Here is a 56,644-nt window from a genome sequence, read left to right as displayed (position 1 = left end):
CGGCCTCGTCAGTGACTGACGAAAATGGAAAAGTTCACGATCTAGAAAACCTATATGTTGCTGGAAGTTCTCTTTGGCCGTCGTGTACCACCGTCAATCCCTCGTTAACTGTGGCTGCATTAGCATTACGTAGTGGAGAGAGAATAATATGAAAGAGCTATTGCTCAGTAAGCGGGAGACCTGCTTAGGCCTGCTAGGCTTGGGGATCCTGGCATCCTTACCTGTCGGTCAATTTAGCAAGCATCCAATCGATTGCGCAACTACGATGCTGCATAAGTTGTTACCCGGATATCGGTTTGAATCTACGGGCTTGAAACAGTTTTCCCGTGATTTTGAGCGTGAAACACATTCTGCGCACGGGCCTTATTTAGAGAAAGTTGCTCGCTATAAAGCGCTTGTAGGGATGGGTATGTCGCCTGATGCCATGATGGATGGTGAGTGGGTAGATCGATTTGAGCGGAGTTGGTTGACGAAATTTATAACCGAGTCAAATTTCTTCTCAACTCAGCCCGGTGAGGAGGTGGTTTACCACGGATACCGCCGTTCCAAGCCTTGCCCGAACCCATTTATCCGGATTGTCGAAATGCCCGTCTAGTTCAATCCCGGCGTTGAGCCAACAATCGCGTCAAAATAATGTCGATTTTCTTAACACAGGGTGTTTCTGTCGTTTTTCTGACGGGTTGCTGTCTGTCCAGAATCCTTAATATTGAGGATATTTCTTTCTTGTAAAGTGTAATGAGCGACTAAAATTACTATTGAATCGCTGGTGGTACATATTCTGCTCAGTGAATTCAAATAAATCTTAATAGCGGCGACTCAGAGGTTTGAACTGAGATGCTGCTATCAGTGGCGAACTAGTAATTTATGTCTGTCAAAGCGCTGTTTCAACAAGACATTCGTGAGAACTCATTTCCAGATGCGTGTAACGCGGGGCTAATTGTAGATCTTTGGATGGATCTACATGGCTTGGCTCAAGAGCAGTTGGGAGACGTCCTAAAGCGATACACAAATGCATTAGAGGCTCTGTATGAGTCCCTAATCACACGAGCAGAAACGTTAGACGAAAGGAAGGTGTGCTTTGAAACCTTTCTTCAGCTCGGTCGCAATCGTCAAAAATGTGATGCTGCCTTGGCGATGTCGATTACAGAGATATTTCACACCCTCTTGAAAGACGCTCAGTACCGCCGGTATCAACAAAGCGATAACGATTTCTGTTCTAATCCGGGACGCTACGATTTCGAAACAGAACAAATCTGTTCGGGAATGGTTGATTTGTGTGAGCTGGAAAATAGAACGCTGCTGCAGAACATTGACGAGCGGCTCGGAATCTATTTCGGTTTTTCAGCGAATGACCACCATTTGAATCCGTTGTCCCCTCGAAATGTCTGTCGCCTATTTCTAAAGGTCTGCATTGAGCCTCTCCGCATTAGTCAAAAAAATAGGCAGATACTGCTAAAGCAATTGGATCGGCATGTGCTGGCTAGCTTGCAGCCGCTATGGCAAAAAACCATGATGTTGCTGGACTGTGTGCCAAATCCAGAACCTTCGCCAAGTCAAACAAAAAGCTGCCTATCCGATAGCAACGATTGTCATGGTTTGGCACCCATTAGCCTTTCTGAATTATTGAATGCGTTTCAATGTCAGAGTCTAAAACAAACGTCTAAACATTCTGCACGGGATCTATCTCTATTTCATAATAATAATGCTCCATTGAGCCAGTTGCTGAAAGATATTGATCCTAGGTCTCTCTGGCATGCTCACAATGACGAAAGGCCATTGAAAATAAATGCGCTAGTTCATTCTGCTCTTCTTGGTCGTAACTACAGTCCTCTACATTTGAGTGCAAATGACGATGGCGTTGTCACTTTTGTAAGTGCTTTTTTTGATGTAATTGCCGAAGATGTTAATGTTCATTTAGCCTTTCGAAACATAATTTTAAGGTTTCAATTAAGCTTTCTAGAGATTTTACTTAACGACGGCAGTTTCGCCGACAAGAACAATCAAGAGTTTCAAAAGATCATAGATCTGTTGGGATATCTGGGAGGGCGTTGTCCGGTAGAAAACCCGTTAAATAGAATTTTCTGGTCGGAAATTCCCAAGACCGTCAACGAATTCGTCATGGCTCGTAATTACTCTAGTGACGCACTTCGAGACGTTTTTAGTAAGCTAGATGAAATTCGTGATCGATTGGAACGTCAATCTGACATTGAAAAAAACCGATTAAATAGAGCTGACGAAGGTGGTAAGGCTCTGTCTTTAGCGATTGAAAGTGTAAACCAGCAGTTGTTTGACAGGCTCTTATATTCGCGCTTACCGGATGCCGTTTCAGCGTTCTTAGTGGATCATTGGCGTAAAGTTTTACTGGCTATTCATCTAGATCGTGGCGAGAGTGATGGTATTTGGGAAAACCTTCTTCAAGTGGTTGATGATCTTCTATGGATTCTTCGGCCTCATAAAGATCTCAAATCCTTGCGACGAATTCCATTCGTCAAAAAAGATCTGATGACTCGATTGTCGGCAGGATTATCGATTGCCTATCGTAATCGAGCAGATTATCAGAAGGATCTTGATCAGATTCTTTTCCTGCTAAATCAGGTTGAGGCTGGTAAGTTACCTGAAATGGAGTATCCAGAGCTTTCTCGCGATATATTGGAATGGCATATTTTTGGCCATTCTCGATCGAATATTCCCGGCGCAAATGACGATCTTTTACCCGTCAAAGAGAAATACCAAGAAGTAGCAGGCACGTGTAGCGTTGGGGAGTGGTTTGATTATATTGTCGAAGATTCATCATCAGCCATTAGGTGTTATCTGGATTCCCGAGATAAAACGACTGGTGTTATAAGATTTAGAGACTTCCACGGCCATAGCGTTGTAGATAGAAGTCCTCAAGAGTTTGCTATGGATCTGCAATCCAATATGGTCAAGAAAATCGATCTCAGTCCTTTATTTGAACGTACTCTGGCAACATTAAGTAATCGGTTGAAGCGGTAATACATCCCCTCAATAGTTTTCGCCGTTAGTTGCTCATTGAGGAATGTTGAGCAGCTTTATTTAATTCGCGCGGGTCACATTCGGCTTCTATACTGATTACATTAATCGTCTTTGGTTTTCACTGCGCGGTGTTCATGAATTAGGATCATGGACCTAGCTATAGCGATATGCTTGATTTCAAAAGCATACGCCCAGACGTCAAAGTAATTCTTCCGGCATGACGTATGGATGTCTCCCAGGTTTCTTTAATTTCCTTTCAGATTTCAGCATTTGCTTGGTGTATCTTGGCCCTGGTAATCGCTTTTAGTCAGCGAACTGGGAGAGTTAGGATGCCTCTGGTATGCGCAGTCATCGGGAATGCCATATGGCTAGTTTCCCTGGCGTACCTGACCGCGAGTGATATCCGGAGGCCTGCGCTTAGTTTGGGCGTAGACCTTGCGAGAAATTGCTTATGGATTGGCTGCTTGCTCTCAATGTTAACGTTTTCTCGCCAGTCGAAATTGCCCTCTCAAAATTGGAAGTTGGCAGTACTAGCTGTACTGTTGGCATCGGTCTTCCTAGGATTTCAATGGTTTTTTCCGCTGCCTGAGGAAGTCAGTGAACTGCTGTATAGTTGGAGTGGCTTAAATTTCGCAATTTTGGCGCTGGTCTGCGTTGAGCAGGTCTATCGAAATTGCGCTGAAACAAAATACGAAAAAGTCATCTTTGTCGCAATCGGCGCTTTATTTGTTTTTGATGGAGGGTTCTTTTCCTGCCAGCTTTTACTGCAGGCATACATTGATGCTTTTGAGCAGTCCCGTGCAGCGATCAACCTTACGATTGCACTTGCACTAATAGCAATTTGCTGGCGATCATCATTACGCCAACCTCTATTTCGTTCTGTTTCGGTTGCGCGGCCGCTAGCTTTTTACAGCTTTAGTTTGCTGGGGTCAATCAGCGTAATGTTCGTGTTGGCTATTGGTGGACTATATGTAAGAGAGTTAAGCGGATCTTGGGGGAATCTTATTTACAGCTTGATTCTCTTCTCGGGATTCATACTGCTGGTTATTCTGTTTATCTCTCGAAGTTCTCGACAATTTCTTGATGTAATTCTCAGTAAGTATTTCTTTAAGCATAAATACGATTATCGGGAAGAGTGGCTTAAATTAACCCGAACATTGTCTCAGTCAGGTGAGACCAATACCTCTCCTGATCGCGTTATTAAAGCACTTTTCGATTTGACGAACAGTCGATCTGCGGCGCTATGGACGTCAGACGGAAAAGCGTTAGACCTACGTTTTAAGAATGGAGTATTTGTTGACAAAGCCTTGCCCCAAAGGGTCGATATGACATCGGCTTGGTGTCAGACAATGGAGTCTAAAGAATGGCTTTATATTCCCAATACTGATAAGCCAGAAAGCCGTCGCCACAATGAATTGCTTCCGGAATCCCTCCGAGATGGAAGTGTTTGGGTGATCGTGCCATTAATGGTTGAGCAGCAACTTTTTGGAGCCGTTGCGTTGGGGAGGCCAACGATAGAGTTTGCTCTTACTTGGGAGGACAGAGATTTACTTAATACAGTTGGTCGACAGCTTGCTTACTATTTGGAGCATCGCCAGCAGCATGAAAAATTAGTACACGCTCAGCAGTTTGATACATTGCATAAGCTGTCAGCATTTGTCATGCATGACCTTAAAAACCTAATTGCTCAACAAGCGCTGGTAGTAAGTAATGCAGAGAAGCACAAACATAATCCTGAGTTTGTTGATGATGCGATGGCGACGATTAAGAATTCCGTTGATCGAATGCAAACATTGTTGAGAAAACTTAGCTTCCAAGAAGTAACTTCTTTGCAGACGTTTTCGCTCCAAGAATTGCTTAGAAGTGCTGTAGCGGAGTGTCAGGTTGGGCGTCCTCGACCCTCCCTCAGGCTAGGCGGGGATGCTCTGCTGACCGCAAACCGCGATCAACTTCAGATGACGTTGATCAATTTGATTAAAAACGCTCAGGATGCGACGGATAACAATGGATTTGTGGACGTTATTCTCGAAGTGGACTTGGAGCGTGCCAGAATTTGCGTCGAGGACAACGGTGTTGGTATGGACCGGGATTTTATTGAGAATCGTCTTTTTAAACCATTCGATACAACCAAGACGGGCAAGGGAATGGGAATCGGTGTCTATCTGGCTTCTGAATACATTCGAAATTTGGGGGGCGAATTAGTCGTCCTCAGTGTTCCAGGGGAAGGTACTACAATAGATATAGTTGTTCCCATAGAAAAGATGACACCTGAGCATGAGTAAGGAATCCGACAAGAAGAAATTGCTGATTATTGAAGACGATCCTGGTCTGATGAAGCAGCTTTGCTGGCATTTTGAACAGTATGAAGTGGTCACGGCAACCAATAGGCCTGATGCCATTGCTGCGGTCAGGCTACATGAGCCAGAAGTCATTCTGCAGGATCTGGGGTTACCTCCGGATGATGAAGGAGTTAGTGAAGGATTTCGATGCATTGAAGAAATCTCAGCAATGTCACCGGCCACCAAAATTATTGTAATGACGGGAAATGCAGAATATGAAAATGCCGTAAGATCTGTTGGTTTCGGTGCCTATGATTTCTGCCAGAAGCCGGTACAGACCGAAACGCTGGACTTGATTTTGGAGCGTGCATATCACATCTATGCTCTGGAAGCGGAAAATCGCTGTCTGCTGGAGCAGCAACAGGATTTTCTAGAGGGCATTATTACAGCAGACCCTGTGATGCTCAAAATATGTCGAACGCTAGGAAAGCTTGCTAATGCCGATGTCACTTGCACGATTTTGGGTGAAAGTGGTACGGGCAAGGAGGTTGTAACACGTGCTATTCACAACTTAAGTGACCGCAAACATCAGCGTTTCGTCGCCATTAATTGTGCGGCCGTTCCAGAAACCATCATGGAGAGTGAGCTATTTGGTCATGAGAAAGGCGCGTTTACCGGCGCGCATAAGCAGACTAAAGGTAAGATCGAAACCGCTCACGAAGGAACGTTGTTCTTGGATGAGATTGGCGATATGCCGTTGAATCTACAGGCTAAGTTGCTTCGGTTTTTACAAGAACGAGTGATTGAGCGCGTGGGTGGCCGCGATGAGATTGAAGTGGATGTGAAGGTTGTCTGTGCCACGAACAAAGATCTGGCCTCGATGATTCAAGAAGGTACTTTCCGGGAAGATCTTTACTATCGAATTACAGAAATGGTGATTGAACTGCCGCCTCTGCGAGACCGTATTGGCGACAAAACACTGTTAGCTCGACATTTTCTGAAAAAATTTGCCATTAATGCCTATAGCCATATTGGCGGTTTTAGTCCGGATGCGCTGAATGCTATTGATAGCTACTCCTGGCCAGGAAATATTCGCGAGCTCGAAAACAAAGTAAAGCGTGCTGTCATAATGGCTGATGATAAGTTGGTTACGGCAATGGATTTGGGGCTTAGAGAAGTTGAGCAGCCGCCTATGAACTTGCGCCAAATACGCCAAAACTCCGAAAAAGAGGCCATTCTGCAGGCCCTTAACTTCACGGATTACAACATGTCCGCAACCGCGAAGCTTCTCGGAATATCTCGCCCGACGCTCTACGATTTGCTGAAAAAAAACCTAATAAAGCTGCCGGAATCTACTCCAAAAATTGAATGAGCGATTTCCGGCGATGTTCAGAATGGATAGCGTCACCTAAAATGTGATCTCATTAATATCGTTCAGCGTGTCAGGAAGCACCTCCTGGTTCACCAGTAAATTCAATCAGAAGATCTTCATCCGTGACGATGGTTTGGCAGGCGAGTCGATAGGTGGGTGGGATATCAGAAACATCCTGACGATCTTCTTCAGGCCCCGACATCTTACCTAAAGACTTAAGTATGCTGCGCTCTTTATCGGTTAATTTCATACCTTTAACACGAAAGCCATCCAAGTGAACTACTTTGACGAGACAAGAGCCGCATCGACCGTCTTCGCACTCATAGGGAATTTTGACATTATTTTCTTTGGCGACGCCCAGCAATGTTGTGCGTTTGCCAGCAGTGGGTTCAACTTTGAGGTTTCTCTGCATGATCGGTGAGGTAAAGTATACTGTAGCCATAATCTAATCTCCGGTTAATGAGCGGCTACATGGCCGCGCTCCCTGTCAGCAAGACCCTTTCCAGCTTTCTGAAAGTGGCAGCCACATTGGGCTCCAGGTAGATTAAATCTTGCCCGAGTTGACTTGCCTCAATTCTTTCCAGATATCCAGCGCTATATCGTTTGCTCTTTTGCGTTAATGGCTGGTGTCGTTTTTATGAAAGAACGATTCATCGCGCCGATTGTTACCTCTCTACCTGTCGTAATTTATTAAATTGTCCTCTTTACGACATCCTGATAAATAACGACACTCTTATGAAAAACAATAAGTTAGGCACGTTGTGGCGAGCGGACTGAAGTTTGCACCAAGCTTTCTCGAAGGATCCTGAACCACTGGATATCTGATAGAAAGCCACTGTGAGCGGGGGAAAGCTGGATGAAGGCAAAAGAAATCGCGGAGCTGTTGGATGAGCCTGCTTGCGAGCACAATAAAAAATCCAAATCTGGGTGTGCTAAACCGAAACCCGGGTCAGCCGCGGGAGGTTGCGCATTCGATGGCGCGCAGATTGCGCTTTTGCCCATCGCCGATGTCGCTCATATTGTGCACGGCCCGATAGCCTGTGCTGGAAGTTCTTGGGATAACCGAGGCACTCGCAGCAGTGGTTCCACCCTGTACAGGATAGGAATGACGACAGATCTTACCGAACAAGACGTCATCATGGGGCGGGGAGAAAAGCGACTTTTCCACAGCATTAAGCAAGCAATTGAAGATTACAATCCTCCCGCCGTATTTGTGTATAACACCTGTGTGCCAGCTTTAGTCGGAGACGATATTTTCGCAGCCTGTAAGGCAGCTGAAGAGCGCTGGGGAGTTCCAGTCGTTCCCGTTGATTGCGCCGGATTTTACGGAACCAAGAATCTTGGCAACCGCATTGCGGGAGATGCCATGGTTAAACACGTGGTGGGCACAAAAGAGCCAGAGCCAGCGCCGGATTTTAGCCAGCGTGCTGGCATAAAAGTCCATGATGTTAATTTGATCGGAGAATATAACATCGCTGGTGAATTCTGGCATGTGCTTCCGTTGCTCGACAAATTGGGGTTAAGGGTGTTGTGCACCTTGTCCGGAGATGCTCGATTTCATGAAGTACAAACCATGCATCGTGCCGAAGTTAATATGATGGTGTGCTCTAAGGCGATGTTGAATGTCGCCCGTAAGATGCAGGATAGCTACGGAATTCCCTGGTTTGAAGGGAGCTTTTACGGAATTACAGATACTTCTGAAGCGCTCCGTGGATTTGCTGAGTTGATTGATGACGATGATCTCAAGCGTAGAACCGAAGAGCTTATTACCTATGAAGAGCAGCGAATTCGTGAACGTTTGGAGGTCTGGCGTCCAAGATTGCAGGGTAAGCGGGTTTTGCTGTACACGGGCGGTGTTAAGTCCTGGTCAGTAATTTCTGCGCTGCAGGATTTGGGAATGAAGGTCGTCGCTACGGGAACTAAAAAATCTACAGAAGAAGACAAAGCCCGCATTCGTGAGCTAATGGGTGATGATACTCTCATGATCGATGATGGTAATCCCAAAGAGCTGCTTCGCATCGTCAAGGATTATCAGGCGGATATCCTCATCGCAGGTGGTCGTAATATGTACACGGCGCTGAAGGCCAGAGTGCCATTTCTGGATATCAATCAGGAACGAGATTTCGGCTACGCCGGCTACGATGGCATGTTGGAGTTGGTTCGGCAGTTAACACTTACCTTGGAAAGCCCTGTCTGGGAGGCCGCAAGAACGCCAGCGCCCTGGCAGGGTGCTCATGAGGCCAAAGCAGCACACCCTTTGACCAGTAGTCTTGAAAGCTCAGTTGAGCTCCGGGAGGCGCAATCATGACGGAGCTTCTCAAGCGTAAGAAAGCACTGTCGGTAAGCCCCCTCAAAGCGAGTCAGACCGTTGGTGCGTCTCTGGCCTTTTTAGGATTCGCACGGGCTATGCCGGTGATGCACGGATCTCAGGGGTGTACTGCCTTTGCCAAGGTTTTCTTTGTGCGCCACTTTCGTGAGCCCATTCCGTTGCAGACAACTGCGATGGATCAAGTCAGCTCTGTCATGGGCGCCGATGAGAACATTGTTGAAGCACTGAAAACCATCTGCGAAAAAAATCATCCATCAATTGTTGGAATGGTGACAACTGGCCTGGCGGAAACACAAGGGGCAGATGTTCACGGTTCGACAAAGAAATTTATTCGAGATTATCCGCAGTATGCGGACAGTCGAGTGGTTTCGGTAAATACGCCAGACTTTACCGGTTGTTTTGAAAGTGGCTTTGCTCTGGCATTAAAGGCCATCATCGAGACAATTGTTCCGGAAACCGCGACAGAGAGAAACTCCGAGGGAAAGCCTGCTCGAGTCGGGCTTCGTCAAAATCAAGTCAATGTTCTGTGTCACGGTAACCTGACGCCAGGCGATCTTGAGTTTATTGTCGATAGCATTGAAAGCTTCGGCCTGCGTCCTATGTTGATACCGGATCTTTCAGAATCCCTTGATGGACACTTGTCAGACGATACCTACAACCCGCTCACAACTGGTGGCCTGTCCATTGATGACCTGATGACGGCAGGTGAAAGCGCGGCGACACTGACTGTCGGTGATAGCATCGCCGCTGCAAGCAAGGCGTTGACTGATCGTACTGGGGTGACCGACTACAGTTTCTCTCACCTCATGACTATGGAAAACGTCGATCGTTGGTTTGTTGCGTTGTCTCAAATCAGCGGGAGACCCGTCCCGCAGCGTTGGCTCAAGCATCGGCAGCAGCTCCAAGACGCCATGCTTGACACTCATTTTATGATCGGTTCAACGCGTGTGGCTATGGCCATGGACCCTGATCTGTTGTTGGGGTTTAACGATCTTATGGTCAGTATGGGCGCTGAAATCATTGGTGCCATTGCGCCAGCTAAAGCCAAGTCGCTAAAAAAGTTATCGGTTGCTCAGGTGCAGATCGGAGACCTAGAAGACATGGAGCTGGTCGCTCGCGAGCACAAAGCGCAATTGGTGATTGGCAATTCCCACGCATCTGAAAGTGCTGAGCGTCTTGGCGTACCACTGTTGCGTGCGGGCTTTCCACAGTATGACATGGTTGGCGGCTTTCAACGGTGTTGGTCTGGCTATCGGGGCATTCAGCAATCCCTGTTTGATCTAGCCAATATGCTGTTGGCGCACCATCGTGATATCGAACCCTATCACTCAATTTACTCCCAAAAGCCAGAAGCTCAATTGTTGTATCGTAATCTGGGAGAGCGGGGTATTAATATTTGGGGAGGCCATTGATGGCTGGGTTGACCAGGAGGTTAGCCGTCGTCAGTGATGAAGACGACGGTTCTCTACTAAAGGTCGCTTTCGCAACCAGCGACCGAATTCACATTGATCAACATTTTGGCTCAGCGCGTGCTTTTGCGATTTTCGGGGTCAATCCCGATGTGCGAATACTGTTAAATATCGCGGAGTTTGCGCCTCTAGATCCTGACGCTACAGATGACAAACTTGTTGAAAAGCTTGCCTTGGTTGACGGCTGCATCGCTGTTTACTGTAGAGCCTGTGGCGCGTCGGCGATTCGGCAGCTGCTCGAGCAGGGCACTCAGCCGATAAAAGTCGCGGAAGGTGGGTTGTTGGAAGACATGTTAGATGCACTACAGCAAGAATTAAGAGAGGGCCCATCGTCGTGGCTTGCAAAGGCTGTGCAGCGTAATGGTTTTGATCCCGCCAGGTTTAATGAAATAGAGATGCAAGGCTGGGATGAATGAGCGTTAACCCGCGTTAGCGCCGAGGGTTAAGTAAACATTAAAACGTCCGTAAAACGAAAGTATCAGCGTAAATTTGGAGAGGAACATGAGTGAAGTTGCAGAAGTTGAATCGTCTGTCGTCGAGCACCCGTTTGTAAAACAGATGATTGTCCAGCTTAGAGCTGTGGACAGTTATGGAACCTACGATAACTGGACCGACGAAAAAGTGATGGCGCCTCTCATTTTAACAAAAGAGCGGAAGCGTGAAATTCCTGTGGTTGGTGACCCTGATGAGATTGTGATCTCTCGTCTTAAGGCTTATTACAACGCACTTGCCGTGTCCATCGAGAAAGAATGCGGGTTGATGGCTGTACCGGTGGTGAATTTGACCCACGAAGGCTTCGGTCGAGCCTTTATTATCGTCGGCAAGCTCATCGCTATGGATAAAACGCTGCGTGATGTCCATCGCTTCGGCTTTGCATCTATGGAAAAGCTGACTGAAGAAGCCGATAAAGTTATTAACAAAGCTAAAGACCTGATTGAAAAGCATCGTACAGTCGCAGAGCTTTGATATTCGGCGTTTGAAATCTATACCGACAAAAGGAGAGAGAAAATGACGGATGAACTTAAAGCCTTACAAAAAGACGTTCGCAAGAAGAAACGCATTGCTACCGAGTTAGCGTCTGAAGTTCATGATCTTGTCGAAGACCGCCTCTGGACCGACTACAACTCATTGGTGGAAATCAGTCAGCGCACAGCCGACGCCTGTGTGGCATGGGCAGAAGCAAGCGTAGCGTTAGAAAAGGCTGAGTCAGCAGAAGAAGCCTAATATCACAACTGGAGCGACGAATTGGGAAGCGGGCAATAAGCATTGGGGGCTTATTGGGGTACAGGGACGTACCCACTTACTAAAGGGACAAAAAATAATCTGCTGCATAGCCTGACAGCAGTCATGATCTTTCCAATTCCCCTCTGCATTAACTTAGAGATGCCTACAACCACGTGATAAGGAGACGGGAAATGCCAAGGCCAGATTTACATGTATTTGTTTGTACGCAGGCACGTGCCGAAGGGCATCCTAGAGGGAGTTGCTCCGCACATGGTGCCGCTCGTGTTTACCAGGCTTTTGCAACGCAAATGACCATAAAAAAATTAATAGGAAAAGTCGCATTAAATCAAACCGGATGTTTGGGACCTTGTCAGGATGGTACGAATGTTTTGGTCTATCCCGAAGGTGTTCTTTACTCCAATATATCGGCAGAAGACGTTTCTCGTATTGTTGATGAGCATTTGATCAGCGGAACGCCAGTTTCCGAGAAAGTGGCCTCTGCCGAAGTTTGGTAAATGACTGTTTGAGGGTAACACATGGGTAGCGATAACCAAGAGGTCAAGATCTCGGAGCAACTTGCCTCTGCCAATGATCTTTTTGCTGAGACAAAATCCGCGATGAAGGCCTCACTCGCCGCTATAAATTTATCGGAGGAAGCAGATCGGTTACCTGATTTTCTTCTCGCCACCCATGTGTTGCAACAGGATCCCTTTGATGGCAGTCACACGATACAGGGAGAGTGGCGAAATGAGCGAGGCAAAAAGCTCGGAGAATTTCAATTGCGATCGGATGCTAGCCTTTATGTCGAAATAGATATTATTGCGCCCAATCCAAAAAATACTCGTTGGTTTGTCGAAGCTGTCACCGCGTGGGGTAGAAGCGGAAACGTGAAAGCGGAATTACGCATGCTAGAAGCCGTTTAACCACAAAAACAGTGAGTCATGTCCTCTTCAGAAAACACGGTTTCTAGCTCATTCGGCAAGAAAGCATTCGTTGTGTTCCATATACATCCTGTGAGTGCACGTTTGAGATTTTTGTGTCGCGATAACCGCCACGTGGTATTACCGAATCCTCTTCCAAAGCTTGCAGAGATGATAGAGATTGATCATCCACTGGAAGACGATTCCAAGGCGACCAACATCAAGGCCCATCCGGCTGCTGGACTTGGCACATTTTGTCACCTTGTCGACCTGGATCCTTCATTGCTTCAAATTCTGCCAGGGTATTCGTGTCAGCTAGATATACCTGGTGGCCCCTTATCCATTATTCCTGTTCAGTCGGTTGGCGAAGAACCTCTCAAACCGCCGGATAGATTTGATTGGATAGAGCTCCCCGACTGCTTTCGGTTGCGCGAAATTGAGAGAGTCATCTTGAATTCGATCTATCAGCGTTTACTGGGAACAGAAGAATAGTTGAACGATCAGGTGACTGCCGTGTCGCCTATGAAACAATTGTCCAATTTCCCGTTAAAATGATGACGTTTCGAATCTTCCACTAGCCTGAATCGATACCCGCTTAATAGCAGGTATCGTGAATGACGTCAGTGTATGTCTCCATCCGGGATAATTTCTATATCGTCTGGCCAGCACCCAATGGGCGGGCCGAGCTCTGCGGGATTATCAGGGGACTCAAATTTAACCAGGAAGACTTCCTGGGATTCATTGTCCTCCAGGTGTCCCTGTTCAATAACGACTCCCCGTGTTCCGGAAGCGACCAATAACCCATTGTCCTCAACGCCCGGAAAACTGCCGTCGTTCCAGATGTCATGCGTAGCCAGTATGGTGTCACCCGGCTTTAGGGGGTAGTTCTTCATAACAATTCTCCAGTTTCTATTTGTCAGTAATGCGACAAAGGGCTGTTGTAAGTAATTCTTGGAACATCCCAGTGAGTTATTTTCTTGTCTTATATCAAGCAAAAACAAGATGTTACGGGCCATAAAATCACTGGTATAGGCATTGCAACCCTCCCTCTGTGTGACCGGTGATCAACAACTTACGTTGATTCACCTGAGAACTTTTGAATGTTGCGTCAACAGAGTTCGATTAAGAACTTGCAAACAGTTTGCCAGACGGAGTCAATCATGATCACCCTAACTGATAGCGCTATTAATGCCGTAAATCGATTTATCTCGCAAAGCGGAAAATCTGTTGCGGGTTTAAGAATTCGTGTAGCTGATGGAGGGTGTTCTGGTCTCCAGTATGCCTTGCGTCTTGAAGAGGCGGTCGGTGAAAACGACATTATTCAGGAGATCAAAGGATTGACCATGTTGATCGATGAAGAAAGCCAGTCTGTATTGGACGGCGTCACCGTTGATTTTATCGACAGTATGGAAGGCAGTGGTTTTAAGTTTGAAAACCCGAACGCCAAAAACGCCTGTGGTTGTGGAAAGTCATTTTCCGCATAACCGCTTCACGTGTGTTATGGAAAAGCAACGAAAACTCTCAATTAAGTGATTACGTGATCAGCCCTGGAGGTGAAAGCGATGTGGGATTATTCAGAAAAGGTACAAGAACATTTTTTTGATCCAAGAAATGCGGGCGCGGTTGCTGATGCTAATGCGACGGGAGACGTCGGTTCGATCAGCTGTGGGGATGCCCTCCGTTTAACGCTAAAAGTAAATCCTGAAACGGAAGTCATTGAAGACGCCGGGTTTCAAACCTTTGGATGCGGATCAGCAATTGCGTCCTCTTCTGCCTTAACCGAAATCATCAAAGGTATGACGTTGGATGACGCTCTACAGGTATCTAATCAGGATATTGCGGATTATCTCGATGGGTTGCCACCGGAAAAAATGCATTGCTCTGTCATGGGACGTGAAGCGCTGCAAGCTGCTGTCGCTGACTATCGTGGTGAAGAATGGAAAGACGATCACGAAGAAGGTGCATTAGTCTGTAAATGTTTCGCGATCGACGCTGTCATGATCGAAGACACCATTCGCGCGAACAGCCTCACCACGGTTGAAGAGGTGACTAATTACACCAAAGCTGGTGGTGGATGTTCTTCCTGTCATGAAGGTATCGAGAATATTTTGACCAAAGTTATGGCGGAGCAGGGCGCTACATTTGCTCCGGCTGGTGTTGGTGCCCCAGCTGCTGAGCCAGCTCCGGTTGCCAAGCCTGCAGCGGCCAGTAAAGCCAGTGGAATGCTGAAGAAAATTCGTATTATTGAAACGGTTCTCGAAGGTGTTCGACCCGCGTTACAAGCAGACGGTGGTGATGTAGAGCTGGTCGATGTCGATGGTAAAACCATCTACGTACATCTTACGGGCGCCTGCAGTGGTTGCCAGATGGCTGCGATGACTCTGGGTGGTATTCAGCAAAAGCTGATTGAAGAGCTGGGCGAGTTTGTCAAAGTGCTGCCTGATACAGAAATGCCTGTTGCTTTAGAAGGAGCTTAGTCATGGACGATATCTACCTTGATAACAACGCGACAACGATGGTTGATCCGGCGGTTGTCGACGTTATGTTGCCTTTTTTTACCGAACAGTTTGGTAATCCTTCTTCACTGCATCGCTTTGGAAACAAGGTCGGGCAGGCAGTAAAGCAAGCGCGTAAACAGGTGCAGCGCTTACTAGGTGCAGAATTTGATTCTGAAATAATTTTTACGTCTTGTGGTTCAGAGTCTGACTCTACAGCCATTCTTTCGGCGCTGAAAGCACAGCCTGAGCGCAAGGAGATCATAACAACGGTTGTCGAGCACCCTGCAGTATTGAATCTCTGCGAGTATTTGGAGACCGAAGGCTACACCGTTCATAAATTGAAAGTCGATAGCAAAGGTCGATTGGACCTGGATGAATATAAATCACTGTTGTCGGATAAAGTGGCAGTCGTCAGTATCATGTGGGCCAACAACGAAACAGGAACCATCTTTCCTGTCGAGGAAATGGCCGATCTAGCCCAAGAAGCCGGCGTCATGTTCCATACAGATGCGGTTCAGGCCGTAGGTAAGATTCCAATCGATTTGGAGAACAGCAATATTCATATGCTGTCGTTATCTGGGCATAAGCTCCATGCGCCGAAAGGTGTCGGTGTGCTCTATCTCAAACGCGGCACACGTTTTCGTCCTCTCTTACGAGGTGGACATCAAGAGCGTGGGCGCCGTGCGGGCACAGAAAATGTTTCCAGTGTCATCGGCCTCGGAAAAGCCTGCGAACTTGCAGCTGCCCATATGGAAGAAGAAAACACTGTGGTCAAAGCCATGCGTGATCGGCTTCAAGAAGGCATTCTCGCTGCAGTACCTAACTGCTTTGCAACGGGCGATGTTGAAAATCGCCTGCCTAACACGGCGAGTATCGCTTTCGAATATATCGAGGGCGAAGCCATTCTGCTCTTGTTAAACAAAGTCGGTATAGCGGCATCCAGTGGCTCTGCCTGTACTTCTGGCTCTCTCGAGCCGTCTCACGTCATGATGGCGATGGGTATTCCCTATACTGCAGCTCATGGCACGGTGCGTTTTTCTTTTTCTCGCTATAACACGATGGAAGAAGTCGAGAGAGTCATCGCTGAGGTTCCTGGGATCGTTGCTAAATTGCGTAAATTATCGCCTTACTGGGATGAAAACGGACCTAAGGAAAATCCAGAAGAATCCTTTGCTCCCGTTTATGCCTAATATTTCACGTTCACTTCCTTTATTGGGGGTTTTCCTGGCGTGTCTCTGACACGCCTTTTTTTTTGCGCTAAAAAATCTCCCGTAACCCTTGGCAAAATTGTCGATGAATCGCTTCCGGTAATATCTTCGATGTGTCGATAAATCCCCTTGTTGCAAATCAGACAATCACTGTCTAGGCCGTGTGGTATGTCGTATTAAATGTGGGGTGCGACTTGTTAAGTTATTGAAAATAAATATAAAAATATATGGAACAAGGGTTGCAGTTCTATTCGATACACGGAGTGATTGCAGCCAGGATGGCAGAACTTTCGCAGAGGAGAGTGGCGTGTGAGCAATATAATCATTGATGATACGACGTTGCGAGATGGAGAGCAGAGCGCAGGTGTCGCTTTCACCGCCGAAGAAAAAATTTCCATTGCAAGCATGCTGTCAAACATGGGCGTACCAGAGTTAGAGATTGGTATTCCTGCGATGGGAGAAGAAGAGCAGGAAGTCATGCGGGCAATATCCAGCCTGCAGCTGAAAGCTCAATTGGTGGCTTGGTGCAGAATGACGATGGCCGACATAGATGCTGCAGCAAAAACCCATGTGCAAATCATTGACCTGTCTATTCCCGTATCCGATCAGCAAATTCGTTTCAAACTGAACAGCGAGCGATCGCTTGTCATCAAGCGTATGCAAGAACTGATTCCCGTAGCTCTAGAGCGTGGCTTCAGAGTTTGTGTTGGGTGTGAAGATGCGTCACGAGCGGATGAGGCATTTCTGGTTCAAGTTGCGGCGGTTGCGCAACAAATGGGCGCAGAGAGAATTCGTTTCGCAGACACGCTGGGAATGTTGGATCCCTTCGCAACCCATCGCAAGATTTCAGCGCTACGTGCGAGCACAGATCTCGATATAGAAATGCACGCTCACGACGACTACGGCTTAGCAACGGCCAACACCTTGGCGGCTGTCAGCGCGGGAGCGACGCACATTAATACCACCGTGAACGGTCTTGGCGAGCGTGCCGGGAATGCGCCTCTAGAAGAATTGGTGTTAAGTCTAAAGCATCTCCATGGCGTTGAAACCGGCGTTGACACTCTGGCCATTCCTGCCATATCAGCTTTTGTCGGTCAGGCCTCTGGTCGTCCAGTATCCTGGCAAAAAAGCATTGTTGGTGAGGGCGTATTTCAGCATGAGGCCGGTATTCATGTGGATGGGCTGATGAAAGATCGACGCAATTATCAGTTTTTAAATCCGCAGGAACTGGGGCGTGAACATATTTTTGTCTTGGGTAAGCACTCAGGCAGTCATCAATTGGAAACCTGCTATCACGCATTAGGCATTCCGGTTGAAAAATGGCAATTGGGCCCGCTGCTTAGCAACGTGAGACGTTACGCCACAGATTATAAGCGCAGCCCCGATGCCGCGATTTTGGAGAAGTTTTACAGCGAGCTGTCTGACGTGACAGCAACCGGTGCCAATGACAACGCCTTCCATAAGTCTGCGACGACGGAAGAATCGGCGCCAGCCTCGACAACAATCTAACGATAGGTGCGTTTATGACCGGCTTAGCTGCAGTTGCAGAACATCAGGAAAAACGACAATCCATCTGGGATTTTTGGAAAGAAGACATCCGCTGTGTTTTCGAGCGGGACCCCGCAGCGAGAACGTTGTTTGAAGTGGCGACAACCTATCCGGGAATTCAAGCCGTTGCAATTCACCGGGTCAGCCATTCTCTTTGGCAGAGAGGCTGGCGGTACCTGCCTAGACTGTTGTCGTTCTTCGGACGAGTCTTCACCAATGTCGATATTCACCCAGGAGCCAGTATTGGACGTCGTTTTTTCATCGATCATGGTGCCTGCGTCGTTATTGGTGAGACGGCGATTGTCGGTGATGACGTCACCTTGTATCACGGTGTTACGCTGGGTGGCACCAGCTGGAATAAAGGGCGACGTCATCCAGAGTTGGGAAACGGTGTCATGGTCGGCTCGGGCGCCAAAATTCTCGGCGCGATTCGAGTTGGCAATAACGTTCGAGTCGGTGCCAACTCTGTTGTCGTTGAAGAAGTACCTGACGACTGCACCGTAATAGGGATTCCTGGAAAAGTCGTCGTATCAGCCAAGCAATCCCGCCGCACCCGCGATGGGATCAATCTCGATCACCATTTGATACCCGATCCCGTTGGCAAGGCAATCGAGTGTTTACTGTCGCGTATGGATACCCTCGAACAGCGGCTGTCTCGTCAGGGTGTTGTCGAATCGGACTATCAAGCTACCCGATTTAACGATTGTGATGTCGACAATGAAATTTGTGAGAAGGATTGTGCCGGAGGAGCCGGAACATCGTTAGCTGACAAGGCAAAGGCCAGGCGAACCAGCGACGAGAAACACTACTCGGTGCCCGTAGCGGCTGGTCAAAATTAACCTGTTTGGATAGGGGGGATTAGCGGTGGATTTGCAGGATTTTAGCGGCGATAAGATGTACTTCGACGAGTCGCTGCCGGACAAAGTGACTGAATTGATCGATGAGGCAGCCGATTTGTACGGCGAAGGTGATGCGGAAAGCCCCTTGTTGAAAGCGTTCTTTTTGGCTCCGGAAAGCCTGTCAGTGCTTGTTGCATTGTATCGATTTCATTATTACCAGCATCGCTATAGTGACGCACTTCACTGTGCAGATCTGGCCATGGCGCGGGTGGCAAAAGAGCTGAAATTTCCCACCTCCTGGCGCGCCCTGACCATGGAGCAAATTGGTTACGGCGTCATGCAATCAATGACCTTGGTTCGTTTTTATCTGCTCGCACTTAAAGGTGCAGGATATTTAAATCTGCGCTTGGATCGAATTGATGACGGTATGGAAATGCTGCAGAAAGTTGTCGATTTGGATTCTGAGGATCGCCTTGGCGCGCGCTTGTTACTGGACACCGTGGCTGGCTACAAGCGGCGTAAAGATGCAAACTTTGGTTTGTTGACCTTAGTTGCCTGAGAACAAGATTTACCCCGATGCATTAACCCCAACGATGAAAACGGAAGGTGACAACATGAGTGATGACCTGTCTTTGCTGGAAGAACTGGAAGAATTAAGCTCTGCTGAAGATTTTCTGGATTTTTTTGAGATCGAATATGACGCGAAAGTGGTCTTCGTTAATCGCCTTCATATCATGCAGCGGTTTCATGACTACTTGAAGCAAAGTGATGAAGCTCTGCCGGAAGACAATGACGATGCTATGCGGGAAATCTATAAACAACTGTTGACTCGAGCGTATCAAGATTTTGTTGAGTCCGATGCAGTTACCGAAAAAGTCTTTAAAGTTTTCAAAATGCATGAGCCTCAAACGGTTTTTGTTCCGGCAGATAAGATTTTCTCGTGAGGCACTATGAAACCCCAGTATGAATATGGCACGGAAGTGCGTCTGACCCGAAACGTTCGCAATGATGGAACTTATCCCGGAGAAGAAGTCGGAACTTTGCTGATCAGACGGGGGGAGACAGGTACGGTCTATGATGTCGGTACCTATCTTCAGGATCAATTGATCTATCGAGTTCATTTTCTTGAGGCGGGTAGAGTTGTTGGTTGCCGCGAAGAAGAGCTGATTCTTGCCAGCGATCCATGGTTGCCGAATCGTTTTGAGTTTCGTGAAAAAGTGGTTTCCAGCCGCACTTTGTCAGCGGGCGGTGAAGTCGTTGTTAAGGAGGGGGATCCGGGCGAGATTGAAAAGGTCGTCCGCGACGATCCGATGCAGATCTTCTACCACGTTCGTTTTAACGGGCGTGTTTTTCAGATCCCTGAAGCGAGTTTAGACGCTCTCCCCAGTTAATCAGTATTGAAAAAAGTCGGGTAAGAAACGATGACATTTCCAACCGATACCAAAGCATTTCGTTACACGGCATTACAAGTCGCTATTCAACATTTTGGCGATTCATTGAATCGACTGGAAAAAGACAAGCAGTCCGAAGCCGAAGCTATTGCGCGGCGTCAATATGAACTCCAGCGTCGAATCCTAAACAGTGATGAGGCGGCTGGCGTTATTATCAACAAAGACCAGTTGGATCGAGAGGTAACGAGTATCATCTCGCGCTATGCCTCTGAAGAGGAGTTTCAGCGGGAGCTGGATCTCAATCAACTGGACGACAATGCGTTTCGAGACAGCATCAATCGAAATCTGCGGGTTGACGCGGTTATGGAGCGTGTTGCTGCCAGTGCAGAGCTGTGTTCTGAAACGGATGCTCGAATTTATTATTACCTGCACCCAGAAAAATTCTGGCAGCCGGAAACTCGTGAAGCCCGCCATATTCTTATTACCGTTAACGATGATTTTCCCGAAAACTGTCGCGATGCTGCGTTTGATCGTTCGCATCTGGTCGCTAAGCGATTGAAGAAAAAGCCTGGTCGATTTAGTGAGCAGGCACTTAAATATTCGGAGTGCCCTACCGCGATGCAAGAAGGGCGATTGGGACGCTTAAAAAAAGGGACACTGTTTCCATCGTTGGATAGCAAACTTTTTGCGATGTCTAAAGGAAGTGTCGAAGGGCCAATAGAATCTCCACTGGGATTTCATGTGCTCTTGTGCGAAGCTATTTACCCGGAGGGCGTCGTGGAAGTCCGCGAAGCACTACCGAAAATCATCGAACAACTGACGGAACGTAACCGCAAAGAGCAACAGCGCGCCTGGTTACGTAGCTTGCCGGGTTAAACATCTTTTTTCAGAGAGTCACGGAGTCACTTGCTCCACGTCGGCATTTTGCTAGCTGCTCAATGCGGACATTTGCCAAGTCATCTGAGGGGGAGTCCATTCATGTCAGATAGTTCATCGCAAGCCGCCTGTTCTTTTTGTGGCATTCCTAAGTCGGCGGAAACGCCATTGATCTCCGGCAACGACGGCATGATCTGTGAGGGTTGTGTCGCGCTTGCGCATCAAGTGGTATCGAGTTGGGGGCGTAAAAAACAATCCGCAGCGATGATTAACACGCTTAAAACTCCGCGTGAGATCAAATCGCATCTGGACGACTATGTCATCGGACAAGACGAAGCCAAAGAAACCCTGTCTGTCGCGGTCTTCAACCATTACATGCGTTTGCTGAATCAGGGGGAAGCAGAAGACTCCCTGCAGGACAGTGGCACCGAATTGGAAAAATCCAATGTACTGATGTCCGGGCCATCGGGAACCGGGAAGACACTTCTTGTTAAGAGTTTGGCCAAAGTTATTGGCGTTCCTATCGTTATTGCTGATGCCACAACCCTGACGCAGGCGGGTTATGTGGGTGACGATGTCGACAGTGTCCTGCAACGATTGCTCGAGGCTGCAGATGGCGATGTCGCCCGAGCGGAATGGGGCATCGTCTATATAGACGAAATCGATAAGCTTGCCCGTGCCGGGGCTGGTTCTGCGGCGGTGCGTGATGTTTCCGGCGAAGGCGTGCAGCAAGCACTTCTCAAGATGGTGGAAGGCTCACAGGTTAAGCTGCAAAAAGGCGATAAGCGTCGCGGCGGTGGGGAAGAAGTCACGGTTGATACCACTCACATATTGTTTGTTGTTGGCGGTGCCTTTCCCGGGCTCGACAATATCATCGGTGAGCGCGTGCAGCCATCCAAGCGTGGGATCGGTTTTCAGGCAGAAAACATGTATTCCGGCGAGGAAAAGAAGTCGACGAACGAATTATTGTCCGCTCTGCAGCCGGAGGATTTTCAGCAGTTCGGTATCATTCCAGAATTTATCGGTCGTTTTCCGATCATCACCTTTCTTGAAGAGCTGGACATCCCCGCCTTGCTCCGCATTTTACAAGAGCCGAAAAATGCGCTGGTTAAGCAGTACAAGCAGCTCTTTAAATATCAAGGGGTTAAGCTGGAATTTAGCAATGTTGCCCTGGAGCGTATTGCTCAGCAAGCGCTGGATCGCGGCACAGGCGCCCGCGGCTTGAGGGGAATTCTCGAAAGCGTGCTGCGTAAGACCATGTTCGAACTGCCTTCCAAAGAGGGCATCAGCACTTGCGTGGTTGATGAAACCATGGTGAACGACGCGGCGGAATTGATCGTGTCAGAGATACTCGGCACGGGCATTCAGGAAAGCGTTACAGAAGAATCCGATGTCGACGCTGGTGTCATGTTGGAGGGGCGTTAGTCTTCGCTCTCCAGCAGCAATTGGTCGAGGACTATATCTGTTGTCGCGTAGGCTATGCAGGGGAGAATAAGGCCCGCTGTCAGGTCTTCATCCCAGAGGCCGTGGGGCTGTCGCCCCCGATAGTCGATCTGGCCCTGTTTTAGTCGACACCGGCACAGTCCGCAGACACCATTGCGGCAGGCGCGCCGAATGATAAAGCCCTCTCGCTCAGCGAGCGCTAATAAGTCTGATTGGGTATCGATCTCTGCGGAGTGTTCGATGTCATCAATGATGAATGTTAACTGATAGCTGCCTGTCATGACCTCAGTGTGGCATGGTCTCGCAAGGGCCGACAAGTAATGCGTGGTCGCGCAGGCAATAAGGAGTGGAAGAAATGGCAAAGTTTACGGAAATCACCGCCCAGCAGGCGCAGCAGATGTTGGCATCACAAGATCCCCTTTTGTTGGATTCGAGAGATGCTCATTCCTACCGGGAAAGCCACATTGACGGTGCGATGTTGGCACACGATGGGCTCACTGAGCAGCTGATTCGTCGCAAAGAGTATGAGAAACCGATCATCGTTTACTGTTACCACGGCAACAGCAGCAAGGACCTGGCGGAATTTCTCGGCGCTATCGGCTTCAAAAATGTCTATTCCATGCAAGGTGGTTACACCGCGTGGAAAAAGCTAGAGGCAGCCTGACATAAAACTGTCATCGGCCTGCTATAGCGTATTTCCGATCGATTGGTTGGAGACGCATCGTGAGCGATAAAGAGCAGTTTGAAGACGGGAATGATTGGCTTGAAGCCGAGTTGCAGGATGCCCTTGATGAGGACTATGAGCTAGAGCTCTCAGATCCAGAGTTGTCCCGCGAGTTGCGTCGGATATATAAAAAGTCGCGTCCTTCCAGTATTGATCGCCGCCTTTATTTCAAAGAATTACTGCGCCTGCAATCTGAGCTGATCAAAATGCAGGATTGGGTGCGGGAAACCGGTGAAAAGGTTCTGGTCATCTTTGAAGGGCGCGATGCTGCCGGAAAAGGCGGCGTCATTAAGCGCATAACCCAGCGCCTTAATCCTCGTGTCTGTCGTGTTGTTGCTCTGACTGCGCCCAGTGATCGTGAAAAAACCCAGTGGTATTTTCAGCGTTACGTTCCCCACTTGCCATCCGGAGGCGAAATCGTTCTGTTCGATCGCTCCTGGTATAACCGTTCGGGGGTTGAAAAAGTGATGGGATTCGCAACTTCGGACGAAGTCGAGCAGTTCTTTGACGATGTGCCAGAATTTGAACGCATGTTAGTACGTTCCGGCATCAGGCTAGTTAAGTACTGGTTTTCCATTACCGATGAAGAACAGCAGCTGCGTTTCTTGATGCGCGTTCACGATCCATTAAAGCAATGGAAGCTTAGCCCTATGGATCTGGAATCCCGAGTACGCTGGGAAGATTACACCAAGGCGAAGGAACAGACCTTTGCCCGCACGAATATTCCGGAAGCACCCTGGTACATCGTAGAGGGCAATGATAAAAAGCGCGCTCGTCTTAATTGCATCAGCCATTTTCTGAGTCAGATTCCCTACGAGGAAATTCCCAGGGAAAAGATCGAACTACCGGAACGTCGATTTAACCCAGATTACGACCGTTCTACCTTGCCGTCTGATCTTTACGTGCCGCAAAAATACTGAAGCCTTTGCCTGAAGTCTCTTCAGGGCGCTACCATGACCTCCACTGTCGATGTCAGCGGATGGGGTAGAGTGTGGACCGAATAAATGAGTTGCAATGTAAGGCACTGCTATTGGATATCAGTGGTGTTCTTTACGATGGCAGTCATATGATTACTGGCGCCTCTGCCTTTGTGCAAAGAATGAGGGAGCAGGGAAAAATTCTCCGCTTTGTCACCAATACAGCGACACGTTCAGCCGATGTCATTGTTGCGGAGCTGACGCGTTTTGGCATCAGTGCATCCCGTGATGAGCTTTACACGGCGCCCCAAGCCGCCCGCGAATATATCCAGCAGAAAGGATTGCGGCCGTACAGTCTATTACACTCAGCCATTGCGCCAGATTTTGCAGGCCTCGAAACCACAAACCCCAATTGCGTACTTCTTGGTGATGCCAAGGATGCGCTCAGTTACGGAAATCTGAATAAGGCATTTCGTATTCTCTATGAAGGCGGAGCTTTGATTGGCATTGGACTGAATAAGTACTTTCGTGCTGACGATGGCATAACGTTGGATGCGGGCGCGTTTATTCAGGCGTTGTCCTGGGCGTCAGACGTGGAACCCGTTATTATCGGCAAACCCTCTCACGACTTTTATCGACAAGTGGTCTCCTCGACAGGGTGTGCAGCTGAAGACTGTCTGATGATTGGCGATGATGTGCTTGCCGACGTCAAAGGCGCCATGGATGCGGGCATTCAAGGCTGTCTGGTAAAAACCGGCAAGTACCGAGATGCCGATCTTCAGCAATTACCGTTAGGGGCTCTATTGGCCGACTCAGTCGATGCGATCGTCAATCCGCGGATATAACCGCGCAGTGAAGTTTTCTCAACCACCTAGATAGCCTGTAATGACAATTACCCTTTGGATTACCCTCGTGCTCATGCTGATTGCGTTTGGCATGGGCCTAACCTTGCAGCTTAAAAATTTCCTGGCATTGTTGCAGCAGCCACTGGCGCTCACTTGTGGGCTGGTCGGACAACTCATCCTGTTGCCGCTGGTGGCAATCGGCCTGGCAATGTTTATTGATAACCCGTTGATTGTGGCGGGAATCTTGTTGATTGCGGTTTGCCCCGGAGGATCTTCCTCCAACTTTTTGACTTGGCTAGCCCGTGGGGATGTCGCGCTTTCGGTGTCTTTAACGGCATTTTGCAGCCTGCTTTCAATTATTACCGTTCCATTGGTGTATAACGGGGCGTCTCATTTGGTATTGGGAAGTGGCGTCGATTTGAGTCTTCCTGTTGCTCAAACCATGAATAAAACCTTTATGTATTCCGTCTTCCCGGTCCTTGTTGGCATGTGCATCAGACATTATCTGCCAAGCTTTGCACGTGCGATTTCGGGCTGGGTTGCAAGCATCGCGTTTATTGGGTTGCTCGCGATTACGCCGTTGTTGGTCAAGGCACACATCGGCGCGCTCATACCCATTGCGGGCACGGTTCTCTTGTGGGTTTCGCTCCTGCTGTTCTTTACCATGTCTGTCGGTTTCGGAATCGGTAAATGGGCCAAGCTGCCTATCAGTCAGTGCAAAACGCTGACGGTTGAAATCGGTGTACAAAATGTTGCCCTGGCATTTTATCTGGCGATGGTGTTTTTTGACGATCCGCAAATGGTGGGTGTGCCAGCTGGATATCTGTTAGCAATGTACGTTTTTGTACCTGGTTTTGTAGCGTTTTCCCGCTATTGCCTGGGAAGAGACAGTGTCGGAGGCGCCAGCCTGTCTATGGGGGAACGCGTGCAGGCAGGCGGCAAGGAGTAGGCAAATACACGATCTGCCTTTCCTTGCGTTGATCAGCTGCTAGAGGTTGAGGTCGAAATCACCCGCGATTTGGCTCAGCCAGTTGTTTACCCGCTCGTCGGTTAAATTTTGCTGATTGTCCAAGTCGAGCGCCAGTCCGAGAAACTGACCATCGACCACGGCTTCGGAGTGGTCGAATTCATAGCCTTCGGTGGGCCAAGTGCCAACCAATTTCGCGCCACGCTCTTCGAAAAAGTCATAGATCTCTTTGATGGCATCGACAAATTCGTCAGCGTAGCCGACTTGATCACCTAAGCCATAAATGGCGATGGTCTTGCCAGAAAAATCCTGATCGTCCAACTGGGGTAAAAACTCTTCCCAGCTTTCATTTTCGCATTCAGCGGAGAGACCTGGTAACAATCCTTCGCCGAGCGTCGGGGTTCCCAAGATCAGGAAGTCGAATGCGGTAAATTCTTCGACGGTCGCACGGTTAACGTTGACTGGCTTTGCCATAGTGTCGTCGTCAAACTTTTTCTTGATCATTTTGGCAACTTTGCGAGTCTTGCCAGTGTCGGTTCCAAAAAACAATCCGATTCGAGACATAATGATTACCACCTTGGTTTAAAGTTGTTGGGTACCGGGACTAGGGGCAAGCTGCGAAATATATGCCACGCCTTGGCGTGTAATTGTTTTTATAACTCTATGTTTTTAAAGAGAATAATTATCAAAACGCTGGCTTGTCGGGTTTGCGACACTGCGTAAATACTTCGGTGTGTCGGGCCTGTAGGGGATGTGACAAAGGCGATTTTAATGAACGACAGTTTGTAGAGTTAGTCGTCATCATCATCATCGTCGTCATCCAGAACACGAGTAATCGCGTTATAGATTTCTACTCGATCGCCATCTTTTACCTGGGCATCCAGTTTGGTGACTTTGCCAAAGATACCCACCTTGTGGGTATCTAGGTCGATGTGTACCAGATCCAGCAAGCCTGAACTGTGAATGACATCGGCGACGGTAGCGCCTTCATCAATTTGCAGGCTCTGCCAATGCTGATGCTGGTTATCGGCGTAGGCAATGCTGACTTTCATGCGGAAGCCTCCAGGCTGGCATCAATATCCGATTGCGACTTGGCCAGCGCGCGGGATTCAATGATGCGGTCAGCCAGTCGCTTGAGTGACAAGAGTAACCCCAGCACAATGAAGCCACCGGGCGGCAGCACCAGCAACAAGATGCCCTGGTATTCGGGAATGATCGTTAGTTCCATCCACTCAAAGCTTGGCCCCAACAGCAGTGAGGCGTGCGCAAACAGTGTTCCGCTACCGAGCACTTCGCGAACCGCACCGACCACAACGAGTACCCAGATGAAGCCCAATCCCATGGCCAACCCATCGATAAACGCCGGGTATACACGCGTTTTAGACGCAAAGGACTCGACCCGGCCGAGAATGGCACAGTTGGTGACGATCAGTGGAATAAATAGGCCGAGAACTTTGTACAGCTCGTGCATCCATGCGTTTAAAAACATATCCACGAGCGTCACCAGAGATGCGATCAGAACGATAAACGCAGGAATACGAACCTCTGGCGTAATCACATGACGCGCAATCGAAGCGACAACATTGGCCGACAGCATCACAACCAACGTGGCGAGCCCCATGCCCAGACCATTGGTTGCAGAGGTGGTCACAGCGAGCAGTGGGCAGAGCGCCAGCATCTGTGCGAGCGCGACATTGTTATCCCAAAGCCCCTCGCGGAAGAGCGAGCCAACAGGCGTTTTCTCCTTGACGACCGTTGGCGATTCCTCGGCGGATGGTACATCGTCACTCATGGTGGGAATCTCCTTTGGCGGTGGGCTTGTCGGAACTGACAGGGTTTGATTCTGTGGTTGGGTTCGAATCTTTGTGTTGTGACTGAAGCAGTTCGGTACGATGGCGATTGAAAAACTCCAACCCTTCGTGGACGGCACCGACAACGGCTCTCGGTGTGATTGTCGCTCCGGTAAACTGATCGAACTCGCCGCCGTCCTTTTCAACCGCCCACTGAGTTTTGCTGGTGTTTGTCAAAGATTTGCCATCAAAAGACGTGATCCAATCGTCTTTGTTAATTTCGATCTTATCTCCAAGTCCCGGTGTTTCCGCATGGGCCGTCACGCGAACGCCAATAATGTCACCGGATGCTTTTACACCCATCATTAAGTTGATTGCGCCGCTGTAGCCGTAGCCAACCGCACCGTAGGCGAAAGCGACAGGGCTACCATTTTGACGAGCGATAAAAACTTCGGTCTCGCCCGCGGTATCTTGCAGAGTGACAACATCCGCAAGGGGGTCGTTGTTGTAGAGGTTCTTAGGCAATACCTGGCTCAACATATCCAGTTGATCCTGTCGTTTGGCGTCGGCAATTGGGTGCCGTGTAACGTCCTCACCAATCAATATCAGAATTGCGACAAGACTGCATATACCAGCCAGTAACATGGCTTGATAGCCGAGTCGTTTGCGGTAACTCGGCTCCGCAACAGGTGTAAAAACACTCATGATTCACCTCCTTTGCGGGAGTAGCTGATCGGCGTACCGTCAACCCGGCGGCCGTAAACCCTTGGTCGAAAATAAATATCGATCAGTGGCGTCAGCGCGTTCATAAACAACACGGCAAAGCCGATGCCTTCTGGGAAGCTACCCCAGGTGCGAATAACGTAGGTCAACAACCCGCAACCCGCACCAAAGATGAGTTGTCCAGCCTTGCTGGAAGGCGATGTCACTAGGTCGGTCGCAATAAAAAACGCCCCGAGCATGGCTCCGCCTGACAGTAGGTGGAAAGAAGCGGGTGCAAAACGGGTCTCGTCTATAAGATTAAAGACCGTTGCGATTATTGCGATAGATGCCAGCATTGCAGCAGGAATATGCCAGCTAATGATGCGCATGATCAGCAGCCAAGCCCCACCGCAGAGGATTAGTAAGCTTGACGTTTCACCGAAGCTGCCGGTTGTCGTTCCGAAGAAACTTGACAGTAGGTTCACGTGTTCTGATATGGCAGCAGTCGCTGTGACTCCGGTACTCATTTCCGTTTTTAGCAGTCCCAGTGACGTCGCGCCGGTAAAGCCATCCGCCAACGGGGCAAGTCCAAAGGTAATATTCAGACTGTCCACGAAACCGAGCGCGGAAAACCCGCCAGGAAGCGTCCAGGTCGTCATCTGAACAGGAAAGGAAATCAGCAATGCGACGCGTGCCAGCATGGCGGGGTTAAAAATGTTCTGGCCAAGTCCACCAAACATTTGCTTACCCAAGACAATCCCGACGAAAGAACCGCCTACGCATAGCCACCAAGGTGACGCCGCGGGTAATGACATCGCCAGTAGCCACCCAGTCAAGAGTGCTGACCCATCAAAGAGTCGCCCTTGCGGCTGTTTTAACAACCAAAAGCAAAGGCTCTCCCACAGGAGTGCTGAGCCGATGGTCAATAGCAGCATGTTGACCGCGAGAAAGCCAAAGACATAGAGACCAAAAGCCGTTGCGGGTAAAAGTGCTAGGCAAACGTGCAGCATGACCCGGTTTACAGAAGAGTGGTCGTGAGCGTGGGGCGAAGAGATGGTGAAAGTCTGGCTCATGATGCTTACTCGGATGCGGCGGTTGTTGAGTCGGCGGCAGCCGTTTGAGCCTGTTTGGCTTCCTTCGCTGCTTTCGCTTTTGCAGCCTTGGCAGCTTTTGCGGCGGCGGCCTTTTTCTTCGCTTCTGCTTTGGCGGCTTTCGCAGCCGCTTTTTCGGCGGCTTCTCGCTCTTGCCGAACGCGTCTCGCTTCGGCAAGTTCACGGGTATAGTCAGAGCGTTTCTCGGCTTGTTTTTGGATGTTGAGTTCGCCCTTGGCGAACTGAAAGTAATGCACCAAAGGAATGTGCGAAGGGCACACATAGGCACAGGAACCGCACAGAATACAGTCCTTCAAACCGTATTCGTTGGCACCTTCAAAATCCATGTGGCGTGAATGATTCGCCATTTCCAAGGGCACCAGTCCCATTGGGCAAGCATCAACACAGCGGCTGCATCGAATGCAAGGAGACTCAGAGGTTTTCGCCAGCTCTTTTTTCGTCAGCGCCAAAATACCCGCCGCGCCCTTAATGAGGGGGACGCGATCTGAATGAATGATGTGGCCCATCATCGGTCCGCCCAACAACAATCGCTCAGGTTCGCCGATTGTGCCGCCACAATGTGCAATAAGATCTGCCATGGGGGTGCCAATCAGCGCTTCGACATTGCCTGGCGAGTGAACAGCACCGCCCGAGACGGTAACAATCCGCGAGGTCAGTGGTTCGTTATGGACAATGCATCGGTAGATCGCATAGGCGGTTGCGACATTGTGCATTAACACGCCGACATCAGAGCTGCGGCCGCCGGCGGGGACCTCTCTGCCGGTGACGGCTTGAATCATTTGCTTCGCTGAACCCATGGGATAGCGGGTCGGTACAACACAAACGTCGACATGATCATAGCCTGCCACGGTCGCTTGTATGGCTGCGATGGCGTCGGTTTTATTGTCTTCGATGGCGATGATGACTTTAGGAGCGTCGATGATGTAGGCGATGATACGAGCGCCGGTTACGATGCCTTCGCTGCGCTCGCGCATCAAACGGTCATCGGCCGTAAGGTAGGGCTCACATTCGCCCCCGTTAATTAAAAGCGTGTGAATTCCTCGACCTGACGCGGAATTCAGCTTTACTGCTGAGGGAAACGCGGCGCCACCCATACCGACAATGCCAGATACAGAAATGCGTTTGGCGAGCATATCCCGGTCGGTATTAAACGGTTCATCGATTCGTTCAGAGGGCCGTGGTAGATCTTCCCCGTCGGGAACGATATGTATACTGTTTGCTTCGCACCCTGAGGGGTGGGCAGCGATAACGGGTTTTATTTCGGTAACCGTACCTGACGTGGGCGCGTGGATGGGGGCTGACAGCCCTTGGCCCGCGCGCCCGATCAATTGGCCTTTGAAAACCTGTTCGCCTTTGCGTACAACAGGGACAGCTTCGCTGCCAGCGTGCTGGCGTAATGGCACGTAAAGAATTTCGGGCAGGGGCAGCTTGCTGATGAGTTGAGTTGAGGAAAGCTCTTTAAAGCCGTCTGGATGGACGCCTCCTCGAAAGGCTGAAAATTTCATGGGCTCTCCTCATGTGTGAACGTGATCCGTCTTGGTTGGGTGAAAAAACAATCCCTGTAGGTGATGACCACCATCAAAATAAGTCGAATCGGGTTGACCTTCCTCTCTGGGAAAAGGCCTGGTGCAGTTTCTGTTTGGGCGGAATCGACGCAAACCAATTTCAGTTATGCGGCTTCAGGCTTAGGCCAGTTCCAGGTATCCAGAGAAATTTCATCGGGCACGAGCGCAATGCAATCCTCTGGGCAGGCTTTTACGCAACTTCCACAGCCGGTGCAGGCGGAGCGAATAACCGCATGAATCTGCTTCGTTGCTCCGAGAATGGCGTCCGTTGGGCAAACCTTGAAGCAGCGGGTGCACCCGGTACAAAGGTCCGCTTGGATATTCGCGTAGCCGGGTGCATCGTCCATCCCATCCAAATTGATGGTGATGCCGAGTTTCTCCGCCAATGCCTGGGCCAATTGCTTACCACCGGGTGGGCAGCAGGTCACTTCGGCGTCGCCATTGACAATCGCTTCCGCGGCAGGGCTACATCCAGCAAATCCACATTGGCCACAATGTGTCCCTGGCATCATCGCTTGAACTTCTTCAACGACTGGGTCGCTGTCGACTCGGAAGACCTTCGCGGCGAGACCAAGTAAAAAACCTAGAGTCAGTCCCATACCCGCTAGAACGAAAATCGCTGCAATCATGTTTAACTCCTTGATGTAGGTTTACACCAGTCCGGCAAATCCCATAAAAATCATTGAGAGAAGACCGGCGGTAATCAGCCCGATAGGTGCTCCAGCGAAGAGCTCGGGAACATTGGCCATGGCCAAGCGTTGGCGCAGACCAGCAAAAACCACCATGACCATTGAGAACCCAATTGCGGCGCCGAAACCATAGATGACACTTTGGGTAAAACTAAAGCCTTCGCGAATCGTCATCAGTGCGACACCCAGTACTGCACAATTGGTCGTAATCAATGGTAGGAAAATGCCAAGGCTCTGGTAGAGCGTCTGGCTCGCTTTACGAAGATAGAGTTCAGTAAATTGCACCACTGCGGCGACCACGAGAATAAAGGTCAGTGTGCGTAAGAATTCGAGTTCAAACGGCTGCAGAAGATAGTATTCAATCAGCCAGCCGAGTGTCGCAGAAAGCGTCAATACAAACGTCGTTGCCAGCCCCATGCCCATCGCGGTAGAGATGTTGTTTGAAACGCCCATAAAAGGACACAGACCCAGGAACTGGACCAAAACAACATTGTTGACCAGGACGGTGCCGATAATGATGTAGAAAATTTCCACCGTGTTTCTCTCCGGGGCGCTGACGAACGTTTAAGCCAGCCACTGGTGCATAGGCCGAACCGTGATTGCCGGGGAGATTGCAGAGACTATGCCATTGGATGATAAGCGACAGAGGCCTAACAGCTAGTGTTTATAACCCCACGGATGCACCAGAAATTACGGGACTCAGAGTAATTGTCGGGTTTGTTACAAGGGGCGAAATTGGCTGTTCTGAGAATTGTCGGCTATGCGACAAAATGACATTTGTAGGAGATGCCACGTCGCAATTTGTCGGGTCGAGTGGCTGATTTTGTCGTGGAACGGTTATTGCTCAACCCCTTTTGTAGATGGACGTATCCGCTCCCATAAATGAGAAAAACCTCTCGTGAATGGAACGTCGTTCGACATCTAGTGCAGGAAGGCACGCTTAAACATTGTGGGCAGACGGGAAAATTCTCGCCAGCCCGTAGGGGTCTCAGACAACCGAGGTTTTTCATGACGAAAGATATCAGGCCTGAATCACGTTCATCATTGGCGGTTAGTCAAACTGAGAGTGATCCTAGCACTCACTCCAACGGCAGCCTGCTCAGCTCTGAGGTCTTCTACAAAGCTGTCGACAGTTGCCCTGTCGCGATTTCGATTACCGATCTCAATGCGAATGTACTCTACGCCAATCGCGCGTTCAGTCAGGTGACCAACTATGATTCCGACGAAGTCATCGGTAAAAATGAATCTGTACTGTCTAACCACACAACGCCGCGCTTGGTCTATGAAACGCTGTGGGGGCGCTTGCGGCAGAAGCAGCCTTGGGTGGGCGTTCTCGTCAATCGTCGCAAGGATGGCGCGCGGTATCTGGCGGAACTGACGGTTGCCCCGGTATTGAATGAAAAAGGCGCTGTGACCAACTACCTTGGTATGCACAGAGACGTCACAGATCTCCATCGTCTGCAAAATCAGGTGGCCAATCAGAAATCCATGATCGAAGCCGTCGTCAATGCTTCGCCGTCGGCTGCAGTTTTGTTGGACGAAGAGGGAAGTATTGTCCTTGATAATCTGTGTTATAAAGCTCTGGCGGCAGATTTAGGACGTGAGCCGGTCAATGTCGTTATGCGCGCTATCCAGGAGCAAACGGGTATCAGTTTGCTGAAGGGCCCCCAGGGCGAAATCAATTTCAGTGGCATTGAAATCTCTCTGGAATTCTCTGGATATAACGAGCGCTGGTTCTCGTGTTTTGGTACATCTATTACCATCGAAGACGGTTCAGTTGATCACTTCTTTACCAAGGTCAACAACCAGTACACGCTATTGGTACTTACAGAAGTTACCGAGATGCGCCGGCGTCAAGAGCAGGCGCGCCTGCATACTTTGAAGGAATCTGTCGCAGAAGAAGAGTTTATTCAAGGCATGCGTGAGACCTACAACGGCGCTATTCATCAGCTTGAAAAGCCCATGAATTTGATGGCGGCTGCCGTGTCCATGCTTGAAAAACGGGCTGGAGCGTCGTCTATCGACGATCCTCTGTTGAATGCCATGCGTTCGGCGCTTTCTTCCGGTCAGGATGCTCTCAATGGCCTTACACAGGTGGCGCCGTTGCGAGAAGTCCTGGCGAAATCGCCCGTCAATATTAATCAAATGATTCGTGAGGCCGTATCAATCTGCTCCGATAAGATGAGTGCTTACGGTGTGGAATTTTTCTGGAATCCGCAAAAACGCATCCCATCACTGTTAGGCTATGAAACGCGATTGCGAGCCATGATCAAGCAGTTGCTCGAAAATGCCATTGAGGCGATGAGTTCCAGCAAGATAAAAGACCGTGAACTGAAAGTTGTCAGCCGATCCAATCATGAATTTGTCATTTTGGAGATAATCGATTCGGGGCCTGGTATTCCGGATGATTTATCCGCAAAGGTCTTTGAGCCCTTTTACACGACCAAGCCTGCTACGGCAGGAAGCTGTCGTGGATTGGGGCTGACAATGGTGCATGAGATCGTTAATGAACACGCTGGCATGGTAGAACTGGATAAAACCAGTAACGAGGGTTTCACGGTTAAGGTTATTTTGCCCTTTGCCTCTCAGTTTGACGAGTAAGATAGCCGTTCCCAGGAGGGGTAAAGCTTGAAGATGTCTGTGTTGAACGAAGATGATAAAACGGGTGCCCGGACGACTCGAGGTGCGCTGCTGGAAAAAGAGCTGGACGCCATTTATCGAGTTTCCAGAGTTCTGGGAAAGTCACTCGAACTCAAACAAACCCTGAGCGATGTACTGCAGATCCTGGCGGATGATATGGAGTTGGCCAGAGGTATCGTGACGGTATCCAACAAAAACCGCTCGGAAGTGAAAGTGACGGCGGTGCAAGGGGATGAAGAGTGGTTAAAGCGTCAAGCCAGTAACGTTAGCTATCGTTCTGGCGAGGGCATCATTGGGCGAATTCTGGCCAGTGGTGAAAACATCGTGCTAGGACGCGTGTCTGCCGAACCGAATTTTATCCATAAATTGGATATCTACGATTACGACCTGCCGTTCATTGGGGTGGCCATCAAAGGCTTCGACGGAGAAACCGTGGGCGTTTTGGCCGCCCAGCCGCGCACGCCACCCGATGAATTTTTGGCTGAGCGTACACGTTTTATGCAAATGGTGGCCAATTTAATTGCTCAGAATATTCAGCTGGGTAACGCCATTGCAAATCGCCAAATGGACCTGATCGAAGAGCGGGATGAGCTGCGGCGCGAAGTCCGAGTGAAATACAGCTTCGACAAAATGGTGGTGGGTAAATCCGAGACGATGCGGCGTGTATTTGACCAGGTTCGGCGTGTAGGAAAATGGGACAGTACTGTTCTCATTCGCGGTGAATCAGGTACCGGAAAGGAGTTGATTGCTAGCTCTATTCATTACAATTCGCCACGCAGCAACAAGCCATTTGTTAAACTGAATTGTGCGGCCTTGCCAGAAAATCTACTTGAGTCCGAGCTCTTTGGCCATGAAAAAGGGGCGTTTACTGGTGCAATTAAGCAGCGTCAAGGTCGGTTTGAGCAAGCCAACGGTGGCACATTGTTCCTCGATGAAATCGGTGAAATATCGCCGATGTTTCAAGCAAAGTTACTGAGAGTTTTGCAAGAGAGTGAATTGGAGCGAGTCGGTGGCAACCAGACCATTAAGGTCAATGTCAGGATTGTTGCCGCTACCAACCGCAATCTCGAAAATGATGTCGAAGAGGGCGCATTTCGAGAAGACCTTTATTATCGCCTGAATGTCATGCCGATCAATTTGCCTCCCTTGCGTGAACGTTTGGAAGACATTCCAGATCTGGCGGAATTTCTCGTCGACAAGATTTCCAAACAACAGAAGCGAGAATTGCGCATTACTGAAGGCGCTATCCGACGTCTTATGAGTCACACTTGGCCGGGTAATGTCAGAGAGTTGGAAAACTGTCTCGAGCGCGCTTCTGTTATGTGTGAAAACGGCAGTATTGATTTGGATGTAATTTCCTTGAGCGGTATCGAACAAACACGATTCTCTGCACCTACAGCAAAAGTAGCCATGCCGGATATCGATCTTAATGATCAGAATCTGGATGAGCGCGAGCGGGTAACGGCTGCGTTAGAGCAGGCGGGGTGGGTTCAGGCCAGGGCCGCACGACTGTTGGGGATGACGCCTCGTCAAATCGCCTATCGTATTCAAACCTTGAACATTAACGTTCGCAAAATCTGACCAGTACCTATTGTCATCTGTGTGGTGTTCTCAATAGTGATAGCACCAAGGGATTTCTGTGTCTTGCCATTTCTGGTGCGATCAAAATTCGCGAATGGATGACCGCGTGACGCGTGTTTTTAATCTGTTCGCAAGGGCTGATCATATTGGGTGAGTGTTGGTATTACCGTTTCGCGCTCTATGTTCGTAACTTAACATTCTTGTCAGAAATCTGTGTGCCTACTGACACAAACATTCTATAGGAACAAAAAAAGGCTTTTAATTTCAGTTGGTTAAATGTTAGGCGCTACAGGTATGTTCGTTGCAACTTCCCCCTTGATTGAAAACCGCGGTGCAGCAGCCGGTAAAAGGCCCCAGAGCTTTGCCGCCGTAGCCGCAGAAAACCTGATAAGTCTGTGTATGCAGCCTTTAAGTTTTACGTTGCCAAGGTGAGGGTTAAATTATGGATCTGAATGTTATTGATGATATGGTTGCTGATGCTACTTCCGGTGGCGGATGCTCCAGTGGTTCCTGTGGAAGTACCGATGATCAGATGTCTCATCTGTCAGAAGAAATTCGTGAGAAAGTACATAACCATCCCTGCTACTCTGAAGACGCGCATCACTATTTTGCTCGCATGCACGTTGCGGTAGCTCCAGCCTGTAACATTCAATGCCACTATTGCAATCGTAAATATGATTGCTCCAACGAGTCTCGTCCGGGTGTGGTTTCTGAGCTGTTAAGCCCAGAAGATGCGGTTTTGAAAACCAAAGCGGTTGCAGCAACAATCCCGCAAATGACAGTTCTGGGAATTGCAGGTCCTGGCGATCCGCTGGCAAATCCAGAGCGCACTTTTGCGACTTTCCGTATGCTGTCTGAGCAAGCGCCAGACATCAAATTGTGCGTTTCCACTAATGGCTTAGCGTTACCAGATGCGGTTGAAGAGCTGGCGAAACACAACATCGATCACGTTACCATCACCATCAACACGGTTGATCCCGAGATTGGTGCCAAAATCTATCCTTGGGTTTTCTGGCGCAATCGTCGTATACACGGTGTTAAGGGTGCGAAAATTCTGATCGAGCAGCAGCAAAAAGGATTGGAAATGCTGACTGAGCGCGGCATTTTGGTCAAAGTTAACTCTGTTATGATTCCGGGCGTTAACGACGAGCATCTGAAAGAAGTTAGCCGTATTGTTAAATCCAAAGGCGCCTTCCTGCATAACGTTATGCCATTAATCGCAGAGGCTGAGCATGGCACTTTCTACGGTGTAATGGGGCAGCGTGGACCTACTCCGGAAGAGCTGCAAGACCTGCAAGATTCCTGTGCCGGTGACATGAACATGATGCGTCACTGTCGCCAGTGTCGTGCCGATGCGGTAGGCCTGCTTGGCGAAGATCGCGGCGAAGAATTTACGCTCGATAAAATCGCTGAGATGAACATCGATTACGACAAAGCCATGAAAGTTCGCGCTGCCGTTCACGAAGGCATTGCGGAAGAATTGGCTGAGAAAGAAGCTAAGAAAGCACGCCTGGCGTCGGCATCAGTTCCTAAAGGACCCGCGAAAGAATACCGCCCAGTCCTTATGGCTATTGCCACCAGCGGGCAAGGTGTTATCAACCAACACTTCGGTCATGCCACCGAATTTCTGGTTTATGAAGCATCCAGCAAAGGTGTTCGCTTCATCAGCCACCGTAAAGTTGATCAGTATTGTATTGGTGGTGATTCCTGCGGTGAGAAAGAAAGCGCACTGGCCGGTAGTATCCGCTCTCTGCAAGGTTGTGAAGTTGTGCTTTGCTCCAAGATCGGTTTTGAGCCTTGGGGTCTTCTGGAAGACGCCGGTATTCAGCCTAATGGTGAGCACGCCATGGAGCCAATCGATGAAGCCGTTGCTGCTGTTTATCAGGAAATGATTGATAACGGTATGTTGGAAGAGTTGATCGAAGCCGAAGCGGCAACCGCCTGACATCTGCAGATAGAGGAGACTTACTATGTCACTTAAAATTGTAGATACCTGTGTCAGTTGCCACGCTTGTTACGATGTGTGCCCTAGTGACGCCATCTATAAAGCGGACACCCAGTTCATGATTGATCCAAAAAAATGTACTGAGTGTGAAGGTGATTTCGCCGATTCCCAGTGTGCGAGCATTTGTCCGATTGAAGAGACCATTCTCGATGCGTTGGGTGTTCCCATTAATCCTCGCGGCTCTTTAACGGGCATTCCTCCTGAGAAAATGGATGAAGCTCTACGGGAAATTCAGGCGCGTTAAATGCTGAGGGTGGTTTTGGTACCGTGAAAAAGATACGTTTTTTTACCAAGCCAAATTGCATCAACAGTCGCAAGCAATTGCAGCTGTTGGCGCAACACCCCGTGCAAGTCGAAGAGGTCAACCTGCTCGAGCACCCCTGGGCTCGGGCTAGTTTACGGCAGTATTTTCAGGGGTTGCCGAAGGAAAAGTGGTTAAATTCTTCGGCTCCAGCGGTGAAGTCTGGGGAGGTCATTGCTTCCAATTTCACCGCTGACCAATTGCTTGAACGGATGATTGTCGAGCCACTCTTAATTCGGCGGCCACTGATTGAATGGCAAGACTCACACTGGGTTGGATTCGATTGGGATCATCTGTGTTCACAACTTGGCCTGGATGGCGAAGTTCTTGAGGAAGATGTTGAAACCTGTGCTCGCGTGCAGCGAGCCGATGCAAAACAAGGCTGAGAGGGGTGACTGATCTCATGCGTGGTCTCATGGAATCGACGATTAACGAAGAGTTAGGGGCGAGCCTTGAGTGGTGCGACTCGCAAAGCGCTCGGCAGGAAACTCGCTCTGATCACGAGCGCTCAGAAATATCTTCGGAAAATGCCCGATTTTTCAAAATGATTGTGAATAGTCAAGCTGCGGGCACCACAAGCTTACCTGCCACCCTGGGGCTTGATAGTGAGCAGTGGGATTTTCTGGCTGAAAGGGACGTTGCCGATCGACCTGCTGCGTCCGACGAGGAAGATGTTCGGCAAACGTTGTTGGAGCTGCGTCGAGACGAGTGGCAGGAGCTTGTCGATCTCATGCTGCGACATCGCAGTGATTTTTGCGAGTCCGAGCTACTTATGGCACCGATAGTCGCTGCCGCTTGCCTGGGCAGCGAGCATCTCTGGCGTGATCTCGGCATGACGGATCGAAGTGAATTGTCTGTACTATTGCACGTAAATTTTCGTCCGCTCAGTGAGAAGAACACCCGGGATATGAAGTGGAAGCGTTTCCTTTATAAGCAGCTGTGTGAGGAAGGCGGTCACTATGTGTGCCGAGCTCCGAGTTGCGATGAGTGTACGTCCTTTGATGAATGTTTCGGGCCAGAGGATTAACTTGTGGCTGTCGACGCATCTGCTAAAGCACAACGCGATGAGCCCATCAAGGCAATGTCTGATGTGGCAATCGGGGCGGTGAGAAATTACCACCAGCGCACCAAACATCGCTTTGAGGGTTACGCCCGGGGGCCAGATACGCTTGATTGGGACTCGCAGCCCAGCCCTTTTCGGTATTTTGTTGGTGCAGAGTCTGTTCCATTAACGCTAGAGAAGGCGGGTGAGGACATTGCCTGGGGCGATTTGGTTTCCAATGAGGCCGTTGTACCTGCTCAGGCACTGACTCAGAAAACTCTGGCGGAATTTATTCGCTACAGTCTGGCATTGACTGCTTGGAAACAGTTTGGGCCGGATAAGTGGAGCTTGAGGATCAATCCCTCTAGCGGCAATTTGCATCCCACCGAGGCTTACATTTTGTTACCTGCCGGTCTGGATGCTCTAGAGGAAGATGAGCCGATATTAACCGCTGGCTTGTATCACTATGAGTCGGAGCAACATGTCTTGCAAACTCGGGCAAGATTGCTTGAAAGCGCTGACAATACTAAGGGATTTTACGTTGGACTGACCTCGGTGACTTGGCGGGAAGCATGGAAATACGGCGAGCGTAGCTTCCGCTATACCCAGTTGGATTTGGGACACGCGTTGGCGTGTCTGGATTATTCCGCTCGAGCTTTAGGGTGGGTGGTACGTCGCCAGCTCCCCATGGGAAGCGATGAAATGGCTTCTCTCTTAGGAATTGACCGGCCGGAATATTATGGCGTCGAAGGTGAAATTCCCGAGTGTTTGGTTTGGGTTGGTCCTGAAGAATACGCGTCGGAATCTGTGATTCCTTCGCCATCGCAGTTAAGTGATTGGCAGGGCCGACCACAGTCTCTAGGAGAGAGGTCTCCTTATAAATGGCCTGTGGTTGATCAGATTGCTGCAATTTCTCGTTTTGATGAAACCAATGGACAGGCAGTAGACGTCCGAGCAAATCAACCCGGAGTTGATCCCAATGATTTTAGTGATGACGTTGAAACTATAGATGTTCCTGAGTTGGCGATTGAGGATCGAACCTTTAGAGAAGTGTCTAGCCGCCGTCGTAGTGCGCAGAGGTTCGAGCAGCAGCCTCTTTCCTTGAAGGCATTTTTTTCTGCTGTAAATAGGATGCTGGAGGCACAGGCGAGTGATGTCTTGGGAGAGCCGGAAGGGCCGAGCTTCGGTCTGCTGTTTGCTGTGCACCGAGTCGAAGGGCTATCCCCAGGTCTTTATCTACTCCCCGGTAATCGCGAACTTGCCGGTGATATTCGGAATGCTTGTAGAAAGTTAAATCAGTGGCACCCGCTTATTTTGAAAAGCGCAGCGGGTTCTGAGATCTCGATGTACAGAATCTACGATGGTGTGATACAGCGGGCTACGGCCACCTTGTGCTGCCAGCAAGCTATTGCCAGTGATGCGGCTTTCACCGTTGGCTTTTTAGCGGATTTTGATCGGGTGCTGGAACTGCGGGGTAGTTCCGGCTACCGATTGGCACATTGGCAGGCGGGTTTTATGTCGCAGCAATTGTACCTTGAGGCAACTGCACAGGGGGCTGCGGCAACCGGTATTGGCTGTTTTTTCGATGACCCCTGTCGGGATCTTTTGGGAATAAACAGCGATCGCTTTCAGTTTGTTTATTTTACTGCCGTCGGTTTTCCGGTGGTGGATGATCGTCTGACCAGTTTTTCTGGTTATTACCACCTGCAGCATCGAACTGCAGGTAAACAATAACGCTTGAGCTTAGTGAGTACATCTTTCGGTAATTTATTTAAATGGGTCTGAACATGAGCATGTCACACTATCAAATTATTGAAGCTGCGCCCGCTGCGCAACTGCTGAATCAGGAAACCGCTTTGGTGATAGATCTTAGAGATGCTCTGGCGTTTCGCTGTGGTCAATTGCCCGGTGCAATTAATTTGCCTGACGAGGATATGAAGCAATTATTAGGGCGCGCCAATCGCACTATCCCTGTTCTGTTGTATTGCGACTTAGGGGATCGGGCAGAAGTTGTCGCCGATTTGTTTGCGGATTTTGGCTTTGAGCGCATGTACGTTCTGGCGGGCGGGTACGAGGCCTGGGCGAGTCAATGTCAGCGCAATCAGCATTTTCATAAAGGGCTATGCGACTGGCTGACAGTGCACGGTTACAGCTGTGAAGATCTATCGATGCGAGGTTTTAATGATGAGACCGCGCTAATGTTTGCCGCTCGCCAGTCGAAGTTTGAGTATGTTATCGATCTCATAGATCGAGGTGCAGAAATTGACGCCATCAACGCCGACGGCAATACCGCTTTATGGTTGGCTTGCTATGCCAACGATACCTTTGTGGTGGAGGAGTTGCTGCAGTCTGGCGCGAATCTCGATCACCAGAATCCAACAGGTGCGACAGCCTTGATTTATGCCGCCTCGGCCGGGCGTGAAGACATGGTATCAATGCTGCTGCGTGCAGGTGCTGATCACCAGCTAACGACTCAGGATGGGTTTTCGGCATTGGATCTCGCCTCGACACTGCCAATTTTAAAAATGTTGCGCAATGCGGGTAAGGGTATTTTACCGGCACCTTTGCAGCAGCGGTTGGCCGGCTAATTTCAGGAAAGTGGTATCCCTAACGTGATTGAAAATCTCTGCAACTTGTGCAAATAAGGAGCCTGACATGAGCAGTACGGTAGACAAAATTAAGCATCAAATTGCATCGAATCCAGTGATTCTTTACATGAAAGGCATCCCCGAAGCTCCGCAGTGTGGGTTTTCGGAAGCGGCGGTTAAGGCGTTAAAAAAAACGGGTGTTGATTACGCTTACATTAACGTTCTGGAAGCGCCTTTTATTCGTGAGCGCCTTCCTGAAGTGTCGAACTGGCCAACCTTTCCCCAGCTTTTTGTTCATGGCGAATTGGTCGGCGGTAGTGATGTCGTTTGTGAAATGGTTGATGACGGCTCATTAATGAAGCTTTTTGAAACCGCGTAGAGGTGCATTATGGAAAGCAAAGAGATTGAAGCTCGACTGCTGGAAATTGTTCCTTCAGCGGAAATTGATGTCAGTGGTGCCGACTGTGATTTTTCAGTAACCGTCGTTAGCGATGATTTTGAGGGGCTGAACACCATGAAGCGTCAGCAGAAGATTTTATCAGGTTTTTCGGATCTGTTGACGAGCGGAACCTTGCATGCGCTGACGGTGAAGGCATTTACTTTCGACGAATGGAATAAGAAAACAGCAGAATCTACCGGCTTGGTTCAATTGTCCTTGTGAATGGTAGACCATTGATTTCTGCGAAATAACGCCCGTTAGAGGCCTATTTAACCGTGATTTATTCGTCGGAGACACCCTATGGAAACCGCAAATATCAGCCGTGAAGCGGCTTTGAAAATTGCTTTGGCCGCTCGTATTCTACCCGGTATAACTGTTGGACAATTGTTGGAGATTCTCTATTCCCGCCTCGATGGTGACATCAGTGAGGAGTCGTTGAAGACCGTAACTGTCACTGATTTGAAAACCAGTGTAGCGAGTTTGGACGGTGAAGAAGACGGTGAGGATATTGGCATCGGTCTGGATGAAATGAAAGAAGCCGTCCGAGTGCTATGGGGGGATGACGAACAGGAAGCATTACCCAGGTTGGAATTTTTTGAGGGTGATCCCAAGGGCAGTATTAAAGTGGCTGTGGCGTCTAACAGCCATCAGCAATTAAATGGTCACTTTGGTTCTTGCATCCGTTACTTGATATATCAGATGGATACGAAACAACTGAAATTGGTTGATATTCGTTCCGCACTTGAGGCGGATTTTTCCGATGATAAAAATCTGTTCCGAGCTAATCTTATCAAAGACTGTGATGTTGGTTATTTTGTCTCGGTTGGAGGTCCTGCAGCGGCCAAAGTCATTCGGGCAGGGGTACATCCTATTAAAGAAATTAGTGGTGGTGAAGCGCGAGAGGTTCTAGGAAAACTGCAACAGGTTATGCTTACGTCGCCTCCGCCTTGGTTGGCCAAGCTGATGGGGCAGAATGAGCAGGAGCGGATTCGCTGTAAGTCGTTACCAGAGGAAGAAGACGTTGCATAAATCCTTTTGAACAAGGTTCAAGAGGGCGTATATCCGCTATCAGAGTGGGGCGGCGTTGACTTGATTTCGTCCGCTTTGCTTGGCTTTATAAAGCGCGCTGTCTGCTCGGTCAATGGCGTCGTGAGCCGTTTCGTTAGGGCGGACCTGAGCGAGACCGATCGACATGGTGATCTTGCCGTAGCTTTTGTCAGTTGCGGTATCTTTCAAATTCTTAGCGCAAATTGTTTTGCGTATTTTTTCACAGACCGCGGTTGCGCCATTCACGTTGGTGTTTGGCAAAATAATGGCAAATTCTTCTCCGCCAAATCTTGCCGCCAGGTCAGCCCCCTTGAGACACTGTTTTAATGTTGAGGCAACAAATTTTAAGACTTTGTCGCCAATCAAATGACCATAGGTGTCATTGAATTGTTTAAAATGATCAATATCGCCAATCACGACGGTTAACGGAGTGTTCTCTTGGCGGCAGTGCTCCATGGCCTCTGTGAACGCTCGATCGAACGCTTTTCGATTGGCGATTCCTGTTAGAGAATCCGTCAAGGCTTCTTCTTTGACTTTTTCCAGCTCTTTCCTGAGTTCGTCAACTTCCGCCATGACTTGGCACATGTTCTCTTCCAGACGTTTTTGGGAAGCTCCAATCGTCTTGGTATCGCTCAAAACTTTTTGAACTTCACCCGTCAATGTGGCTGGGCTGGCGTCAGAATCCAGGATCTCGGCGAAGCGGCTTAAGGTGTCGGAATAGTTGTCTAGATTGTCACCAGACCCTTGTAACTCGGTCTGCACACTTTCAATGATGCTGCGCAGCTGTTGGCGCATAACCTTGAGGTGCGATTCATCCTGGATGAAATGTTGCCGATACACGTCCCAAAGGGAATCTGGATCGAATCCGCCATTGGAGGTCAAAACGTCCAGCTCGTCTCTGAGCTTTTGGCTCTTGCCTGCCACATAGTCGTAGCTGAGTCGGTAGTTAAATGGCGATGGCGGAAGCTTGTGACGCGACAGAAAACCAATAGCCATCCGCAGATTTTCGGATGCTTTGGCAAAGTCGTCTTCGTTGTACGGATTGGTCACGTCAGGAATTGCTCATCTGTTGAACTGCAGCAGAATGGAAAGTCGGTTTCCATCCGATGTTTCTTGTCCCTAATAATAGTTCAGCGGGCAACAATCATTTTAGAAGACACCCAAAATATTGCCATTTTCTTAACTATGGGCGAAATATCCGTTTTGTTCGCCGGAATTGGAGAGAAGTATCCTATAGGCGGTGATACAGATGGGGGTTTCTTATTAATAGTTACGCATTTTTGCAGGAGATATTGTGCCTCGGGCAAGATATCAATCCCTGTAAATCCCAACCAGGTCACATATCCATGACCGCCGTTATCGGGTCGCTCGGGCCCTAATCGACGTGTACATCCTAGGTTTTAGCAGATCCTCAGGCGGATCTTTGGCGTACAAGACTTCTGAGCCAATGGGTGGGTTTTTGCCTAGTTTGGCCGATCAAGACCTCCCTATCTGAGACGTTTTCTGAATGGCTAACGAGTTACCCCGACAAAAGGACCTGGATCAGCGCGAGAAGCGTGAGGCAAGACAGAGACAGGCACCGAGTGCGGCGGTCGTTTTTGAGGCGATTCGTAGTACCGCTGAAGCAGAGCTACACCGCTCTCGTAGGGCCTTGGCTTGGTCTGCCCTTGCTGCGGGGTTGTCGATGGGCTTTTCCTTTATTGCCCAGGCCTTGTTGTACCATCACACGCCTGCGTCCGGCTGGCAGACCATTGTAAGCAGTCTTGGTTATTCTGTTGGTTTTCTGTTTGTCATTCTCGGTCGGCAGCAGCTATTTACCGAAAATACCTTGGCACCAGTGTTAGAAGTATTCCGCGCTCACAATAGACAGGTAGTTGGCAGTACGCTGACGCTTTGGGCGGTTGTCTTACTCGGCAATTTATTGGGAACCTCGCTGTTTGCAGCGGTGCTGGCATTCTTCGATGTCGCCGACCCAAGTGTGGAGTCTATTCTGCGGGAAATAGCGGCAAAAGAATATGAGTACCCAACCGGCACTATGTTCGTACGAGCGATTTTCGCGGGTTGGTTGGTTGCGCTTATGTTGTGGCTGTTGCCTTTTGCTGAGACCGCCAGAGTACTGGTCATTGTCATGGTTACTTTCGTGATAGGTCTTGCGCATTTTCCCCACGTTGTTGCCGGTTCGGTAGCTGCGCTCTACGCAGTCTTTACCGGTATGCACAGTATCGGTGATTTTATAGCGGTTTTCTTTTTACCGACAATCGCCGGTAATATGGTTGGCGGTATCATGTTGGTGGCAGCGATTAACTTTGGACAGGTGGTGTATGGATCGGAGGAAATGCAGTAACTGCAACCAATGACGCTCGAGATAAGGCGTATTAAAAAAGGCGAGTGGTGTCACCACTCGCCCTTTTATTTTTTGCTTTTGACATGTCTTTGTTAGCGTCGAGCAATAATCCATACCGCGTGCACGATGCCGGGGATATAACCTAAGATCGTCAGCAGAATGTTCAGCCAGAAGGCGCCTTTTAATCCAACTTGCAGAAAAACACCTAAGGGCGGCAACAAAATCGAAAATAGTACTCGTAAAAAGTCCATGTTCTCTCCATTTTTTCTGTATTGTAAATGTCTGTAGAGAGTCTATGCAGGAACTTTGCCAGGCACGCCGTAGTTTCTATATGCCGCGATTCCAGTGCTTTCGGCAGGCCTGCGTGCTGGTGCTGTTGAGTGATAATGAAAAAAATGCGGTAGAACGCTGTAAAAATTTCACACCAAGTATTGTCGCTTGGTGAGCGTGTACATCCTGTGTGTTTCGTCACCAACGTCTGCGAATATCATTCAGTATCAGCTGGATATCCGAGAGAGAAATCGGCTTCGCCATATGATGATTGAAGCCGCAGGCGAGGGATTTATCACGCATTTCTTTATGACTGTATCCTGACAGGGCAATCAGCTCTCCATGGTATCCCTGGTCTCTGAGTTTTTGGGCGCATTCGTGCCCGCTCATGTCGGGCAGACCAATATCGACAAACATAAGGTCTGGAACTTCCAGCTGGCAGAGTGCGATTCCATCGGTGGCATTGGCCGCTGTTCTGACGTCGCATCCAAGCTGCTCAAGAAGTAGCGGAAAGGTCTCTAATATCGTTTCGTTATCTTCGATTAAAACCAGTTGTAGTCGTCGGTGGCTGGTGTCCACTTTCTGAGGCGTCGGTGGCGGGGCGGGAAGTTCGGCTTCAACGTAGGGAATCGACAGGGTAAACGTCGAGCCTAGATGTGAGCCCGGACTGGAGACAGTGATATTACCATTGTGTAATTCCATCAGTTTTTTACACAGAGCCAAGCCGATACCCAAGCCTGAAGAGGCGCTACCAACCTGGGTGATTTGAATGAACGGTTGAAAAATTTTGCTTTGATTGTCTTCACTGATACCGACACCATTGTCAGTAAAGCGAACAATAATGTCATCCCCTTTACGGCGAGCTTCAATGTTGATCAGACCTCCGGGAGGCGTATATTTGCAGGCATTAATGACTAAGTTGGTGAACACCTGCTCCAGTCTGTTGGTATCTGCTTTGGTGATAAGCCCGTCTTCGCAGTTGACGGTAAGTCGATGCCCTTTATTTTCCTGAAAACTGTGTGTTTGTGCGATGCTATTTTTCAGCAGTTGATTGATATCAACCGCTATTTTTTGAAGTTCAATTTTATCGCGAGTAATTCGATTCAGGTCTAGCAAGTCATCCAGCAGGTGCGCCATGGCGTTGATGCTGTGCCGCATGATTCGATAAATCTGTTCTGGATTGGCAGTGCTGGGATTTTTAGCTAGCTCCAGGCTATTACTTAGCGCGGCTAATGGGTTGCGTAATTCATGTCCGAGAATCGACAGAAATTCATTTTTTCGTTCGTCAGCTTCCTGCAATTCGTGAATGGCGGTTTGTAGTGAAAACTCTAGTGCTTTGCGTTCGCTGATATCAATGACCATGCCCACCATTTTCAGTGGCAGCTGACTCTCAAAGATGACCTGGCCACTGGCTTCCACCCAGGTTGAGGCCCCTGTTTGGCGGTTCACAACTCGGTATTCAGTGTGATAGTGGCCGTCGTCTTCGTCGTTCATCGCCGCTTCTATGGCGTGGCGAACGCGCTCAACATCGCGAACATCAATGGATTTCCAGAAGATTTCCTGGGTGGGCGTTTCGTCCGGCGCAATTCCCCAGAGGGATTTCAGATAGTCATCCCAATAGGTTTCTTCCCAATTTAGATAGTATTCAAAGGCACCTGAGTGGTGTGCTTCGAGCGCCAAGCGAAGTTTTTTCTCGGATTCACTGAGCGCCGCGGCTTGCTCTCGCTGATCTGTCACATCGGTATTGGTGCCGAGCCAGCGCGTGATGATGCCGTCGGCATTGCGAATAGGAAGCGCGCGTGAGAGAAACCAGCGATAATCCCCGTTCGCTGATCGAATTGGGAAGGTGTCTTCCCAAAATTCCCCAGACGCTAAATGTTCTTTAAATTTGTGCAGCATGGGGTCGAGATAATCCGGGTGCAGTACCTGCATCCAACCCCAATCTTTCATCGATTCCAACGTGGAACCGGTATATTGATACCAGCGATCGTTATACCAAAATGCCTCGCCCTGGCTATTGACCATCCAGGACATATGGGAAATGGCGTTTGCCATGGTGCGGAATTCGGCTTCCCGTTCCCTAAGCTCATAGCGGTTGGTTTGAATCTGCAGGTAAGTGGATAAAATGCCCGCGGCAGATACCAGGAAGCTGGCATCATCCTGGTTAAACTTTCCTGTATCGCGGCTGTGTACAGAGAAGACGCCAAAGGGGTGATCAATGTGACCGATCAGGCAGCTAAGAGCACTACTGACGCCATGCTGTCGTAGTAAATCTGAACTTTTGAAACGTTCTTCCTGGGAGAAGGCTTCGACGACGACAGGTTCTTTAATCGATAGTGTGTAACCGGAAAGCGAGTCCTTGCCGGTGGGAATCTGCTCTTCAATGATAGACGTTTGCCAGCCTTTGCCGGATACCATTCGCAATGTTTGATCTACAGCATCGTATTGAAGAATTTTGCAGTATTCCGCGCCGAGAGTTTCACTGACTTTTTCGACCAGAACGTCAAGGATGTGGATTGTGTCGTCCGATTCCAATGCGAGCAGACTCAAATCAGCGATGACTTTCTGCTGTTGTTCTCGCCTGGCGGCCTGTTGGGAGAGATGCTTAACCGTTGTGATGTCATTGAGCGTTAACACAACCCCTTCAATCCGGGTGGGGGAGGTGTGGTAGGGGGTTATTCGTCTCTGATACCAATGGTTTTCGTGTTGCACTTCTCGGATCACTGGCTGCAGCGTTTCCAGCACTCTTTGACAATCTTCGGTTAATGCTTGCTTGTCCTGAGGGTCGATATCCATTTGACGAATAGATGTACCGAGAGACGCGTCTGTCAATTGCCAGAGTTGGGAGGCTGCAGGTGTAAACCTCTGGAGTTGGAGACGGTCATCCAGAAACAATATGGGAAGCTCGGCACTGGTAAAAAAATTCTCCAGGTCGTTATGAGCAGCTTCCAATTGTTCGATTTTATCGTGGAGGAGGTTGTTAACTCGATTGAGTTCCTCGTTGATAATTTTGAGCTCTTCGGTACTGTTTTCAAGATCCTGATAGGCAGCCTGGACTCGCTCGCGACTTTCTAGGGTGCGGTAATGGGCCTGCTGAAGCTCGCTGTTGCTAAGCTCCAATTCTTCGATTGTAGACTGTAATTCCTGACGAGTTGCAGCCAGAGCCTGTTGCATGACCTCCGGCGAGCTGAGAGTGGCTTCTACGGGCGCTTCTGGTCCTGGTAGCGTTGATTCTACGTTTGCAGAATGGTCGTGGGAGTGGAAGCTGGTTGCATATAAGGTTTCCGAACCTGTGATCTCATCGGCTAGCGGGGTGATCTCGATAAACACGACACCGCGAAACAGAGGCTTGTTGTTCGCGGATATGTCAGAGGATTGTTGGCACGCCCAGCGAAAGGTAACCGCCGGAGAGTCCGGTTGTATCTGGCTGAGTTTTTGAAAGCATTTTTCGGCGAGTTCCGCGGGGAGTACATCGAAAAGTGTGCTGATCCCTGGTTCGTAGGTCTGGTTGAGATAGCTCTGGCAGTCGCCAAATTGATGTTCAATTTTCCCGTCCTGATGGGTGATCAGAGTTGGGGGAGCGTAGCGTTCAAGTAAGTGTTGTTCAATTTTCTGCTGCTTTGGCGGCGCAGGTGGTTTGCTGATGGATTGAAATGCCTGAGACTTCATCAGCTGGGAATAGCTGCGGCTTTGAAGGTTGGTATCGAAAACCAGGTTACCGGGGTGAGACGCCAATTTTTTGTAGTAGGGGCGATCGGGCATTATCCGCAAAAAATGGGCGAGTCCCGCAGGTGGTTGCGTTTTACCTTCAAGAGCCAGATAGCCGTCGGTTAATAGCGCATAGGAAAAGGCTCTGAATATTTTTGCTCTTTGATGCGGTTCGTTGGAACCGGTTAAATGTCGGCAGTAAACCAGATGCAGGCGATGGAACGGTGGGTCCGTTATTGGATCCTGGCGAGCAAAAGAAATGCAGTTGCGAATATTTTGACGGATCTTAAAACTGTCGGAGCCTTCTATTGGTTTGAAGTAGCGCTTTAACTGATTCGAAGATAAGCAGTGCAGCAATTTTGGGGGGTATGTTGCTCGCCTGGCTAGCCCAATCGCGGCCATATTGGTATCGGTAGCGAAGATCCGGAGGCAGTTTGAGCGCTGGCGCTGTTCTAACAATTCCAAAATTTGTATGGCAAGGCCGTAGGCGGTTTCTCCGGTGTTGCATCCTGGAATCCACAAGCGAAAATCTTCGCCTTCGCCCAGGCTTTCGATGATTGGCTCCAGAACGTTTTTAGAGAGACTCTCTCTGTCAGCCTCTTCCGCAAAAAAAGTAAGTTCGCCGGAATCAGGCAGTTCGCTTTTCACGGCTGTCTGCTGGCTGTCAATTTCTCGAACCAGGGCTGACTGGCGGTCGTTGCGGGGTGTATTGCGCAGACTGAAACGTTTTAGTTCCAGAAAAATTCGCCGTAAAGGTAGGGCGCGCACCATCGCTTGAAGCGCGGAAAAGCGATTGCAGTCTGGCCGTAACGTTAAGCCACCCTTCCCGGCAATTTCCAATAAGCCGCCGCAGCCGTGCGCACCATCGGTCAGTACGATTGCCGCACACTGTTTGGGGAAATTTCTGGCGATGGATCGCAGCAGATGGTCTTCAGGGTCGTGAAAAGGGATTGATGGGCCAGCAGAGCGTTTTTGGATCTGCTCGCTATCAACCTCGAAAAAGCAGTCGCCAGAGAGTACGAAGACGGTGTTTGGAGTCAGGCGGACAGGGTTAGATCCATCCACCGAGACGATAGCAAGATCACAGTTATCTGACAGGAGGCTTGTGAGGCCTGGGCTTTTTCCGTGATACCGGTGATACAGCAGAAAGCACATGCCATCGGCTGATGCAGGTAGCGTCCTAAGCAGTCTGAGTAGATCTTCGAAGCTGTCGGAGCTTGAAATAACGCCTACAAGTAGCTGGGCTTTGTGCGGTTGGCTCATCATGGTTATGTCTTGGTGTTGCAGCGATGCGGGTATCTGGTATTGGTGCTTGGGTATGTCATTCTCATACGGAATCCAGAGGATCGCGTGTCGCTTTTTTCAATGCGCTATAGCTTAGCGGAATCCTGACTTGCCGTCAGCCAGGCTTGTTTTATGGCAGCCTCCTGGGCTTTTATGATTTCGCCACCTGTGCAGAGCCTGGCGCTCGTTATCGAAAACGAAGATACGCAACTTACCTGCCAGTAGCATCTGACGATTAATCGACTGAACCGCGGTGATCGGCAGAGCGTAACTTCCTTCGGTTTGTGTGGGGCGAGGGCTGCTGACAGCAGTCTCACAAAAGCTGCCAGCACTGGCCAATATGCCGGGATATCATGCACCTACTGGGCCAATATCCGGTCCCTGTCTCTTTTTGTGACCCTGGGGTAACCCATGCTGGAGTTCTTAGACGCCACACTGCTGGCGCGTTTGCAGTTCGCTTTTACGATTTCCTTCCATATTATTTTCCCTGCCTTTTCGATCGGTCTGGCCAGTTTCCTGGCGGTTCTCAACGGGATGTATCTGTGGCGCAGGGACGAGGTATACATAACACTTTTCGACTATTGGAAGAAGATTTTCGCGGTGGCCTTCGGAATGGGGGTGGTTTCTGGCATCGTGATGAGTTACCAGTTTGGGACCAATTGGAGTGTCTTTGCGGATAAGACAGGGCCGGTCTTAGGACCACTGATGGCCTACGAGGTGCTCACAGCCTTTTTTTTAGAGGCGGGCTTTTTGGGGGTTATGTTGTTTGGACGACAGCTGGTGGGAGAGAGGTTGCACTTTTTCGCCACATTGATGGTTGCCGTCGGAACCTTAATTTCTGCCACTTGGATTTTATCGGTGAATTCCTGGATGCATACCCCCGCTGGTTTCTCGATAAACGATCAGGGACAGTTTATTCCTGAAGATTGGTGGCAAATTGTTTTCAATCCGTCGTTTCCCTATCGCTTAACGCATATGGTATTGGCGGCCTACTTAACCACATCGTTTGTTGTCGGGGGAGTCGGTGCCTGGCATTTGTTGCGCCGTAAGTCCGAGTTGCAAAATCCGGCGGTTCGCAAGATGTTCTCGATGGCCATTTGGATGGCAACGATTGTTGCTCCGATACAGATTGTTGCGGGTGACATGCATGGGTTGAATACCATGGAGCATCAGCCCGCCAAAATTGCAGCGATGGAAGGCCACTACGAAAGCTGGCCAGATGGTGCTCCGCTTATTCTATTTGGCATTCCAGACGATGAGAAAGAAGAGACTCGATACGCGATTGAAATCCCCAAACTGGGTTCGCTGATTCTTAAGCACAGTCCTTCAGCCCCGATCGATGGACTAAAAGCTTGGCCAGAAGATCAGAGGCCGCCAGCAGAAGTTATATTCTGGACGTTTCGGCTCATGGTTGGGATCGGGATGCTGATGCTGATGGTTGGCATTTGGGGGTTTTGGGCAAGGCGTAAAGGTGAACTCTATCACCAGAAGAATCTCCATCGTCTGGCAGTGATGATGGCACCCTCAGGGTTTGTTGCAGTGCTTGCGGGCTGGGTGACCACGGAAGTTGGACGTCAACCTTGGGTTGTATATGGGGAGCTTTTGACGGCACAGGCGCACTCGCCGCTGGAAGCGCCGGCGCTCGCGATATCCCTGTCGATGTTCATTATTGTCTATACGCTGGTATTCGGTGCCGGTACTTACTACATCCTCAGGCTGATGGGCAAAGTACCCGAGTTGGTCACCGACGCTGAACTTGATGAGGGCCCTTTACGCAGCACCGGGATTACTCCTCATTCCCCTTCCTCTGGACGGTAATTGAGTATGGATTTGGCAATTCTTTGGGCCGGCTTGCTGGCATTTGCGGTTTTCGCCTATGTCGTTCTCGATGGTTTTGATTTGGGTATTGGCATTCTGTTTCCCGCTTACGCACCGGGCGCGCAGCGCGATCAAATGATGAACTCTGTTGCTCCCGTATGGGATGGCAATGAAACCTGGTTGGTTTTGGGGGGCGGAGGTCTTTACGCGGCTTTTCCACTTGCTTACGCGGTACTAATGCCTGCGTTGTACGCCCCGATTATCGCCATGTTGTTGGGATTGGTATTCCGCGGTGTGGCATTTGAGTATCGCTGGCGCAGTATCCGCTATCGCAAGCTGTGGGACTGGGCATTTTTTAGCGGATCTTTTGTTGCGAGTCTGGCCCAGGGGATTGCCTTAGGCGCGATTATTCAAGGTGTGCAGGTTGAGGCGCGAGGATATGCCGGCGGCTGGTGGGATTGGCTGACACCGTTCACGGTGGTTACGGGCATTTCTTTGGTGGTTGGATATGTCATGTTGGGCGCCAGCTGGCTGGTATTAAAAACTGAGGCTGAAATCGCTCTTAAGGCACGAAAGATCGCGGTGGTAAGTTTGGTGGCGACAGTTGTCTTACTCGGTATCGTCAGTATATGGACGCCGTTTTTGCACGAAAATTATTTTCACCGGTGGTTTGGCTTTCCTTCTGCTTTTGGCGCACCCCTGGTTCCAATTTTGATCGGACTGCTGTTGTGGTGGTTTTACCGCGGATTGCACGAGCATCATGACGCCTATCCCTTTTTAGCGGCTCTGGGTATTTTCGCCGTCAGTTTTGGCGGAATTCTGTTCACAATATTTCCGGATATCGTTCCCCACGGGGTAACGATTGCGCGGGCTGCTGCGCCGGATTCGAGCTTAAAATTTATGTTGGTTGGCTCGGCGGTTCTGATTCCTTTAATTCTTGCCTATACCGCCTACGCCTATTGGGTCTTTAGGGGCAAGGTGGATCCGGAAGGAGGTTACCACTGATGGAACAGGTAAAGGCCGGTAGGCCCCTGACTTCAAAATTATTGTGGTTTGGCGGACTGTGGTTGGGCGGTGTGTTCGCTCTTTTGTTGGTCGCGGGGATTCTGAGGTGGTTATTACAGCTATGACGTTGTGATGCGTTATGGCATGACAGAAAAAAGAAATAAAAAAAGGAAGGCTATGACCTCCCGCGTGGAAACTCTTCCGGTGCTGCTATTAAAGCCGGTTTAAAATCTGGTTACTTGGTCTTGTCTGGTTTTCTTGCCGATCTCCGTTAGCGCCATCGATGGCTGCCGGTGCCAAAATGATTCTCTCTCGAGCTTGTGCCCTTGTTTGCCTGCATGCTGTCGACAGCATTGCGTTCTTAATAATGGATAGAGCAACTCCTGTGCCATCGCCTTTTGGTTTTTTGTTTGCACAGGTTTTATAGTCAGCTCTGCTTCGTTAATTCCTATATAAATCATTTGGTTAGATCAATTTTCCCATTGTGATTTGCCCGTCTCTCACTGTTTGGAAAAGAAGATTTCCTCTGATTTAGTGATGTTCGGGAAGATCAAAGCGATGGCGGATGTAAATTTTGCGAAGATTTTTCCTTTTTTTCAGGAAAGCTTATTTGAAATTTCGTTGCATGATGCCCGATGGGTATGGGCGACGTTAGGAACGAGCAAGAGAGGTTACTCCTCTCCCTCGATCGCTAAGCCTAAGGCGTTTAAGGTTTCACGGGCTTTGGCTGTGGTGATTTCACCAAGCAGATAGATTTGTCCTTTTTGCTCATCGATCAATGTTGTTCTTACCTCTGTCATGGCATTAAACCTGACTTGAACTTGATTTGATTGTTCGGGCGTTAGCGGGCTGGCAAGGCGAATACCGATTCTTGACGTGTCTTGGCTGGTATCAAAAAAAGTATCAATAAGATCGTCGACGTTTTCTTCTATCGCTTTCTCAATGGTCATAACGTTGCCTCTATGAGTTGTGTCTTCGACGTTTCATGCTGGCAAGCAGCACTGATTCATATTCAAACAGCATTCCACGTTTCTAGTGCGCCACTCTTTTAAAGGGTTTTGTCTTGGTAAGAAAGTTGCGTTGTTTTGGGCAGGAAGCGGTGAGTCGGCTTGTCGCCTTTTCATTGGCGCGCACCAATCGCTGTCGTGGAGATACCTAGGAGTGCAATTTATGGCCGATGCGGTCGGTGATCAGAAGACATTTTACAGCGGCGACAACCGAACGGTTCGTGGCCGAGGGCCTGCTAAGGGGTTAGCGTGGTTCATGGATAGCAGCATCCGTTTACCGGGCGGTTTTCGGATAGGGGCCGACGGCATATTGGGGTTGATCCCGGGCGTTGGCGACTTGATTGGCGCACTCCTGTCCATTGGGGTTCTCTTTCAGGCTTGGAAAAGAGAGCTGCCCAGATCGGTCATGCTGAGGATGTTGCTGAATGTGCTTGCAGATACGGCAATTGGGGCAATCCCTATCGTCGGCGACGTTTTTGACTTCTTTTGGAAGTCTCACACGAGAAACGCAATGCTGCTGCATGACTATTCAAATCGCCCCAAAGAAACCCGTCGGAGAAGTGTGCTTGTAAATTTGGCTGCTTTGGTTGTAGCAATTGGAATATTGGTTTTGATGGTATGGATGGCAATTTGGTTCTGTAGTGCTGTGTACGCTGCCCTGTTTGGGTAGGTGCTTGAGCTTTTCGTTATTCATTCGATTTTTGTCTTACTTTTTAATAGGAGGATTTTATGGCCGCGCAAACGTTTGGAGAGATTCTTTCCCGGTTGAAAGACGTTCATGGTGAGCTATCAACCCGCTTGGCAGAAGATGAGCGCGTCAGTCAGGATGAAAGGGTATCCATGCTGATCGAGTACTTGTCCGAGAGAGAGGGCAACCTTAAAAGAATGTTAGACAGAGTATCGGAATCGGCGGAAAAAGAGGCTTTAAATACGTGGTTCTACGAGTATGCGCAAAGCAACAATGTTCTTGTCGAAGGTCTGAAGGATCGAGATTACAGTGGCATGTCGACGGAAGATATCATTGCTGACGTCAACAACATTCACGAAGAGATGTTGAATGTTCTCGATTATATGAAATCTGCTGCAGAAACTCAGGTCGTAGCCGATCTGGTTGACGATATCCTGACCTTGGAGCATCAAGAAACGAAGCGCATTGTGCGCCAGGCCGAAGGCGTTGAGGCGCTGTAAGGCCTCCTGTCGTATCATCGCCCGGTCCGCCCGAAAGCGTAAGGCGGATAGCGCAAAGGGGGTGCCTTGCGGGGAACCCCTACTTGGGCTCCTGGCGATTCTTTGTTGTCTCTTTTTTGACTTTGCTGCCCGACACGGCTGATCCAATGATAAATCCTGCCGCCAAAGCAGCCAATCCATAGAGGCTGTAGCGATAGCGCTTCAGATTATTTTCCACTGATTTCATGCTCTGTTGGTCGCTATCGGCTTGCGCTAATGGCTCTGGGCCCGAGTCATCGGGAATGCTGTCTTTAGGTTGAGTGCGGTAGTCCAGTACGAGCGCCACAGCAGCTGCCGCACTGAGTGTTAACGCCGAGGCAGGGTAAAGGCTGATCTTTTTCTGCAGGAGTCGTAAGTAGTCGATACCTTGCTCGCTCGCTAACTGAAAGACAAGTTTTGTGACCTGCTCCGGACTCACTGAATTCTCAAGGCGAGAGAAGTCTTCTTCTATTTTACGCCGTTGAGCTTCGATTTCCTCGTTGAGCTGGGCTTCTGATTTGCGGCTATCTTCTTTGATGCTCGAAAGCATGGCTGAAAATCCTCTCTTAACCTGATCATTTTTTGTCATCAAATATCCTGACTTTATAGGTGCAAGCTTAGACCTGGTCGGTATTCGGCGGCGGGAAATCGCACGCTG

At 49.3% G+C, this 56,644-nt stretch carries 59 protein-coding genes (1 of these 59 cut by a window edge); 43 read left to right on the top strand and 16 right to left on the bottom strand.

The window, feature by feature from the left end; genetic code table 11:
• From ACXAFR_RS21975 to prsR, 5 genes are all read left to right on the top strand, one after another.
• A protein-coding gene (locus tag ACXAFR_RS21975) for a GMC oxidoreductase (RefSeq protein ID WP_475181004.1) crosses the window boundary here: on the top strand, positions 1-152 show its end. 1,294 nt of this gene lie to the left of the window's left edge; 152 of the gene's 1,446 nt are visible here — the last part of the coding sequence; its start codon lies beyond the left edge, outside the window; the stop codon is at positions 150-152.
• The gene (locus ACXAFR_RS21970) at positions 149-595 is read left to right on the top strand and encodes a hypothetical protein (RefSeq protein ID WP_475181002.1); all 447 of its coding nucleotides are present in this window, start codon (positions 149-151) and stop codon (positions 593-595) included. The genes ACXAFR_RS21975 and ACXAFR_RS21970 overlap by 4 nt, the downstream gene beginning before the upstream one ends.
• Positions 596-966: 371 nt before the next feature.
• Entirely contained in the window at positions 967-2,994 is a 2,028-nt protein-coding gene (locus tag ACXAFR_RS21965) for a DUF1631 family protein (RefSeq protein ID WP_475181001.1), read from the top strand.
• A gap of 224 nt (positions 2,995-3,218) precedes the next feature.
• The gene (prsK, locus tag ACXAFR_RS21960; RefSeq protein WP_475181000.1) at positions 3,219-5,276 is read left to right on the top strand and encodes an XrtA/PEP-CTERM system histidine kinase PrsK; all 2,058 of its coding nucleotides are present in this window, start codon (positions 3,219-3,221) and stop codon (positions 5,274-5,276) included.
• Positions 5,269-6,645 (top strand): PEP-CTERM-box response regulator transcription factor, encoded by a 1,377-nt coding sequence (gene prsR / locus ACXAFR_RS21955; RefSeq protein WP_475180997.1) that lies wholly within the window; start codon positions 5,269-5,271, stop codon positions 6,643-6,645. Before prsK ends, prsR begins: the two co-directional genes overlap by 8 nt.
• A gap of 70 nt (positions 6,646-6,715) precedes the next feature.
• Here the strand turns inward: prsR and ACXAFR_RS21950 are convergent, their stop codons facing one another.
• Positions 6,716-7,087, bottom strand: coding sequence for a 2Fe-2S iron-sulfur cluster-binding protein (locus tag ACXAFR_RS21950; RefSeq protein ID WP_475180995.1), 372 nt, complete (start codon positions 7,085-7,087; stop codon positions 6,716-6,718).
• 414 nt (positions 7,088-7,501) lie between these two features.
• On the opposite strand from ACXAFR_RS21950, the gene nifE reads away from it, so the two are divergent.
• The 8 genes from nifE (at position 7,502) to ACXAFR_RS21910 (ending at position 13,079) form a co-directional block, all read left to right on the top strand.
• Entirely contained in the window at positions 7,502-8,953 is a 1,452-nt protein-coding gene (gene nifE / locus ACXAFR_RS21945) for a nitrogenase iron-molybdenum cofactor biosynthesis protein NifE (RefSeq protein WP_475180992.1), read from the top strand.
• The gene (nifN, locus tag ACXAFR_RS21940; RefSeq protein WP_475180990.1) at positions 8,950-10,386 is read left to right on the top strand and encodes a nitrogenase iron-molybdenum cofactor biosynthesis protein NifN; all 1,437 of its coding nucleotides are present in this window, start codon (positions 8,950-8,952) and stop codon (positions 10,384-10,386) included. The genes nifE and nifN overlap by 4 nt, the downstream gene beginning before the upstream one ends.
• Positions 10,386-10,859 carry a NifB/NifX family molybdenum-iron cluster-binding protein gene (locus ACXAFR_RS21935; protein ID WP_475180989.1) on the top strand — a complete coding sequence of 158 codons (474 nt, stop codon included), beginning with the start codon at positions 10,386-10,388 and terminating at the stop codon, positions 10,857-10,859. The genes nifN and ACXAFR_RS21935 overlap by 1 nt, the downstream gene beginning before the upstream one ends.
• A gap of 85 nt (positions 10,860-10,944) precedes the next feature.
• Complete coding sequence (locus ACXAFR_RS21930; protein WP_475180986.1) at positions 10,945-11,409, top strand: NifX-associated nitrogen fixation protein; 465 nt, start codon at positions 10,945-10,947, stop codon at positions 11,407-11,409.
• A gap of 42 nt (positions 11,410-11,451) precedes the next feature.
• On the top strand, positions 11,452-11,667 hold the full coding sequence (locus ACXAFR_RS21925; RefSeq protein ID WP_475180985.1) for a CCE_0567 family metalloprotein: 216 nt from the start codon (positions 11,452-11,454) through the stop codon (positions 11,665-11,667).
• A 191-nt stretch (positions 11,668-11,858) separates the two neighbouring features.
• On the top strand, positions 11,859-12,182 hold the full coding sequence (locus ACXAFR_RS21920) for a (2Fe-2S) ferredoxin domain-containing protein (protein WP_475180982.1): 324 nt from the start codon (positions 11,859-11,861) through the stop codon (positions 12,180-12,182).
• Between the two features lie 21 nt (positions 12,183-12,203).
• The gene (locus tag ACXAFR_RS21915; protein ID WP_475180981.1) at positions 12,204-12,590 is read left to right on the top strand and encodes a hypothetical protein; all 387 of its coding nucleotides are present in this window, start codon (positions 12,204-12,206) and stop codon (positions 12,588-12,590) included.
• Positions 12,591-12,608: 18 nt separating this feature from the next.
• A complete protein-coding gene (locus ACXAFR_RS21910) occupies positions 12,609-13,079 on the top strand; it encodes a hypothetical protein (protein WP_475180980.1) in 471 nt (156 codons plus the stop codon).
• A 128-nt stretch (positions 13,080-13,207) separates the two neighbouring features.
• On the opposite strand, the gene ACXAFR_RS21905 is transcribed toward ACXAFR_RS21910, so the two are convergent.
• Positions 13,208-13,480, bottom strand: a complete 273-nt coding sequence (locus ACXAFR_RS21905; RefSeq protein ID WP_475180977.1) for a nitrogen fixation protein NifZ — start codon at positions 13,478-13,480, stop codon at positions 13,208-13,210.
• Between the two features lie 267 nt (positions 13,481-13,747).
• Between ACXAFR_RS21905 and ACXAFR_RS21900 the strand changes: the two genes are divergently transcribed.
• From ACXAFR_RS21900 to clpX, 10 genes are all read left to right on the top strand, one after another.
• On the top strand, positions 13,748-14,071 hold the full coding sequence (locus ACXAFR_RS21900; protein ID WP_475180974.1) for a HesB/IscA family protein: 324 nt from the start codon (positions 13,748-13,750) through the stop codon (positions 14,069-14,071).
• 78 nt (positions 14,072-14,149) lie between these two features.
• A complete protein-coding gene (gene nifU, locus ACXAFR_RS21895; RefSeq protein ID WP_475180973.1) occupies positions 14,150-15,064 on the top strand; it encodes a Fe-S cluster assembly protein NifU in 915 nt (304 codons plus the stop codon).
• 2 nt (positions 15,065-15,066) lie between these two features.
• The gene (nifS, locus tag ACXAFR_RS21890) at positions 15,067-16,275 is read left to right on the top strand and encodes a cysteine desulfurase NifS (protein ID WP_475180971.1); all 1,209 of its coding nucleotides are present in this window, start codon (positions 15,067-15,069) and stop codon (positions 16,273-16,275) included.
• A gap of 327 nt (positions 16,276-16,602) precedes the next feature.
• On the top strand, positions 16,603-17,802 hold the full coding sequence (nifV, locus tag ACXAFR_RS21885; protein WP_475180970.1) for a homocitrate synthase: 1,200 nt from the start codon (positions 16,603-16,605) through the stop codon (positions 17,800-17,802).
• A gap of 14 nt (positions 17,803-17,816) precedes the next feature.
• On the top strand, positions 17,817-18,680 hold the full coding sequence (gene cysE / locus ACXAFR_RS21880; protein ID WP_475180968.1) for a serine O-acetyltransferase: 864 nt from the start codon (positions 17,817-17,819) through the stop codon (positions 18,678-18,680).
• A 25-nt stretch (positions 18,681-18,705) separates the two neighbouring features.
• On the top strand, positions 18,706-19,239 hold the full coding sequence (locus ACXAFR_RS21875) for a hypothetical protein (protein WP_475180965.1): 534 nt from the start codon (positions 18,706-18,708) through the stop codon (positions 19,237-19,239).
• A 55-nt stretch (positions 19,240-19,294) separates the two neighbouring features.
• A complete protein-coding gene (gene nifW / locus ACXAFR_RS21870; protein ID WP_475180964.1) occupies positions 19,295-19,624 on the top strand; it encodes a nitrogenase-stabilizing/protective protein NifW in 330 nt (109 codons plus the stop codon).
• Positions 19,625-19,630: 6 nt separating this feature from the next.
• Positions 19,631-20,071, top strand: coding sequence for a nitrogen fixation protein NifZ (locus ACXAFR_RS21865; protein ID WP_475180963.1), 441 nt, complete (start codon positions 19,631-19,633; stop codon positions 20,069-20,071).
• Positions 20,072-20,101: 30 nt separating this feature from the next.
• A complete protein-coding gene (gene nifM, locus ACXAFR_RS21860) occupies positions 20,102-20,947 on the top strand; it encodes a nitrogen fixation protein NifM (RefSeq protein WP_475180960.1) in 846 nt (281 codons plus the stop codon).
• 102 nt (positions 20,948-21,049) lie between these two features.
• Entirely contained in the window at positions 21,050-22,372 is a 1,323-nt protein-coding gene (gene clpX, locus ACXAFR_RS21855) for an ATP-dependent Clp protease ATP-binding subunit ClpX (RefSeq protein WP_475180959.1), read from the top strand.
• Here clpX and ACXAFR_RS21850 read toward each other — a convergent pair.
• A complete protein-coding gene (locus ACXAFR_RS21850; protein ID WP_475180957.1) occupies positions 22,369-22,671 on the bottom strand; it encodes a 2Fe-2S iron-sulfur cluster-binding protein in 303 nt (100 codons plus the stop codon). The two genes, clpX and ACXAFR_RS21850, sit on opposite strands and share 4 nt — an antisense overlap.
• A 74-nt stretch (positions 22,672-22,745) precedes the next feature.
• On the opposite strand from ACXAFR_RS21850, the gene ACXAFR_RS21845 reads away from it, so the two are divergent.
• The 4 genes from ACXAFR_RS21845 (at position 22,746) to ACXAFR_RS21830 (ending at position 25,825) form a co-directional block, all read left to right on the top strand.
• Positions 22,746-23,054, top strand: coding sequence for a rhodanese-like domain-containing protein (locus ACXAFR_RS21845; RefSeq protein WP_475180956.1), 309 nt, complete (start codon positions 22,746-22,748; stop codon positions 23,052-23,054).
• A 59-nt stretch (positions 23,055-23,113) separates the two neighbouring features.
• The gene (gene ppk2, locus ACXAFR_RS21840) at positions 23,114-24,034 is read left to right on the top strand and encodes a polyphosphate kinase 2 (protein ID WP_475180954.1); all 921 of its coding nucleotides are present in this window, start codon (positions 23,114-23,116) and stop codon (positions 24,032-24,034) included.
• A 71-nt stretch (positions 24,035-24,105) separates the two neighbouring features.
• On the top strand, positions 24,106-24,876 hold the full coding sequence (locus tag ACXAFR_RS21835) for a TIGR01458 family HAD-type hydrolase (RefSeq protein ID WP_475180951.1): 771 nt from the start codon (positions 24,106-24,108) through the stop codon (positions 24,874-24,876).
• A gap of 40 nt (positions 24,877-24,916) precedes the next feature.
• A complete protein-coding gene (locus ACXAFR_RS21830) occupies positions 24,917-25,825 on the top strand; it encodes a bile acid:sodium symporter family protein (RefSeq protein WP_475180949.1) in 909 nt (302 codons plus the stop codon).
• A 39-nt stretch (positions 25,826-25,864) separates the two neighbouring features.
• Here the strand turns inward: ACXAFR_RS21830 and ACXAFR_RS21825 are convergent, their stop codons facing one another.
• The 8 genes from ACXAFR_RS21825 to rsxA all read right to left on the bottom strand — a co-directional run bounded on the left by ACXAFR_RS21825 (position 25,865) and on the right by rsxA (position 32,235).
• Positions 25,865-26,407 (bottom strand): flavodoxin, encoded by a 543-nt coding sequence (locus ACXAFR_RS21825; protein ID WP_475180947.1) that lies wholly within the window; start codon positions 26,405-26,407, stop codon positions 25,865-25,867.
• Positions 26,408-26,634: 227 nt separating this feature from the next.
• On the bottom strand, positions 26,635-26,895 hold the full coding sequence (locus ACXAFR_RS21820) for an RnfH family protein (RefSeq protein WP_475180945.1): 261 nt from the start codon (positions 26,893-26,895) through the stop codon (positions 26,635-26,637).
• Positions 26,892-27,635 (bottom strand): electron transport complex subunit E, encoded by a 744-nt coding sequence (locus ACXAFR_RS21815; RefSeq protein WP_475180943.1) that lies wholly within the window; start codon positions 27,633-27,635, stop codon positions 26,892-26,894. Before ACXAFR_RS21815 ends, ACXAFR_RS21820 begins: the two co-directional genes overlap by 4 nt.
• The gene (gene rsxG, locus ACXAFR_RS21810; RefSeq protein WP_475180940.1) at positions 27,628-28,338 is read right to left on the bottom strand and encodes an electron transport complex subunit RsxG; all 711 of its coding nucleotides are present in this window, start codon (positions 28,336-28,338) and stop codon (positions 27,628-27,630) included. The genes ACXAFR_RS21815 and rsxG overlap by 8 nt, the downstream gene beginning before the upstream one ends.
• Positions 28,335-29,408 (bottom strand): RnfABCDGE type electron transport complex subunit D, encoded by a 1,074-nt coding sequence (locus ACXAFR_RS21805; RefSeq protein WP_475180939.1) that lies wholly within the window; start codon positions 29,406-29,408, stop codon positions 28,335-28,337. The genes rsxG and ACXAFR_RS21805 overlap by 4 nt, the downstream gene beginning before the upstream one ends.
• A 5-nt stretch (positions 29,409-29,413) precedes the next feature.
• A complete protein-coding gene (rsxC, locus tag ACXAFR_RS21800) occupies positions 29,414-30,952 on the bottom strand; it encodes an electron transport complex subunit RsxC (RefSeq protein ID WP_475180937.1) in 1,539 nt (512 codons plus the stop codon).
• 164 nt (positions 30,953-31,116) lie between these two features.
• Positions 31,117-31,641, bottom strand: coding sequence for an RnfABCDGE type electron transport complex subunit B (locus ACXAFR_RS21795; RefSeq protein ID WP_475180934.1), 525 nt, complete (start codon positions 31,639-31,641; stop codon positions 31,117-31,119).
• Positions 31,642-31,662: 21 nt separating this feature from the next.
• Positions 31,663-32,235 carry an electron transport complex subunit RsxA gene (gene rsxA / locus ACXAFR_RS21790; RefSeq protein WP_475180932.1) on the bottom strand — a complete coding sequence of 191 codons (573 nt, stop codon included), beginning with the start codon at positions 32,233-32,235 and terminating at the stop codon, positions 31,663-31,665.
• A 474-nt stretch (positions 32,236-32,709) separates the two neighbouring features.
• On the opposite strand from rsxA, the gene nifL reads away from it, so the two are divergent.
• The 11 genes from nifL to ACXAFR_RS21735 all read left to right on the top strand — a co-directional run bounded on the left by nifL (position 32,710) and on the right by ACXAFR_RS21735 (position 43,326).
• Complete coding sequence (gene nifL / locus ACXAFR_RS21785; protein ID WP_475180930.1) at positions 32,710-34,302, top strand: nitrogen fixation negative regulator NifL; 1,593 nt, start codon at positions 32,710-32,712, stop codon at positions 34,300-34,302.
• Positions 34,303-34,335: 33 nt separating this feature from the next.
• Positions 34,336-35,922 carry a nif-specific transcriptional activator NifA gene (nifA, locus tag ACXAFR_RS21780; RefSeq protein WP_475180927.1) on the top strand — a complete coding sequence of 529 codons (1,587 nt, stop codon included), beginning with the start codon at positions 34,336-34,338 and terminating at the stop codon, positions 35,920-35,922.
• Between the two features lie 442 nt (positions 35,923-36,364).
• On the top strand, positions 36,365-37,867 hold the full coding sequence (gene nifB / locus ACXAFR_RS21775) for a nitrogenase cofactor biosynthesis protein NifB (protein ID WP_475180926.1): 1,503 nt from the start codon (positions 36,365-36,367) through the stop codon (positions 37,865-37,867).
• A 25-nt stretch (positions 37,868-37,892) separates the two neighbouring features.
• Positions 37,893-38,171 carry a 4Fe-4S binding protein gene (locus ACXAFR_RS21770; RefSeq protein WP_475180924.1) on the top strand — a complete coding sequence of 93 codons (279 nt, stop codon included), beginning with the start codon at positions 37,893-37,895 and terminating at the stop codon, positions 38,169-38,171.
• A 23-nt stretch (positions 38,172-38,194) separates the two neighbouring features.
• Positions 38,195-38,614, top strand: a complete 420-nt coding sequence (locus ACXAFR_RS21765) for an ArsC/Spx/MgsR family protein (RefSeq protein WP_475180922.1) — start codon at positions 38,195-38,197, stop codon at positions 38,612-38,614.
• Between the two features lie 17 nt (positions 38,615-38,631).
• Positions 38,632-39,255, top strand: a complete 624-nt coding sequence (locus ACXAFR_RS21760; protein ID WP_475180920.1) for a nitrogen fixation protein NifQ — start codon at positions 38,632-38,634, stop codon at positions 39,253-39,255.
• A 3-nt stretch (positions 39,256-39,258) separates the two neighbouring features.
• Positions 39,259-41,004 carry a nitroreductase family protein gene (locus tag ACXAFR_RS21755; protein ID WP_475180918.1) on the top strand — a complete coding sequence of 582 codons (1,746 nt, stop codon included), beginning with the start codon at positions 39,259-39,261 and terminating at the stop codon, positions 41,002-41,004.
• A gap of 53 nt (positions 41,005-41,057) precedes the next feature.
• Positions 41,058-41,858, top strand: coding sequence for an ankyrin repeat domain-containing protein (locus tag ACXAFR_RS21750; protein WP_475180917.1), 801 nt, complete (start codon positions 41,058-41,060; stop codon positions 41,856-41,858).
• A gap of 67 nt (positions 41,859-41,925) precedes the next feature.
• A complete protein-coding gene (gene grxD, locus ACXAFR_RS21745; protein ID WP_475180915.1) occupies positions 41,926-42,237 on the top strand; it encodes a Grx4 family monothiol glutaredoxin in 312 nt (103 codons plus the stop codon).
• A 9-nt stretch (positions 42,238-42,246) separates the two neighbouring features.
• Positions 42,247-42,519 carry a BolA family protein gene (locus tag ACXAFR_RS21740; RefSeq protein WP_475180913.1) on the top strand — a complete coding sequence of 91 codons (273 nt, stop codon included), beginning with the start codon at positions 42,247-42,249 and terminating at the stop codon, positions 42,517-42,519.
• A gap of 78 nt (positions 42,520-42,597) precedes the next feature.
• Positions 42,598-43,326, top strand: a complete 729-nt coding sequence (locus ACXAFR_RS21735; RefSeq protein WP_475180912.1) for a dinitrogenase iron-molybdenum cofactor biosynthesis protein — start codon at positions 42,598-42,600, stop codon at positions 43,324-43,326.
• 39 nt (positions 43,327-43,365) lie between these two features.
• Here the strand turns inward: ACXAFR_RS21735 and ACXAFR_RS21730 are convergent, their stop codons facing one another.
• Positions 43,366-44,394 carry a GGDEF domain-containing protein gene (locus ACXAFR_RS21730; protein WP_475180910.1) on the bottom strand — a complete coding sequence of 343 codons (1,029 nt, stop codon included), beginning with the start codon at positions 44,392-44,394 and terminating at the stop codon, positions 43,366-43,368.
• A 457-nt stretch (positions 44,395-44,851) separates the two neighbouring features.
• Between ACXAFR_RS21730 and ACXAFR_RS21725 the strand changes: the two genes are divergently transcribed.
• Positions 44,852-45,688, top strand: coding sequence for a formate/nitrite transporter family protein (locus tag ACXAFR_RS21725; RefSeq protein ID WP_475180907.1), 837 nt, complete (start codon positions 44,852-44,854; stop codon positions 45,686-45,688).
• Positions 45,689-45,780: 92 nt separating this feature from the next.
• Here the strand turns inward: ACXAFR_RS21725 and ACXAFR_RS21720 are convergent, their stop codons facing one another.
• Both ACXAFR_RS21720 and ACXAFR_RS21715 read right to left on the bottom strand, forming a co-directional pair.
• Positions 45,781-45,939, bottom strand: a complete 159-nt coding sequence (locus ACXAFR_RS21720; RefSeq protein ID WP_475180904.1) for a YqaE/Pmp3 family membrane protein — start codon at positions 45,937-45,939, stop codon at positions 45,781-45,783.
• Positions 45,940-46,156: 217 nt separating this feature from the next.
• A complete protein-coding gene (locus tag ACXAFR_RS21715; RefSeq protein WP_475180901.1) occupies positions 46,157-50,932 on the bottom strand; it encodes a PAS domain-containing protein in 4,776 nt (1,591 codons plus the stop codon).
• A gap of 429 nt (positions 50,933-51,361) precedes the next feature.
• On the opposite strand from ACXAFR_RS21715, the gene ACXAFR_RS21710 reads away from it, so the two are divergent.
• Both ACXAFR_RS21710 and cydB read left to right on the top strand, forming a co-directional pair.
• Complete coding sequence (locus tag ACXAFR_RS21710; protein ID WP_475180899.1) at positions 51,362-52,768, top strand: cytochrome ubiquinol oxidase subunit I; 1,407 nt, start codon at positions 51,362-51,364, stop codon at positions 52,766-52,768.
• A gap of 6 nt (positions 52,769-52,774) precedes the next feature.
• Positions 52,775-53,773: a cytochrome d ubiquinol oxidase subunit II gene (gene cydB, locus ACXAFR_RS21705; protein WP_475180897.1), complete on the top strand. Its 999-nt coding sequence runs from the start codon at positions 52,775-52,777 to the stop codon at positions 53,771-53,773.
• Positions 53,774-54,444: 671 nt separating this feature from the next.
• On the opposite strand, the gene ACXAFR_RS21700 is transcribed toward cydB, so the two are convergent.
• On the bottom strand, positions 54,445-54,723 hold the full coding sequence (locus ACXAFR_RS21700) for a hypothetical protein (protein ID WP_475180896.1): 279 nt from the start codon (positions 54,721-54,723) through the stop codon (positions 54,445-54,447).
• Positions 54,724-54,943: 220 nt separating this feature from the next.
• On the opposite strand from ACXAFR_RS21700, the gene ACXAFR_RS21695 reads away from it, so the two are divergent.
• Together ACXAFR_RS21695 and ACXAFR_RS21690 are read left to right on the top strand one after the other, a co-directional pair.
• Positions 54,944-55,450, top strand: a complete 507-nt coding sequence (locus tag ACXAFR_RS21695) for a DUF4112 domain-containing protein (RefSeq protein ID WP_475180892.1) — start codon at positions 54,944-54,946, stop codon at positions 55,448-55,450.
• Between the two features lie 59 nt (positions 55,451-55,509).
• Entirely contained in the window at positions 55,510-55,968 is a 459-nt protein-coding gene (locus tag ACXAFR_RS21690) for a hypothetical protein (protein ID WP_475180890.1), read from the top strand.
• Positions 55,969-56,047: 79 nt separating this feature from the next.
• Here the strand turns inward: ACXAFR_RS21690 and ACXAFR_RS21685 are convergent, their stop codons facing one another.
• The gene (locus ACXAFR_RS21685; protein WP_475180887.1) at positions 56,048-56,575 is read right to left on the bottom strand and encodes a hypothetical protein; all 528 of its coding nucleotides are present in this window, start codon (positions 56,573-56,575) and stop codon (positions 56,048-56,050) included.
• Positions 56,576-56,644 lie beyond the last annotated feature (69 nt).

This window comes from Pseudomaricurvus sp. ABR4_320, assembly GCF_056159445.1.
This window is presented reverse-complemented; position numbering and strand designations above follow the sequence as displayed.

Bases quoted from the DNA above. Each gene is read 5' to 3' on its own strand.
- ACXAFR_RS21970 (WP_475181002.1), top strand. From the start codon at position 149: ATGAAAGAGCTATTGCTCAGTAAGCGGGAGACCTGCTTAGGCCTGCTA.
- prsK (WP_475181000.1), top strand. From the start codon at position 3,219: ATGGATGTCTCCCAGGTTTCTTTAATTTCCTTTCAGATTTCAGCATTT.
- prsR (WP_475180997.1), top strand. From the start codon at position 5,269: ATGAGTAAGGAATCCGACAAGAAGAAATTGCTGATTATTGAAGACGAT.
- ACXAFR_RS21950 (WP_475180995.1), bottom strand. From the start codon at position 7,087: ATGGCTACAGTATACTTTACCTCACCGATCATGCAGAGAAACCTCAAA.
- nifE (WP_475180992.1), top strand. From the start codon at position 7,502: ATGAAGGCAAAAGAAATCGCGGAGCTGTTGGATGAGCCTGCTTGCGAG.
- nifN (WP_475180990.1), top strand. From the start codon at position 8,950: ATGACGGAGCTTCTCAAGCGTAAGAAAGCACTGTCGGTAAGCCCCCTC.
- ACXAFR_RS21935 (WP_475180989.1), top strand. From the start codon at position 10,386: ATGGCTGGGTTGACCAGGAGGTTAGCCGTCGTCAGTGATGAAGACGAC.
- ACXAFR_RS21930 (WP_475180986.1), top strand. From the start codon at position 10,945: ATGAGTGAAGTTGCAGAAGTTGAATCGTCTGTCGTCGAGCACCCGTTT.
- ACXAFR_RS21925 (WP_475180985.1), top strand. From the start codon at position 11,452: ATGACGGATGAACTTAAAGCCTTACAAAAAGACGTTCGCAAGAAGAAA.
- ACXAFR_RS21920 (WP_475180982.1), top strand. From the start codon at position 11,859: ATGCCAAGGCCAGATTTACATGTATTTGTTTGTACGCAGGCACGTGCC.
- ACXAFR_RS21915 (WP_475180981.1), top strand. From the start codon at position 12,204: ATGGGTAGCGATAACCAAGAGGTCAAGATCTCGGAGCAACTTGCCTCT.
- ACXAFR_RS21910 (WP_475180980.1), top strand. From the start codon at position 12,609: ATGTCCTCTTCAGAAAACACGGTTTCTAGCTCATTCGGCAAGAAAGCA.
- ACXAFR_RS21905 (WP_475180977.1), bottom strand. From the start codon at position 13,480: ATGAAGAACTACCCCCTAAAGCCGGGTGACACCATACTGGCTACGCAT.
- ACXAFR_RS21900 (WP_475180974.1), top strand. From the start codon at position 13,748: ATGATCACCCTAACTGATAGCGCTATTAATGCCGTAAATCGATTTATC.
- nifU (WP_475180973.1), top strand. From the start codon at position 14,150: ATGTGGGATTATTCAGAAAAGGTACAAGAACATTTTTTTGATCCAAGA.
- nifS (WP_475180971.1), top strand. From the start codon at position 15,067: ATGGACGATATCTACCTTGATAACAACGCGACAACGATGGTTGATCCG.
- cysE (WP_475180968.1), top strand. From the start codon at position 17,817: ATGACCGGCTTAGCTGCAGTTGCAGAACATCAGGAAAAACGACAATCC.
- nifW (WP_475180964.1), top strand. From the start codon at position 19,295: ATGAGTGATGACCTGTCTTTGCTGGAAGAACTGGAAGAATTAAGCTCT.
- ACXAFR_RS21865 (WP_475180963.1), top strand. From the start codon at position 19,631: ATGAAACCCCAGTATGAATATGGCACGGAAGTGCGTCTGACCCGAAAC.
- nifM (WP_475180960.1), top strand. From the start codon at position 20,102: ATGACATTTCCAACCGATACCAAAGCATTTCGTTACACGGCATTACAA.
- clpX (WP_475180959.1), top strand. From the start codon at position 21,050: ATGTCAGATAGTTCATCGCAAGCCGCCTGTTCTTTTTGTGGCATTCCT.
- ACXAFR_RS21850 (WP_475180957.1), bottom strand. From the start codon at position 22,671: ATGACAGGCAGCTATCAGTTAACATTCATCATTGATGACATCGAACAC.
- ACXAFR_RS21845 (WP_475180956.1), top strand. From the start codon at position 22,746: ATGGCAAAGTTTACGGAAATCACCGCCCAGCAGGCGCAGCAGATGTTG.
- ACXAFR_RS21830 (WP_475180949.1), top strand. From the start codon at position 24,917: ATGACAATTACCCTTTGGATTACCCTCGTGCTCATGCTGATTGCGTTT.
- ACXAFR_RS21825 (WP_475180947.1), bottom strand. From the start codon at position 26,407: ATGTCTCGAATCGGATTGTTTTTTGGAACCGACACTGGCAAGACTCGC.
- ACXAFR_RS21820 (WP_475180945.1), bottom strand. From the start codon at position 26,895: ATGAAAGTCAGCATTGCCTACGCCGATAACCAGCATCAGCATTGGCAG.
- ACXAFR_RS21815 (WP_475180943.1), bottom strand. From the start codon at position 27,635: ATGAGTGACGATGTACCATCCGCCGAGGAATCGCCAACGGTCGTCAAG.
- rsxG (WP_475180940.1), bottom strand. From the start codon at position 28,338: ATGAGTGTTTTTACACCTGTTGCGGAGCCGAGTTACCGCAAACGACTC.
- ACXAFR_RS21805 (WP_475180939.1), bottom strand. From the start codon at position 29,408: ATGAGCCAGACTTTCACCATCTCTTCGCCCCACGCTCACGACCACTCT.
- rsxC (WP_475180937.1), bottom strand. From the start codon at position 30,952: ATGAAATTTTCAGCCTTTCGAGGAGGCGTCCATCCAGACGGCTTTAAA.
- ACXAFR_RS21795 (WP_475180934.1), bottom strand. From the start codon at position 31,641: ATGATTGCAGCGATTTTCGTTCTAGCGGGTATGGGACTGACTCTAGGT.
- nifL (WP_475180930.1), top strand. From the start codon at position 32,710: ATGACGAAAGATATCAGGCCTGAATCACGTTCATCATTGGCGGTTAGT.
- nifA (WP_475180927.1), top strand. From the start codon at position 34,336: ATGTCTGTGTTGAACGAAGATGATAAAACGGGTGCCCGGACGACTCGA.
- nifB (WP_475180926.1), top strand. From the start codon at position 36,365: ATGGATCTGAATGTTATTGATGATATGGTTGCTGATGCTACTTCCGGT.
- ACXAFR_RS21770 (WP_475180924.1), top strand. From the start codon at position 37,893: ATGTCACTTAAAATTGTAGATACCTGTGTCAGTTGCCACGCTTGTTAC.
- ACXAFR_RS21760 (WP_475180920.1), top strand. From the start codon at position 38,632: ATGCGTGGTCTCATGGAATCGACGATTAACGAAGAGTTAGGGGCGAGC.
- ACXAFR_RS21750 (WP_475180917.1), top strand. From the start codon at position 41,058: ATGAGCATGTCACACTATCAAATTATTGAAGCTGCGCCCGCTGCGCAA.
- grxD (WP_475180915.1), top strand. From the start codon at position 41,926: ATGAGCAGTACGGTAGACAAAATTAAGCATCAAATTGCATCGAATCCA.
- ACXAFR_RS21740 (WP_475180913.1), top strand. From the start codon at position 42,247: ATGGAAAGCAAAGAGATTGAAGCTCGACTGCTGGAAATTGTTCCTTCA.
- ACXAFR_RS21735 (WP_475180912.1), top strand. From the start codon at position 42,598: ATGGAAACCGCAAATATCAGCCGTGAAGCGGCTTTGAAAATTGCTTTG.
- ACXAFR_RS21725 (WP_475180907.1), top strand. From the start codon at position 44,852: ATGGCTAACGAGTTACCCCGACAAAAGGACCTGGATCAGCGCGAGAAG.
- ACXAFR_RS21720 (WP_475180904.1), bottom strand. From the start codon at position 45,939: ATGGACTTTTTACGAGTACTATTTTCGATTTTGTTGCCGCCCTTAGGT.
- ACXAFR_RS21715 (WP_475180901.1), bottom strand. From the start codon at position 50,932: ATGATGAGCCAACCGCACAAAGCCCAGCTACTTGTAGGCGTTATTTCA.
- ACXAFR_RS21710 (WP_475180899.1), top strand. From the start codon at position 51,362: ATGCTGGAGTTCTTAGACGCCACACTGCTGGCGCGTTTGCAGTTCGCT.
- cydB (WP_475180897.1), top strand. From the start codon at position 52,775: ATGGATTTGGCAATTCTTTGGGCCGGCTTGCTGGCATTTGCGGTTTTC.
- ACXAFR_RS21700 (WP_475180896.1), bottom strand. From the start codon at position 54,723: ATGACCATTGAGAAAGCGATAGAAGAAAACGTCGACGATCTTATTGAT.
- ACXAFR_RS21695 (WP_475180892.1), top strand. From the start codon at position 54,944: ATGGCCGATGCGGTCGGTGATCAGAAGACATTTTACAGCGGCGACAAC.
- ACXAFR_RS21690 (WP_475180890.1), top strand. From the start codon at position 55,510: ATGGCCGCGCAAACGTTTGGAGAGATTCTTTCCCGGTTGAAAGACGTT.
- ACXAFR_RS21685 (WP_475180887.1), bottom strand. From the start codon at position 56,575: ATGACAAAAAATGATCAGGTTAAGAGAGGATTTTCAGCCATGCTTTCG.